The following is a 55,741-nucleotide window of genomic DNA, read 5'->3' as shown; positions in this document are numbered from 1 at the left end:
GAGGTCTTGCCGACCCCGCCCGGACCGGTGACCACGCTCAGTGGCGGACTGCCCGACCGTACGGTCTCGGTGAGCCGGTCGAGGTCTTCCGCACGGCCCACGAATCCGGCCGGGGCGCGCGGGAGAAGACAGGGCGGCGGGGTGTCGGGCCGGGGCGCCGGAGCCTCGGGCGGCGTCGCGGTGCTCCCCTCCGAGGCGGATCGGTCGGCCGGGCGGGCGTGCAGGATCGCGAGGTACGCCTCGGACAGCGCGGCACCGGGATCGACGCCCAGCTCCTGGGCGAGCAGGCGTTGCGTGCGGTGGTAGAGGTCGAGCGCCTCGGCCTGGCGGTCGGCGTCGTGCAACGACCGTACGGCGGCCGCGATCAGGGACTCGCGCAGCGGATGGCGTTCGGCGGCGGGCCGCAGCAGTGCCAGCGCTTGGGCGCCCTGGCCGCAGGCGCGCAGCGCCGCGGCGAACTGCTCCAGCGCGGCGAGCCGTTCCTCGGTCAGCCGGTCGGCCGCGGCGGCCATCAGCGGCGTGTCACCCGTCCCGCCGAGCGCTTGGCCCCGCCACAGCCCCAGCGCCTCGCGCAACAGCGCGGCCGACTCCTCGGCGGGAGCCCCGTCCGCGGCCCGGCGCACCAGCGCGCGAAAACGCCACACGTCTGCCGACTCCGGCGGTGCGTACAGCGTGTATCCGCCGCCCTCGGTGGCGAGCTTTGCCGCGGGTTCCGTGTTCAGCAGGCCGCGCAGGGCCGAGACATGGCCGTAAACGATGGTCCGGGCGTGCGTCGGGGGCTCGGTGTCCCACAGCGCCTCGGCGATGCGCTCGGCACTTACGGGGGTGCCTTCGGCCAGCACCAACAGCGCCAGTACGGCCCGGCGTTTGGGCGGCCCGAGCGGCACCTGTATGTCTTCCGAGAAGGCCGACACCGGCCCGAGCAGCCGGAAGTCCATCAGCGTCGTCTCCCCTGGCCGAGTCGTTACCGAGGGCATCTTACGAGGTCATAGGGCCATGCTCACGTCAGAAGCGGAAGAAGGTCGGAAATAGGCCATCGCGTACGGCCGGCGGGCTCCGCCACGTCGTTGCCCGCGACCGGTTTCCTCCCGGCCGTCCCCGGCCGGCTTCCTCACGGCGGGCTAACGGTCCCGCGACGCACGCCCCGGATTCCGCGTTACATCGGCGTTAGGCCGCCTCAGCAGACTCTTCTCAGCAGCCGGAACCGCAATCGGGGCCGTAAACGGAACTGTGAACGGAACCGGAATCCGAAATGCCTTCGGTATCCCTTCGCGACGAGAAGCAGGAGACACCTATGTCGGCCAGCACAGAATTCCGCCGGGGCGCGCGGCGCGGAACCCGCGCGGCACGCGCATCGATTCGGGCACGCAAGACCATCGCCGTATCGGCCCTCGCCGTCGCGGCGGTGCTCGCCCCGGCCGGTACCTCTTCCGCGGCCGCCGCGACGGCGGACACCACCGCGCAGAAATCCGCGGCGGCGGCGCAGTCGGCGCGCAGCACCCGGGTGAACGTGGTCAACAAGACCTCGACGACCATGTACCGCAACTACTCGTCGCTCTCGCACGGCGTCTGGGACGACGCGACGCCGCCGGAGACGATCGAGGGCAACAAGAGCGCCTACTGGGGCTCGCACTCCTCGGGGATGATGACCGGGACCGAGGGAGACGCGCGGTACTCCCTCGGGGACGGCGGCGAGGTCTCGTTCCACTGGAACAACCCGTATGTGGGCGGCAACAGTTACAGCTGCGACGTGCCCGCCGGCTACAGCTGTTCGCGTTCCGGTGGCGGCGGCGACAACGCGACGGTGACGTTCACCATCAGCGGGCCGTACGGATTCGCCGCCAAGTCCACGGCCGCGAAGAGCGCCGCGTCCGCGGCCCGCAGTACGCACGTCACATTCCAGAACCGCACCTCCAGCGAGCTGACCCGTACGTCGTCGAGCCTGGAGCACGGCACGTGGAGCGAGAACCTGCTGCCCCCGGACCGCGTGTACCCGATGTCCAGCGGAATCTGGCAGTCGGAGTCGAACGGATTCATGACGGGAACGCAGGGCAAGGCCGAATACAACATGTTCGGGATCGGCTCGGTGAGCATTTCCTGGAACAACCCCTACGCGGGCAGCAACAGTTACTCGTGCTCCGTCCCGGTCGGATACACCTGCCGGCGCGACGGGGGCAGTGGTGACAACACCGCGGTCACCTTCACCCTCATGAAGAGCTGAATCCCCGCCACACGGAACCCTTTTCCCGGGCTCTCACCCGGACACGCGTTCCCCCGAAGAATACGAGAGGAATCACCATGCGCAGATATACCGCGGCACTGGCGTGCGCGGCCGCCCTGACCGTGCTCACCGCCGGTTCGGCAGCGGCGGTCCCCGCCGACGCGCCCCAGGCCCGCCCCGCATCCGCAGCCGCCACCGTCCAGCAGGGCCACACGTACGTGCTGGCGCCCCAGGACAAGCCCGACCAGTGGCTCGGCGACGCGGACTACTACGGCTCGGTCCGGTGCCAGGCCAGCCGGCTCTGGTACGGCAACCGGCACGATGACGCCGTGTGGCTCCAGACCAGCAACGCCGACGGTTCCATCACGCTGGTGAACACCGACGCCGAGCAGGTCGGCCGCACGCTGCAGAGCCAGGGCGAGGGGGTCTTCATCCGGGACGGCAACGGCGACGCGGCCCACTGGTTCAAGACCGTCGGCCCCGGCGGAGCGGTCTCGCTGAGAAACAAACTGTCGGGCCGCTACCTCACGCTCTCGGCCGCCGGCACGGTCGTCGCCGCCGTCAACGCGTACTGGTGGTACATGGTCAACACGATCCCGTAACGGCCGCGCCGCGGCTACGCTCCCTGCCGGTTCCAGCGTTCGGCCGCGAGCTGCACGAAGGAACGGACGAGCGGACCGGCATCGCCGCCGCGCCACGCGATGACGAGGCGGCTGGGCGGCATGTCGGTCAGCGGGACCACGGTGAGCCCGTCCGGCAGGGAACGGAACAGTGGGGCCAGCCCCACTGTTCCGTTCCACAGCACGGACTGGAGGCATTCGTGGACGGTCCGTACGACGGGGCCCTCGCACCGGACGGTGTCCGGGCGCCGGGCCCAGTAGGCGTTCCAGAGGGGATCGGTCCCCTCGGGCAGCCGGAACCACCGGCGGTCGCCGAGCTCGTCCAGACGCAGACTGCCGCGGCCGGCCAGCGGATCGTCCGCGCGCAGGACCACGCCGACCGGATCCGAGCGCAGCACGCGGGTGGCGAGGCCCGAGGCGTCGAACGGCGCGCGGGTCAGGGCCACATCGACCAGCCCGGCGCGCAGCCCGGCGGTCGGATCGCTCAGGTCGGCCTCGCGGATGCGGATGTGTACGTGGGGGTGGCGGTCCCGGTACGCGGCGGCCAGGCACGTTCCGGCCTCCTCGGCGCTGTCGGCGAGGGTGCCGACCGTCAGGGTGGCCGTACCCGCGGCCGCGGCCACCCGCACGCGCGCCCGGTCGGCCTGCGCCAGGAGCGTACGGGCCTCGTCCAGCAGCACGGCCCCGGCAGCGGTCAGGGAGACCCCGGTGGGGGAGCGGTCCAGCAGCGTACAGCCGAGGTCGGCCTCCAGCTGCCGGACGGCTCGGCTCAGCGGGGGCTGGGTCATGTGCAGCCGCGCGGCGGCCCTGCCGAAGTGGCGTTCCTCGGCGACCGCCACGAAATAGCGCAGTACGCGTAGCTCCATCCAGCAACGATACCGATGCGGTATCGGGCCGACGCGATCGGTGTTGGACGCCGCGGAGCGCGGACGGTGGACTCGACGGCGTACCGGATCGCGACGCCGAGGAGCCGAGATGACAGACGTGACCGAGACGACGAACGCCGCCGGGGGAACCGCTGCGGCCGGGGCGCCGAAGACGGTCGAACACACCGGGCCGGACCCCGTCGTGCACGTTGCCGGGGCCCAGGACATCGCCCACGACCTGCTGGTCATCCCCGACCAGGGAGTACAGCTCGTGCCGAACATCGGCATCATCGGCGGCCGGGACGCCGTCCTGGTCGTGGAGACCGGCATGGGCCCCCGCAACGCGGAACGGGTCCTGGAATTCGCGGCGGACCACGCACGGGGCCGCAAGCTCTACCTGACGACGACACACTTTCACCCCGAGCACGCCTTCGGCGCGGAGGCCTTCACCGGCGCCGCGACCTATCTCGCCAACCGCGACCAGGCCGCGGACCTGGAGATGAAGGGCCCCGGCTACCTGGAGATGTTCCGGCAGCTCAGCGAGTCGGCCGCACGCCGCCTGGAGGAGGTCCGGCTGGTACGGCCCGACATCGTCTACGACCGGTCCTACGACCTGGACCTGGGCGGCCGGGTCGTGCACCTGCGGGCCACCGGCCGGGCGCACACCAAGGGCGACCAGGTGATCGGCGTACCCGACGCGGACGTGCTGTTCACCGGCGACCTCGTGGAAGCGGGCCAGTTCGCCGTCTTCCCGTGGTTCCCGCCGCACGACACCGACGTCTCCGGCACCCGCTGGCTCGCGGTCATGGAGCGGCTGGCGGCCCGGCGCCCGCGGATCGTGGTACCGGGCCACGGCGGGCTCGGCGGCCCGCAACTCCTCGCCGACGTGCGCGACTACCTCGCGGAGCTGCGGCAGGAGACCTGGCTCCGCCGGGACTCGGCGGCCGACGAGCAGACGATCGCCGACGAGATCGCGGACCTGATGATCCGGCGCCATCCGCAGTGGACCGGCCGGGAGTGGATCGGGAAGGGCGTCGGCTGCCTGTGCGCCGAGCACGCCGCACGCGCGCACGACGAGCCCGTACACGACCAGCCCGCGCCCGGCAGCCCGTCCTGAGCCCGTCGGACTTGCCAGGGTCGGCGTCCTCCGGGCCGGCCGCCGACGCCGGGGCGAGCGCCCCGCGCGGCGCATGACATCCTGTGGTCTCGCAACGCGCCGGGCCGGCTCGGCGGACTACAAGGAAGATCGATGAGGCTCTGCTTCCTGGTGGAGGAAAACTACCGTCACGACGGCATGCCGAATGAGGTGATCCGTCAACTGACCGCCTGGGGCCACCAGGTGGACGTGCTGCGGCCGGGCGGTTCCCTGCTGCACATGACCGAGGCGGTGCGGGCGGGCACCCACGACGCATGGGTGCTCAAGACGGTCTCCGGCGGGCCCGGACTGACCCTGCTCGAAGCGGCGGCCTCGGCCGGGATGACGACGGTCAACGACGCCCGGTCCATCCGCGGCGTACGGGACAAGGCGCTGGCCGCGGCGATCGGCCGCGCCCGCGGGCTGCCGCTGCCCCGTACCTACGCCGCGGCCCGGCCCGAACTGCTGGCGGAGCTGCCGGCTTCGGAGTACCCGCTCGTCGTCAAGCCCGCCGACGGCAGCTCCGGCCGGGCCGTGCACCTGGTCGCGTCGCCGGAACGGCTGGCCGCGATGGTTCCCGAGCTGGCGCGGGAGGGGCTGCTCATCGCCCAGCCGTATGTGCCCAATTCGGGCATCGACATCAAGGTCTACTGCGTCGGCGGCGAGCTGTACGCCACCGAGCGCCGCTCCCCGCTCCACCCGGAGCACGCGGTACGCGAACGCCGTGTGCCGCTGTCGGCCGAGGTGGCCGCGATCGTGGACCAGGTGGGGGCGGTGTACGGCCTCGACCTGTACGGCGTGGACGTCCTGCTGGGGCCCGACGGCCCGGTGGTCGTCGACGTGAACGACTTCCCCAGCTTCCGGCAGGTTCCGGACGCGGTGGCGCGGGTGGCACGCGCCGTACTGGGGCTGGCGCGCGCCGGGCAACGGGCCGCTGCCGGCGGCCCGGCAGCGGAACAGCACGGTGCGGTCGGCGGGGCGTCGTTGGCGGGCCGGGCGCATCCCGATTCCGTTCCCGTTCCCGGCGTGGGTCCCGTGGAGGTCGCTCTCCCCGCGCAGGCTGCGGCGCCGGCACAGGACCCGGCCCCCGTGCACATTCCCGCGGTGGCGGGTGAGAGCGCATGAGGATCGCCCTGATCACGCGCGACCCCGCCCACCCGCTGCTGGCCGCCGCCACCGCCCTGCTCAGTCCCGAGCACGACGTGGTGACGCTGGATCCGGAAACGGCGGGGGAGGACCCCGAGCCGCGCGCCGATGTCCACCTGCTCAAAGCGCGCACGCCTCGTGCCCTCGCCCTGGCCCGTGCCCTGGAGGCACGCGGCGCCCCCGTGGTGAATTCGGCCGCTGCGACCGCGCTGCTCCAGGACCGTACGGCGATGGCGCAGTACGCCCGGCGCGCCGGCCTCCCCTTCGCGGACACCCGTACCTGCGCCACGCTCGCCGAACTGGCCGACGGGCCGCGGCTCCCCGGCCCGGTGGTGGTCAAGAGCCGGCACAGCCGCAAGCACGATCTGGTGGCCCGCGTCGACAGCGGCGAGCAGCTGCGCGCGCTCGCCGCCGCGCACCCGCGGGAGCCGGTCGTGGTCCAGGAATTCGTCCCGAACAGCGGGTGGGACCACAAACTGTGGGCGGTGGGGGACCGGCTCTTCGCCGCCCTGCGCCGCTCGGAACTCTCGCCCGAGGGACGCGGGCCCACGCTGCCGCTCGCCCTCGCCGACCTGCCGCCCGGCTGGTCCGACATGGTGCGCCGGGCCGGTGAGGTCTTCGCGCTGGACGTCTACGGCGTGGACGTCATCGACACGGGCGACGGCTCCCCGCTCATCGTGGACATCAATGCCTTTCCCGGCATCCGGGGCCAGGACGGCGCTCCGGAAGCGCTGGCGGCCCTGGCGCTGCGCCGCGCCGCGTCGGCGAACAGCGGGCTCGTCCCCGGGTAAGACGGGCTCATCCCCAGGTCAGGGGGTCGAGATGCAGGTAGAACCGCTCGCGGTCCCGGTCGAGGGCGATTCCGTACCGGGCGGCGAACTCCTCTTCGGCCGACTGTGACCACTGTTCGTCGTCGCCCCATGTCTCGCGGGCGGTGGCGAAGAGGAGCGCGAGGTCGGCGTAGGGATCGGCGCGTCCCAGGCGGCCGAGGTCGATGAAGCCTGCCACGGTCAGCGTGTCCGGATCGAGGATGATGTTGGGCAGGCACAGGTCCCCGTGGCAGACGACGGTCTGCGCGGCTTCCTGCGCGAGGCGCTGCTCGACGTACGGGGCGAGGCGCCCCAGCAGTTCGCCGGGAGGCGTGTGCCGCTGCTCCTCGGGGAGGAAGTCCGGATTGACCGCTCCCCGCGCGACGACATCCCGGGCCATGGAGAACATTTCGCCGAGTTCGCGCGTGAAGGGGCATTTCTCCGGCGGCAGTTCGTGCAACCGCCGCACGGCGTCCGCGATCGGCTCCCACGCCGCCCGCAGCATCGAGGCCGACGCCCGGTCGGCGGGAATCCCTTCGACAGCGCTGGTCACCAGCCCGGCCCCGTCGGTGCCAACACGCCAGTCGAGGACGCGCGGCCCGGGAACGTCCTGTGTCCCAAGCCAGCTCACCCGGTCCCGCTCCGCCTCCAAAGCGGCGACCTGGTCGGCGGGAACGCACTTGGCGTAACGGGAACCGTCGGCCGAACGGAAGACGGCGGCCCCGGACTCGCCGTCCGTCACGGGTTCCCAGCCGGCGTCCCCGCCATCGGCGTGCAGCAGCGTACGGAATACGGGCATCGGATCGATCACGGTCGCCAACCTAGCCAGTGCGCCCGGCGCGCCGCACCGCGATTTACCGCGCGCTGAACGGAGAGCCGAACGGAGACCTGAACGAACTTGTTCGTAACGAACATGTTCGTTACGGTGGAGGCATGACCCCAGCCGGCCGCCGTGAGCGCCCCGCCAAGCCCGCCCTCACCCATGAAGGCATCGTGGCCACCGCCGTGGCCCTGATGCGGTCGGAAGGGCTGCAGCGGGTGACGATGCGCCGTCTGGCCAAGGAGCTCGACACCGGTCCCGCGTCGCTGTACGTGTACGTGGCCAACACGGCCGAGCTGCACGCCGCGATCCTCGAAGAACTCCTCGGCGCGGTGGACCTCGGTCCGGCCCGTGCGCCTGGTGACTGGCGCGAGCGCCTGGTGGACCTGCTCGGCTCGTACACCCGCACCCTGTTCCAGTACCCGAGCCTCGCCCACTCCGCGCTGGTCGCCCGCCCCTCGGGGCCGAACTACCTGGCGCTGGTCGAGGCGGTCCTCGCCCTGCTGCACGAGGGCGGCGTCCCGGACGACCGGGCTGCCTGGGGCGTGGACATCCTGCTCCAGGTGGCCACCGCCACCGCGGCCGAGCAGTCCACCCGCGACCGCGACCCGGGCGCGGAGGAGGAACACAACGCGCTGGTCAGCGCGCTGCGGCAGGCCACACCCGATACGTACCCGCGCATCGCCGCCCTCGGCGACGACCTGTTCTCCGGAACCCCCGAGCAGCGGCTCGCCTGGACGTTCCGCATGGTCGTCAACGGAGCTGCGGCCACGCCCCGGCCGTCCTGAACGCCCTCGGCCGACTCCATCGCCCGCCAGCACCGAATCGAGGAACCACCATGCCCACCACGCACCACCCCCTCGCGATCGTCGGCGCCGGTCTCGGTGGTCTGACGCTGGCCCGTGTCCTGCATGTGCACGGCATCGAGGCGGTCGTCCTCGAAGGCGAGGCCGACCGGAACGTCCGCACCCAGGGCGGCATGCTCGACATCCACGACGACGCGGGACAGCAGGCCCTGCGCGCCGCCGGCCTCCACGAGCCGTTCCGCGCGCTCGTCCTCCCGGGCGGCGAGGCGACGCGCATCGTCGATCCGTACGGCACCGTACGGATGGAGGAAGCGGACGAGGGCGACGGCACCCGGCCCGAGGTGGACCGCGGCCGGCTCCGCGACCTGCTGCTGGACTCGCTGCCCGAGGGCACCGTCCGCTGGGGGAACAAGGTCACCGGCGCCCGCGCGCTGGGCGGCGGACGGCACGAGGTGACGTTCGCCGACGGTACGGCCTGCACCACCGGCCTGCTCGTCGGCGCCGACGGCGCCTGGTCCCGGATCCGGCCGCTGGTCTCCCCGGCCACCCCCGCCTACACCGGCATCTCCTTCGTCGAATCCGACCTGCTGGACGCCGACACCCGCCACCCGGACAGCGCCGCCCTCGTCGGCGGCGGCTTCTTCTTCAGCCTCGGCGACGGGAAGGGCTTCCTCGCCCACCGCGAGTCCGACGGCAGCCTGCACGTCTACACCGCACTGAAGACCGGCCCGGAATGGCTCGGCACCATCGACTTCGGCGCTTCCGCCACCGACACCGCCAAGAAGGCCGTCCTGGCCCAGTTCGACGGCTGGGACGACCGGCTGCGGGCCCTGGTCGCCGACGCCGACGGGCCGCTCGTACCGCGTCACATCCACGCTCTGCCTGTGGGCCACCGCTGGGACCGCACCCCCGGCGTGACCCTGCTCGGCGACGCCGCCCATCTGATGTCCCCGTTCGCGGGGGAGGGTGCCAACCTCGCCATGCTGGACGGCGCCGAACTCGGCCGGGCTGTCGCCGCCCACCCCGGTGACACCGAAGCCGCCCTCGCCGCGTACGAGCAGGCCCTCTTCCCGCGCAGCGAGGCGTCCGCCGCCGAGTCCGCGGCCAACCTGGACCTGATGTTCGGCGACCGGGGACTGGAGCGGCTGCTCGACCTGTTCGCCTCCCACCAGGGTTGACCGGCGGGCGGCGCCCGGATCAGGCGGCCCGGCCGTCCGCGAAGGCGCCCTCGCCGGTGAAGGCCAGCCCGGCGAAGCGCTCGCCGATGCGGCGGTGGGTGGCGGCGTCCGGGTGGAGTTCGTCGGGCAGCGGCAGCTCGGCCGCGTCCGCCGCGCCGTAGAGGTCGCGGCCGTCCAGGTAGTGCAGGTTCGGGTCCTGGGCCGCCCGCTGCGCCACGATCCGGGCCAGCTCGTCGCGGATGACGCTCAGCGTCAGCTTTCCGCTCGCGACCTCCGCCGGGTCGCCCGTGGCCCGGAACCGCAGCTGGCCGGAGCTGATGGAGGAGAAGTCCGGGGCGCAGGGGCCGGGGGTGTCCTCGTGGATGGGGCACAGGATGGGGGAGACGACCAGCAGCGGCGCGGTGGGGTGGCCTTCCCGGATCGTGTCGAGGAAGCCGTGGACGGCGGGGGTGAAGGCGCGCAGCCGCATCAGGTCGGCGTTGACCAGGTTGATGCCGATCTTGACGCTGATCAGGTCGGCCGGCGTGTCCCGCAGCGTACGGGCGGTGAACGGATCGAGCAGGGCGCTGCCGCCCAGGCCCAGATTGATCAGTTCGACGCCGCCGAGGGACGCGGCGAGCGCCGGCCAGGTCGTGGTGGGGCTCGCCGCGTCCGAGCCGTGGCTGATCGAGCTGCCGTGGTGCAGCCACACCCGGCGCCCCCGGTCCGGTACGGGCTCGACGGGAGCGTCGGTGCGCAGCGCGAGGAGTTCGGTGGTCTCGGTGTGCGGCAGCCAGATCTCGACGTCCTTGGGGCCGTCGGCCAGGCCGGTGAAGCGGACGGTGCCGGGCGCACCGGGCCGCTGCTCGGCGGTCCCGGCGGCCATGTCGATGGTCAGAGTGTTGCCGCAGTCCGGCAAGTCGGCCCGGCCTGCCGGACGGCCGTCGACGACCAGGTCGTACACGCCGTCCGGCCGGGGCGGGGCGCCCACGTACACCCGCTTGGTGGGCAGTGCGTCCAGTTCGACGGCGGTGGCCCGGGTACGGAAGACCAGCCGCACGCCCGACGGCTGCGACTCGGCCATGGCCAGTTGCCCGTCGACGTTCTGGGCGCGGGCCCACGCGGGCAGCCGGTGCGGCAGCACGCCGCGCTCGGTGCGTTCCACGTCGAGGGCGCCGCGCAGCAGGTCGGCGGTGATGGGGGTGGTGATCCAGTCGGGGTTGGTGTGCATGACCTTTACCTGTAGGTGTGGCGTGGTGGAGGGAGTGTTCGGTGCGGGGCCCGGCCCTGATCAGGTCGCGGGCCAGTTCCGCAGCAGGGCGTCGAGCGCGTCCAGGACCCGTGTCCAGGTCTCCTGCGTGTCGGGAGCGCTGTGGCTGAAACCGCCGCCCAGCTCCAGGCTCACGTAACCGTGGAAGACGCTGCCCAGCAGCCGTACGGCATGGGTCTGGTCCGGCTCCGACAGGTCGTAACCGCGCAGCAGGGCCCGCGTCATCTGCGCGTGCCGCACGCCCGCGCTGGCGGCGGCCGTCGCCGGGTCCAGCCTGAGCTGCGCCGCGGCATAGCGGCCGGGGTGCTCCCGGGCGTAGTCGCGGTAGACGTTCGCCAGGGCGGTCAGGGCGTCCTTGCCCGCCCGCCCGGCCAGGGCGTCGGCGGCCCGGTCGGCGAGTTCCTCCAGGGCGAGGAGGGCGATCCGGGTCTTGAGGTCGTGCGAGTTCTTCACGTGCGAGTACAGGCTCGCGACCTTCACGTCGAACCGCCTGGCCAGCGCCGAGACGGTCACCTGGTCAAAGCCGACCTCGTCGGCCAGTTCGGCGCCCGCCCGGGTCAGACGTTCCGCGGTCAGCCCTACGCGTGCCATGGGGTTCCTTTCGTTTGGCGTAACCGAGTATGCAGTTGCCTAAAGCCTTTAGGCAAGCTGGCGTGTGAGTTAGGTAGATCACGGGTGAGGTGGGGCCGGCGGCAGCCCGCGGCCCTGCCCGTAAATTCATTTCGCCGCTTCCCCGGCGCTTGCTAATGTGTGCCACGCGGGGCGGCTCCGCAGCGTGCTTCCTTCTCACTTTCCTCTCTCGAAAAATGAGTGCGCTCACTTTCCGCCCCGCTTCAACGTCTTTGCCGTGACGCCGACTTGATCTCGGGCAAGTGTCGCTGACCAGCTGCTCTTCCTGCGCTCGGGCCGCAGCTCAATGCGGATGCGGCACGCTTTCGGGGCTTGATACGTTCACCGGGGCGCGAAGCGGCAGAAACAACCGACAGGCCGACTCGCGCACGTATTCCGCAGGAATTCGCGTGGCCCCGGCGTTCCCGCCGGGCGGGGGAGGAAGGCCATGACGCTCACCATCAGCACGATCCGTACCGACAGCCGCCGCAGCCTGGCTGCCGTACTCCTGTCCCGTCGCGGCGCGGTCTACCTGCCCGCCGCCACGGCCGGGGACGCGGCACGCCCGACGGTGGACGGCCTCGCGGGTGTCTCGCTGCTGGAGGCCGACCTCCTGGAACGCGGCTACCTGATGTCCGCCGACCTGCGGCAGGCCCTGTCCGTACTGGACACCCGGGCGCTGACCGCGGCGGGCCGCGCCCTGCTCGCGGACCTCGACCACGGCCTCGGTGCGGACCGCGACTACAGCCCGCTCTTCCGCGGCTTCCCGGAGACCACACCCGCGGACACCGACGCCTTCTACATCGACCGCGTGCTGACCCTCCTCTTCCAGAAGCCCCGGCAGCCGTGCGTCCTGTGCGGTACGGACGGGACGGTGCACGCCCTCGCGCCGTGCGCCCATCTGGTGTGCCGGATGTGCTTCGACGGCAAGGACTTCTCCGGCTGCCCGGTCTGCCACTGCCGCCTCGTCGCCGACGACCCGTTCCTGAGCCCGCAGGTACCGCGCCCGGAAGCCGAGCCCGGCCGCGCCCTGCCCGAGCGCCTGCGCGTCCTCGCTCACGGCGGCGACCTCGCCGCCCGTACGGCCGACGCGGGCCGCGAGCTGAACACCCTCCTCGCCCGCACCGGCGCGCCGAGCCCGCAGGACACCGACGACCTCCACACCCTCCTGGACTCCCGGGACCGCACCGACCTGGCCTGGCTGCCCCGCACCGTCCCGGGCCGCGAAACCAAGGCCCGGCTCCTCGCCTGGCTGCTCGCCGACCCGGCCGCGCACGCCGTGACGCTGCCCGCGGCCACCGGCCTGATCGACACCGCGACCGATGTGCTGCGGCTGCTCGTGGTGCGCTCCGGCGGCGACGCCGGCCTGGTCGACGTACCCCGCTTCGCCCAGGTGCCGCGCCCGCTGCGCCGCGCCCTGCTGTCCGTACTCGACCGGCTCGAACCGGCCCTGGCCGTCGAGGACATGCGCCGCCACCCGAGGGCGTGGAAGCACGCCGCCGAGCGGCTGCACCCCTTCGAGTACGCCGAGCGCTACCCGCGCGCCGCGCTCGCCGTCGCCGTACTGCGCGAGGTCCGGCTCAGCGACGACGCCCTGTCCGAGCGGCTGCGTACGGAGGCGCGAACCCTGCCGTACGCCGACGCCTCCGGCGACCGGGTCCGCCTGCCGCACTGGCCCGCCCGCGTCGAAGCCGCGCTGGCGGACCGGGACGTGCCCGCCGCCGTCGCCCTGCTCGCCCAGCGCCCCGGCGAACTGCTGCGCCGCCTGGACCACTTGCTGCGGCTGGCGGCCGCGAACGGCGACCACGTCGGCGCGGTGCCGGCCGCGCTGGACAAGGCCGTACGGAAGGTGTCCCCGGCGGTGCTGCTCTCCGCCCTCGGCGAGATCCGGACCCGTACCGCCCCCGAGCAGCACGACCGCGTCTTCTTCCCCAAGGGCGGCAACGCGAAGGCGCACATCGTCGCGGACGAGCGCGGCCCGCTGCCCGCGGACGCCGTTGCCCGTACGGTGACCGTCCTGACCGGCGAGATACTGCGCCGCGCCGCCGCCCGGCCGCCGGTGGACCTGGCGGTCGTCGATGCCGGACTCAACGGTGTCATCGCGCCGTTCGCGGAGCGCACCGCCTCGCGCGCCCTCGTCACCCTGCCGCGCGGCAGTGAACTGCCGGTGCCCGAGGGACGTACGGTGCGCCTGTTCCTGCACTGGATGGAGAGCGCGGTCTCCGGCCGTACCGACCTGGACCTGAGCGTGGCGCTGTACACCGCCGACTGGCAGCACACCGGCACCTGCGACTACACCGACCTGCGCTTCCGGAAGGACGCCGCGGTGCACTCCGGCGACCTGACCAGCGCACCGGCGCCGCAGGGTGCGGCGGAGTTCGTGGACCTCGACCTGGACCAGCTGGCGGCGGCCGGCGTCCGCTATGCGGTCGCCGTGGTCTTCTCCTACAACAACGTCGCGTTCGAGGACCTGGACGAGGCGTTCGCCGGGCTGATGGTCCGCGACCGGCCGGGGGACGAGGGGCTGGTGTTCGACCCGCGCCAGGTGGAGCAGCGCTTCGACCTGACGGGCCGGGCCCGCGCCGCGGTGCCGATGGTCCTGGATGTGGCGGGCCGTACGATGCGCTGGCTCGACGTGGTCAAGGGCGTCACCGGCACCCACCACGCCGTGCACCGCCACGCGGACGCCCTGGCCACGCTCGGCCGGGGCCTGACGGCCCTGTTCGCCTCCGGCGCCCGGATCGGCCTCGGCGAACTGGCCACCTGGCAGGCCGCCGCCCGCGCGCGCACCGTCGTGGTGCGCCACCACGACGGCTCGGCGAGCACCTACCGGCGCCGCGACGGCGAGGACACGGCGGAGTTCGCCGGCCGCATCGGGACGCCGACGACGGACGCCGCCGGCACCCCGGACCTCGGACAGGCCCAGCTGGCGTACCTGCTGCGCGGCGACCTGCCGCTGACCGGACAGGCGGAGGTCTTCGCGCTGCACCCGGCCGGACTGGACGCGGGGGAGGCACGCCTCCTGGCCGCCTCCGACCTCGTCACGTCGCTGGCCGCGGACGGGTAGCTCCCCGGCGGTCCGCCGGGGAGCGCCGCGCGGCCGTCAGTTCCAGCGGACCAGGGAGGTACGGTGCTTGTCCGCCGGACCAGGGACGTAGGTGCTTGTCCGCGCCGTCGAGGGGCTGGTCCACGTTCGCGACCTTCAGCGGCCGGGCTCCGGCCGTGAAGTCCCTGCGGAACGGCGTCCACTGCCTGCTCTCGCCCAGGCCCTTGGTGCCCAGGTCGGTGAGGAAGGCGTCTGCGCCGACCCGGCCCTTGTCCGCGAACTGCGTGAGACGGACGCCCCCGGACCGCCCGCCCGTGGCCACCACCCCGCCGGACGGAACGGCACGTCCGCGGACGCCGGTCGGGGCCAGTACGGTGGCCGCCAGCGGTCCGTCCTGTCCGAGGAGAGACGGGATCTTCGCGTACGGGACGCGCTGCTCGCTCGCGATGCCCGCCTCCGTGCCGCGCGAGACGATCGGGTCGCTCGACCGGAAGCCGTGGGGCTGCTCGCGTTGTGCCAGAGCCTGCCCGTGACCGGGTGGAAGACGGCATCGCTGTTCTTCGCGCGCTCGGTGAACGCGTCCGGGTCGGGCGGAAAGACCTCCTTGCCCGTGGTCAGGTCGAAGGCGGCGGCCCGGCCCACCTTGCAGGCCCGGGCGATGCCCGCCACCTGCGTGAGGTCCTTGTCGAACGCCAGGTCCGCCCCCTTGGCAGGGCGTCCTTCTCGCACACGGCCGTCGGCTCCATGCCGCTCGGCAGGACGGTGCTGCGTTCGGCGACGACCGCGCCGTCCGGCAGCATCGGCACCGCCTCCGCAGGCGGCGAGCAACAGCGCGGCTCCCGCCATGATCCCGGCCTTGACGCTACGTCGTGTCACAACATCTCCTCGTTGGTGCCGCCGCGACCGGGCCAACCCGGGCCCGGCAACGAACACAGGACGTCACGGGGAGAGGGCGAGCCGATGCTGCTGACACTGACCGGGGGATCGGGCGCGGGGAAGACGACGCTGGCAGCCGCGCTGGCGGCCACCACACCCTGCGAATCCGTACGGGTGCTGCACGCCGACGACTATTACTTCCGTACACCGGACAGCGGTGTGTGGTACCTCGGCGAGAACGGCGTACCCCACCTGGACTTCGGCGATCCCCGGTCGCTGGACATCGCGCGCCTCACCCTCGACACCGAAGCGGCGCTGGCCTCCCACGCGGTGGCCATCGTCGACGGCCTGTTCGCCTGCCGCGTCGTACCCCAGGTGACGTGCGCACGCTTTCACGTCTTCGTCGACCTCCCGGCCGACCTCCGGCTCGTACGGAAGATCCAGCGCAAATGCCTGCGCGACGGCTTCCCCCTCGACGTCCTGCTGCACAACTACCTCCGCCACCGCCGCGACGCCCACGACCGACACGTCGAACCCGCCCGCCATGACTGCGACCTGGAACTCGATGGCACCCTGCCGACCGAGGCGCTGGCACGGCAGGTCTGGGCGGCGGTGCTGGCCAGGGGGCTGATAGGGCTTCGGCAGTCCTACTAGGGGGTTCGCTTGGCCACCCACATCCACCTCACTCGGCCGACGCTTCCGAAGTGACGCGCGCCCCCTCCACGGCAGGGCACAGACGCGGGACGCGCGCCCCGCAGACCGCACCGGCCGCCCAGGCCGCCGAGGCCAGCAGCAGGGCTCCGGCCAGTCCGCCGTGTGCCAGGGACCAGCCGCCGACCGCCGCGCCGAGCGCGCCGCCGGCCATCATCGCCCCGGCCACCCACGATTGCGTCTCGGCCTCCTCGCCTTTGCCCGCATGGTCGGCTGCCGTGCCGTACACGGAGGCGAAGCAGGGGCCCAGGCAGAAGCCGACCGGCAGGCAGGCCAGCGGCACGAGGAAGGGGTGGACGAAGCTCGCGACGGCCAGCAGCAGGAGGCACACCGCGTTTCCACCCAGCGGCACGGTGGGTTGCATCAGGCGCCGGGCGGCCCGGGCGGGGAGGCCGCCGAGCAGCGCGCCGCCCGCCATGCTGGCCATCGCGATGAGACTCAGCAGCGCCCCGCCGGCCAGCGTCACCTCGCCCTTGCGCCCGTAGGAGGCGAGCGAGACCTCCATGACATTCACGCCGAGGAAGAAACAGAACGCGACGCTGAAGACCCGGCGCAGCGCCGCCGAGCGCAGCGGTCCTGCCCAATGCTCGCGCGCGGGCGCTTCCTTGGGGGACCGGGCGCCGGTGCCGCGCAGGCCCAGCGGCACCGCGACGGCCACCAGCAGCCCGCAGACCAGCAGCGAGGCATCCGGTGTGATGCTGCGTGCCAGGACGACCGCCGCGACCGGGCCGACCATGAAGCCGAAGTCCGCGAGGACCGAGTCCAGGGCCAGCGCGGTCGTCCGCAGGTCACCTGGGACCGCCTTCCGCCACATCACACGGGTGAGGGTGCCGATGGGCGGCAGGCTGACGGCGGCCAGTACGGACATGCAGAACAGCGCGGTGAGGCCGGCGTGGGCGCGCGCGGCGGCGACGAACAGCAGCAGCGTGCCGAGGTGCAGGACGAGCAGCGGCCACAGCACCGCGGCGTAGGAGTACCGGTCGAGCAGCCTGCCCCGCAGCGGCGTGGTCATCGCGCCGAACGACGCGGCCGCGACCACCAGGGTGGCGCCGCCGTAATCGAGATGGTGCGATGCCAGGGCCAGCAGGGACATCGCATACATGCCCGGCTGGAGCTTGGCCGTCAGGGCGGCGACGGCCGACAGGCGGAAGCCGGGTACCGCGAAGAGCAGCCGGTACTTGCGCACCAGATCCGTCGCCAACAGGGGGTCTCCTCGATCGTCGGTGCGCCGGTGCACGCCGTACGGCAGCGCCGCGGCCGGTGCGCGGGCCGTCCGTCGTCACTTCGCACGTCACTTCTCGCCGAGCTGGGCGAAGATCTCCGCCCGGGCGTGCTCCGACTTCTCGAACACACCGCGGAATACGGAGGACGACATGGTCGACGGCGTGCGGATACCCCGCATGGTCATACAGAGATGTTCCCCCGCCCCACCACGGCCAGATCGTCCGTACCGGTGATGTCGGCGATCTCGTCCGCGATATCACTCACGAGACGCCCCCGTCCGCGTGGTAGGGCCAGCGTTTCTCCAGCAGCTCTTCGCTGAAGGCGTACACCGAAATGAGCCGGTGCCCTCTGTCCTTCACCGCCTTCTTGTACTTGACGCCGGACTTCACCGGATTGATGACGACGACGCTGGACATACGGAATCCCCCTCCGTCGGGTCGAGCACCAAGGACGCGCACCACGCGCACACTGGAGCCGGTCGTGGCACATGCGCGGAAAGACGGGGGCGCTGTCACCAACCCTGGCGAGGAATGGCCCGGTTGACGCTGCCCGGCAAAGCGATGCCCGTGGGGAAAGGCGTAACCCACGGGCGGACCGTACGACGGGACCGTGTTGCTCCCGGCGTACCGACTGAGCGCGAACACCGATTTCTCTGGATCACAACAAAACGCAACACGCTATCCGTACCCTTTCCGGTGCCACCAGACCTTATTAGTCCCACTTATCCGGTCTCGGTGGACGGCGGGTCCCCTCGATTCTGGCCGTACGGACGGCGAGTTCGCGGGCCCGTGGCGTGAACTCGCCACCGCGGCCCACAGACCGTGGGCCACCCCCCCCATAGGCACCGGGCCGCGCTGCCCTTACCGTTCTCCATCATGATTCCCACCACGCCGCCCCCCTCCTCGTTTTCCGCCGACGTCATCGACCTCAGCGGGCGTACCGTCCTCGTGACCGGTGCCGGCAGCGGTATCGGCAAAGCGTGCGCCATCGCCTTCGCGGCGGCTGGGGCCGCGGTCCACGTGGTCGACAAGGACGCCGAGTCGGCCGAAGCCGTCGCCGCGGAAATCGGCGGCCGGGCGCATATCGCGGACCTGGCCGATTCCGCCGCGATCGAGCGGCTGCCGGCCGAGGCCGACATCCTCGTCAACAACGCCGGATTCCAGCACGTGGCCCCGCTCACCGCATTCCCGCCGGAGCGGTTCACGCTGATGCAGCAGGTGATGGTCACGGCACCGTTCCTTTTGCTGCGGCGCACGCTGCCGTATATGTACGCGAACGGCTGGGGCAGAGTCGTGAACATCTCCAGCGTCCACGGGCGGCGGGCGAGTGCCTACAAGGCCGCCTACGTCGCCGCGAAGCACGCCTTGGAAGGGCTGAGCAAGGTCACCGCCATGGAAGGCGCGGAGCATGGTGTGACCAGCAACTGCATCAACCCCGGCTACGTCCGTACGCCGCTGGTCGAAAAGCAGATCCGCGACCAGGCCGCCGCGCATGGGATCGACCCCGCGGACGTGCTCAATGACGTGCTGCTGGCCCGGTCACCGATCAAGCGCTTGCTGGAGCCCGAGGAGGTCGCCGCGGCGGCGCTGTGGCTGTGCTCGCCGCACGCCGGTTACGTGAACGGCGCCTCCGTACCCCTGGACGGCGGCTGGGGAGCCGGCTGACCCGCCCCGGCACACACTGGCGCCGGCGCGCACCGGGCCGCCGCCCCTCACCTGAATGGCCGAGTGGACGAGGCCGCGACGTGTCGGGGGAGCGACGATGGGCACGCGGAGGGGACTGTCCCTGCCAGCTGCTCCGGGAGTCACCGTGACCTGTTTCGACCGACGAGACCTGGGCCTGCTGCTGCTCCGGGCAGGCGCAGGCAGCGTGCTGGCCGCGCACGGCGCGCAAAAGCTGTTCGGCTGGTTCGGCGGCGGCGGGCTTGAGGGGACCGGCCAGTTCATGGAGTCCGTCGGGTACGTACCGGGCAAGGCGAACGCGACGGTCGCGGGGCTCACCGAGGTCGGCAGCGGTGTGCTGCTGGCCCTGGGCCTGGCGACCCCGGCTGCCGGCGCGGCCGCCGCGGGGGCGATGGCGGGCGCCGCCGTCGTACACCGGCCCAACGGCTTCTTCGCGCAGGACGGCGGCTACGAGCACCCCGCCTACCTGGGCCTGACAGCCACCGGCCTCGGCATCACAGGCCCCGGCAGGCTCTCCCTCGACCACGCCTTCGGCCACGTCTTCAACCGTGGCTGGATGGTCCCGGCAGCGATCGCGGCAACGGGTGTGGCCACGGGGATGGTGGTGGGGGCACGTAACAAGAGGGTGCGGCAGGAGGAGCAGGGGAGTGCGGCGGGGGAGTGAGGGGGCCGTGCCCTGATGCCCCTGTCCCGGCCACGCCCACCCCGTACCGAACGATGTGGAAACCCCGAACCCGCCCTCGCCGCCCCGGATCTGCACGTGGTGATGTGCTGTGCGGTGTGCACCATTTCCTGTACGCGATGCTGAGCTGCACTGTCAGTGGGGAATCGAACCCCGGCGTTGCTCTTCACGCACCAGGAGTGGACCGGAAAACCGCCGGCCCTCGGTGTGTGCACGCCTCCGGAACGGCTACCTGCTCCACATCGGCGTCCGCTGCCGCCCGCCTGCTCAGTCCAGCAGATCGACCTCCCAGTTCGTCCGCTGGATCGCCACGTCGATCTCCCGGACCTCCCGCGCGATGAGATCCGCCTGCCGCCGCAGTTCCGCGACCGGCAGCGCCGGAAGCGTCAGCAGCTCGGACCGGAGCTGCCGGCCGTACCCGCGCTCGCCCGTCCCCGCCGCCGCGTCCGCGGCCGACGTGACCACCGAGTGACGCAGCCGCAGCACGTCCCGGCGCGCGAGCGCGTCGGTGAGCGTGCCGTGCCGGCCCATGTCCACGGCGGCGTTGGTGCGGTTGATGCGCCGGATCAGCGTCTCCAGGGTGGCCAGCACCTCGTCCGCCTCGGCCAGCAGTTCGGCCGCGTCCTCGGCGGGCGTTTCGCCCTCCTGGTACCGCGCGCTGCTGACGACGCGCGCACGCAGCTGTTCCACACGCCGCGCCGCCTCCGCGCGTTCCGCCAGTGCTTCGGCGAGTTTCACCGCCCACCTCCTCTGTGCAGCTGTGAGTCCGCGCAAGTATCGGATGTAAATACGCCTATTCGCACCTGCTTTTCGCGACAGGACCCGCCATTGCCGGACCATGGCAGATAGAAGCCGTCAACCCTTGCCTGCTGTACGCATGATGCGCCGGCCTCCGGCCGGGAAAGGCTGGGGTGCCAGGCCCGGAGCGGCGCTCGCGGGGCCGGCGCCACGGACCAGGCCAGGAGAGACGGCGAACCATGACGATGACGCGAGCAAACACGTCCCACGGGGCGGACGGCCCGCCACTGCCCCCGCCCCGAACCGGCCGGACCGCCCACCGGTCCCCGGGCCGGGCACGTCTCACCGGCATCGCGCTGATCGCGCTGACCGCCATCTCGGCACTGTCCTGCTACTTCACCTTCGCCGCCTGGCTGCCCGCGGACATCAAGCACTACCGGGACTACGTGGCCGCCCAGCCGTGCCCCGCCCACCCGCGACCGGAAGCGGCGCACGACTGCCTCCGTACGGTCTCGTTCACGGTCGAGAACACGGAAGTCAGGGGCGGGCGGAACGGCAGCTACAAGGCGACCCTGTCCGGCGCGCCGGCCGGTAACGGGGAAGCGGTGTTCGGCGACCCCGATCCGGTGCTCGAAACACTGGAGCCGGGCGACCGGATCACCGGTACGGTCTGGCGCGGCCGCGTCATGACGATCAGTAAAGCGGGCGCGGAACAAACCACCTCCGACGCACCACGCGACGAGCCCCAGATGACGGCCGCCCTCGGCACGTTCCTGGGCCTGCTGGCCGCCATGACCCTGCTCTTCGGCACCGTCCGGCTGACCAGCCCCCGATCCCACGCCCCCTTCACCTGGCGCCCGTACGGCAGACCCCTGCTCATAGCCACGGCGCTCACCTGCGCCGCCGTGGGCTTCCTGACCCTGCTGCTCGGCCTCCCGTGGTGTCTGGTGCCGGGCATCTCCGCACCGGCGGTGGGGTATACGGGGTGGGCGTTCTACCGGTACCGGCGGCAGACGGAAGCCGCTCAAGCGGCGTAGACCGTAGTGGATACGCCGCGGGCGCACAGGGTCTTGTTGATGATCGGCTCGATGCGTTCCCACTTGCCGCCGGCGAGGCCGCAGCCGATGCGCGGCATGTGGACGGATGCCTGGTGGGCGAGGGCGTGGTCGGCGACGGTGTGCAGGCTGCGTTCGACGGCCTCGTAACGGATGGGCGGGCCGCTGCTGCCGGTCTTCATCCCGCGTTGCGCGACCATGTTGGCGACCCATATGTCAGGTCGGACCTGCACCAACTGCACGGCACCGAGCGCGAAGTCGTTCTCGGCGCGCGCACGGTGCCAGCGGCGGTAAGCGCGCTCCGGTTCGGGCCAGCGACGCGAAACGGCCAGGACGAAGCCCTTGCCCCAGCCGCCGAGGTCGTTGCAGACATGGGCGATAATCTTCGGGCCCTTGGCCTGGGGGTCGGTTGCGTCACCGGCGATGATCTTGAGTGATTCCACGGCGGCATGGTGTCTTGATCGGTTGTCGGGCGTCCACCGAGTTCCCCGAGGCTGGGACGGGGCAGGGCCGGGACAGGGGGCGGGCCTGGAGCCGAAAGGCAGGCGTTTCGGGTGGGGAAGACGCGTCTTCGTGCCTGTGACCAGTGAGGGAGTGTGTGCGTTGCGGATACGAGCGGCTCTGGTGGAAGCACCCGGCGGGCCCTTCGCCGTTCAGGATCTGGAGCTTGAAGCGCCCAGGGCGGACGAGATTCTGGTGCGGATCACCGCCGCGGGGATCTGTCACACCGACCTGAGCATGCGGCGGATGTGGCCTCCGCAGCGGCTGCCGATGGTCTTCGGGCATGAGGGGGCCGGGGTCGTCGAGGCGGTGGGTGACGCGGTGACCGGGTTCGTGCCCGGGGACACGGTGTGCCTCACGTACCGGAGTTGTGGTGGTTGTGCGCAGTGTGCGGTGGGGGAGCCTGCTTACTGCGAGGACGCCGGGATTCTGAATGCCGGTGGCTGCCGTCCCGACGGCAGTAGCCCGCTCTCCCGTACGGACGGCGCCCCGGTCTACGGCAACTTCTTCGGCCAGTCCGCTTTCGCGTCGCACTGCCTCACCACCGAGAGCAACACCGTCAAGATTCCCGCGGATGTCCCCGCGGCCGTTGCCGCCCCTTTGGGGTGCGGTGTCCAGACGGGTGTCGGTACGGTCCGTACGGTCCTGTGCCCGCCCCCGGGCGCCACGCTGGCCGTGTTCGGCACCGGCGGTGTCGGCCTGAGTGCCGTCATGGCCGCCGTCGCCGACGACTGCACCGTCATCGCCGTCGACCCCATCGCCGCGCGCCGCTCGCTGGCCATGGAACTGGGCGCCTCGGCGGTCATCGACCCCACCACCGAGGACGACGTGGCGGCGGCCCTCCGCGATCTCACCCACGGAGGGCCGCGTTACGCGATCGACACGACCGGAAAACCGGCCGTCGTGTCCCAGGCGATCGGCACCTTGCGCAAACGGGGCACGCTCGCCCTGGTCGGTATCGGTACGGCGCAATTCGACACCCTGCCGGTGCTGACCAAGGGCCTCACCCTGCGCGGGGTGACCGAAGGCGACGCCGTACCGGCCAAGGTCATTCCGGAACTGATCGACCTTTACCGGCAGGGACGGCTTCCGCTCGAAAAACTCATCACCGAGTTCCCTTTCACCGATATCGAGGCCGCCGCGGAAGCCGCCGCCACGGGGCGCGTCGTCAAGCCTGTCCTGGTCGGGCCTGCCGCCGGCGGGCCCGACAACGGTTAGGCATCCAGCGGCCGGGCATCTGGGTCCGTACGCCCCTGGTCGCGGCCGTTCCGTACGGAGCGGATCGCCTCCACCAGCCCCGCGACCAGGCGCGCCCGCTCGGCCATGGCCTCGATCACCACGTACTCGTGGTCGGCGTGGGCGCCGCCGCCCACGGCTCCGAGACCGTCGAGTGTCGGTACGCCCAGTGCGGCCGTGAAGTTGCCGTCGCTGCCGCCGCCGACCGCCACTCCTTCGACGCCGGGCAGCAACCGCTGTGCCAGAGCGAAGAGTTCGGCCGACGCGGACTCGGGCATCGGGGGACGGCCGATGCCGCCCCGAACGGTGATCTCCGCCTCGTCCAGGTGGGGGGAGAGCGCCGCGAAGGCCGCTTCGACGCGGTCCTTCTCGTCGGCCGTCTCGACCCGTACGTCCACGGTGATGGTCGCTTCCGCGGGGACGACGTTGTCCAGGGTTCCGGCGGAAGCGACGGTCGGGGTGACCGTCGTACCGATGTCGGGGCGGCCGAGCGCCGCGATGTCCAGCACCAGGTGGGCCGCTTCGACCAGGGCGTTGACGCCCGCCGCGGGTTCGAGGCCCGCGTGCGAGGCCCGGCCCGTGACGGTGACGTGGAAGGTGCCGCAGCCCTTGCGGCCGGTCTTCAGGGCTCCGCCCTCACCGGCACCCTCCATGACGAGGACCGCGCCACAGGCGCGGGCCCGTTCCTCGATGAGGCTCCGGGAGGAGTGGGAGCCGACCTCCTCGTCGGCGGTCACCAGGAATTCCACGCCCGACCGGTCGGCGAGCGAGGCCACGGCATGGACCGCCTGGACCAGGCCGCCCAGCATGTCGAAGACGCCGGGCCCGGTCGCCCGCCCGTGCTCGGCCCTGAACGGGCGGCGGGCCAGGGTGCCGAGCGGAAAGACCGTGTCGTGGTGCCCCAGGATCAGTACGTCCGGGTCGCCGCCGCCCGACCAGTGGACATGCGGCCCGGCTTCGCTCTCGATGAGGGTGGCCTGCCCGCCCAGGCGGTTTTCGAGTACGGCGGCGACCGTGCGCGCCGACGCGGCCAAGGCGTCGCGATCGCGCGACGGGGATTCGATTTCGACGAGGGCCCTCAGGTCCGCGAGCATCGCGTCGACATCGAAGGCGGTATCGAGGTCGGCACCGAGGCTGGTATCGAGGTCGGAGTGGGCGTGCGGGGCCTTGTGTGTCGTCATGGCGTGAGCGTACGAGGTCACCGGTTGGCGTCGATGTGCGTCATGCACAGGCTCATGAGCTCCCGGTCGTACTTGTCGAACCTCCGGTAGTTGGCCTGTCCGGGCTCGCAGCCGGTCCCCGCGCCGACCTTGGCCACCTTGTACTTCGCCGCCGAATTCCCGCAGTCGATGATCTTGAGCTCCGGTTCCTGGTCCGTACCGCCCGTCTGCTGGAGGCAGTCGCCGACCTTCGCGGCCGTGACGCTCTGCGGGTCGGCCTTGGGCCGCTTCCGGCTCTCGGCGTTGTACTCGTCCTGGTGCATCACCACCCACGCGCCGATCCCACCGAAGATCAGCAGAACGATGAGCGCCCGCACGATGCCGGGGATACGCACCTGCCGCGGCGGCCGCCCACCGGGGCCGCCGTTGGGTGCCTGGCCGTACGGGGCCTGCGGGGCTTGCGGAGCCTGCGCATATGGGGCCTGCGGATACGGGGCTTGGGGGTACGGGGCCTGCGGATTCGGGGGCTGACCGTACGGCTGCTGGCCGTACGGCGCCTGACCGTACGGTGCCTGGCTCTGCGGCGGCTGCGCGGGGTGGCCGTACGGGGGGTAGCCGCCGTTCTGCGGTGGGGGAGGCGTGGACATGAAGGGTTCCCTCGTTGGGCGGAGACGTGCGTGCCGGGCACGCGGACCGGAAAGTGGATCACCGCAGACTAGCCCGCGGCCGTCCACGCCTTGGCATGGCCCTGGCATGCAGGGGGTCGCGCCCGGCCCGCCACCGATCCCGGAAAATGGTGCGTGCGCCCTTCAAATCGCACATATGATCCTCTCGCTCCGTTTTTCTGTTTGTGGGGGGACTCTGCCCTGTGGGCACATCTCTGCGCGCGCTGCGCGCACTGATCCTGCTGGCCGGTTTCTACGTGCTCGCCCTCGCCGTACTGGCCCTGCTCGCCGGCGCCGCCCTCGCGGCCTGGGTCTGGGTGCCGCCCGCGGCCGCGCTCACGGTCACCGTCCTCTGCGTCCTGCTGTGTCTCCCGGTCCTGCGCGGCGTCTTCACGCTCGGCGCGGCCGGCGGCGACAGCAAGCGCGGGAGCAGAAACGGCGTACCCGAGACCGAGGGGCTGGCCGTCACCGACGCCGAACAGCCCGAGCTGTGGCGCGCCGTCCGCTCGCTCGCCGAGCGCACCGGCACCCGCGCCCCCGACGCGATCCTCCTCACCGAAGAGGTCAACGCGGCCGTCCGCGAGGACGCCCGGCTGCTGGGCCTGCTGCCGGGACGGCGCCGCCTGTACCTCGGCGTGCCGTTGCTGATCGGCCTGACCGAACCGCAGCTGCACTCGGTGATCGCCCACGAGCTGGGCCATTACGGCAACGCGGACACCCGGCTCGCCGGCATCACCCTGCGCGGCCGGGACAGCGTGCTGCGTACGGTCGAGGGGTTCCAGGCGCCGCGGCGCAAGCTCAGGGACCGGGCGTGGGCGCGGCAGGGCCGGCCGGCCGGCGAGGCGGTGCGCGAGGGCCGGAGCATCGACCTGAGGGCCGGCGGCCGGACCGGGTTCGGTTACGGTTCCATGGCCCGGCCGTTCCAGGCGTACGCACGGTTCTATCTGCGCGCCACGAACAGCGTCGGCCGTGGGCAGGAACTCGCCGCCGACCGCGTGGCCGCCCGCGTCGCGGGCCGCGACGCCACCGCGTCGGCGCTGCGCGAGATCGCGGTGCTGGACGTCGTACACGACTTCTACCTGAACGAGTACGTCGCGCTGGGCGCCCGCGCGGCCCTGCTCCCGCCGCCCGGCGAGGTCTGCGGCGGCGTGCGGCACCTGCTCGCCGACCCGGAGCTGCGGTCGGACCTGGCAGAGTTGCGCGGCGAACCGGGACCGGGAAACGGGTCGCCGTACGACTCGCACCCGCCCGTGGCCGAGCGGATCCGGCTGATCGAAGCGCTGCCCGACGACGGCCGGGCGGCCGATCCGGCGCGTCCAGCGCTGGCGCTGCTGCGTGAACCCGGGCGGCTGCTGGTCGAGTTGGAGCGCGTCCTGCTCACGCCGGAGGCGTTGGCCATGGAACGGGCCGACTGGCCGGAGCTGATCCACCGGGCGACGCACGCGCTGGCGGAGGCGGACGCGGAGGCGCTGCGCACGGCGTTGTCGGAGGCGGATGCGAAGATGGTGCGTACACTCCCGATGGATGCCCGGGAGCCCGGAGACTCCGCGGCCGGTGCCGCACGGGACCTGGCGGCTCTGCTGGACGCCATCGACGCGGGGCGGCTGTGGCAGGTCGCGGACCACTTGCCCAAGTCGCCGGAGGCTGCGCGGGCGAGCGGCCGGGCGGCGCGGGAATTCCTGCGGCCGGCGCTCGCATGCGGGACGCGGTCGCTGGCCGAACTGGCCCTGGTGGAAGCGGCCGGTGCGCGCTGGACGCTCTCCTGGTCCACACCGCCACGGCTGTGGCTGCCGGAGGAGCGGGAGTTGACGGAACCGCTGGCGGCAGCCGTACGGGCGGCCCTCGCGGACGACCCGGACACGGCGCCGCTACGGGCCCTCCTCGCGAACTGAACTGCTACGGGTTCTTCGCCCACCGGCCCGGCGCGCCGACACCTGCGCGTACCAGCACGTCCACCCCGTCATGCGTCCACCCCGTCATGTGTCCACCCGCCGCACGTCCACCCCGCTGTGCGCGAACCCCCTGATTTTCGATCCACAAACCCACGAATCCACAAACCCACAAATCCACCAACTCCCGAACGGACCACCCCACTTCATGCACGGAATGATCCCCCTGACCATCCTCGTGGTCTCGCTCGTCGTCTGGCTGGTGAAGCGGAGACGTACGTCGAAGCTCGCCGCGGCGGCCGGTGCTGATCTGGTGCCGCGGGAGAAGCAGAACACGAACCGGTCCTTCCCGGACCCCGAAGCGGACGCCGTGGAAGCGGCCCTCGCCCGGGGCGAATGGCAGCCCGCCGCCCGGGCGATCGCCGCCGCGGGCACGGACTGGGAGCGCCGCTCCTACCTGGTGGGCATCGTCGCCGACCAGGCGGCCCGGGACGACGCCTGGCTGCGGGCCTGGCAGGCCGCGCGCCCGGACGACCCGGACGCGGCGGTCGTACGGGCCGCAGCGCAGGTGGCGTTGGCCTGGGAGATACGCACCGGGGCCTGGGCCGAGCACGTCACCGGCGAGCAGGCCGCCGGGTTCCTGCGGGTGCTGGGGGAGGCCCGGGAGGACTTCGAGCGGGCGCGGAAACTGGCCCTGCCGGGCGACCCCACGCCGTACCTGAAGGAAATCCCGCTCTACAAGGGCCTGAACGCCCCGCACGAGGCGATGCTCGCACTGTGGGACGAGGTCACGGCCCGCGCTCCGTACCACTACGAGGCCCACGCGGCGGCGCTCCAGTACTGGTGCGCGAAGTGGCACGGCTCCGCCGAGACGGCCCGGGACTTCGCGGGGCAGGCCGCGGCGTCGGCGCCGCCCGGCAGTCTGCTGACGGTCATCCGGCTGCTCGCCTGGTTCGAGCACCACCACGACGACGCGCCGTCCGAGGCGTTCGGCTGGCCGGAGGTCCGGGGCATGACCGACGCGGCGCTGGCGGATGTCGCGGCGGCGCGGCCGGACCACCCGAGGCTGGCGGAGGCCCGCCACCTGCTGGCGTACTTCCTGACCCGGCAGGAGCGGTACGAGGCGGCCATGATCCAGTTCCGGGACGTGGACGGCTACGTGGACGCGCTGCCGTGGCGCTACTTCGAGAATCCGGCGAAGGCGTTCTGCGGCATCCGGGACGCGGCGCTGCGGGGCGCGGTGAGCGGCCAGGGGGCGACCTGATCACGGCGCGAACAGAACGACTGGTAATGTCAACCGTTTGTCTTGATAGACCTGATATCGAGGACTGTGTATGAGTGTGTCCCCTCCGTCCGACGGCCATCAGTCCGGTGAGCCGGCGGCCGAGGCCCGCGACCCGTGGAGCCCGCCGCCGCCCGGACCGGCCCCGGACCAGGCCTCCGCACCCTGGACCCCGTACCCGGTGGATCCGCTGCTGGCGGCCCGGCCGCCGCGCAACGGCATGGGTATCACTTCCCTGGTCCTCGGCATCGTCAGCCTGGTGCTCGGCGTGTTCATCTTCCTGTTCTGGATGACCTGGCTGCCGGGCCTGCTGGCCGTGATCTTCGGCATCATCGGGATGCGCCGCGACCGCAAGGGCCTGGCGACGAACGGGTCGGTGGCGATGGTCGGCACGAGCCTGGGCGCCCTCGGCCTGGTGGTCTCGATCGCCTGCGGGGTCTTCGTCGCCATGGCGGCGAAGAAGGCCGTCGACGAGACGCGTGCGCACGTCAAGAAGGTGGAGGCGTCCGTGGAGGCGGAGCGGGAGAAGCTCCGGCAGGAGGAGGAGAAGGCCGAGCGGGAGGAGAAGGCCCGCCATCTGACGTTCGGCAAGACGTACATGTTCCCGGACGGGCTGAAGGTCACCGTCGCCGAGCCGGAACGGTTCGTTCCCGAAGGCGTGGCGGTCACGAATGTCAAGGGCAGAAAGCCGATCCAGGTGGCGGTCACGATCGTCAACACCGGCAGCCGGGACGTCGAATTGCACCCCGGGCTGCCCGACGTCAAGGACGCCAGGGGCACCAGGGCGGAGCTGGTGATCGACGGAAGCGGACGACAGAAGATCATCGACGGCAAGCTCCAGGCCGGCAAGACGATCGTGGGCAGGTACATGTTCTCGCTCCCGCCCGAGGCCGCCGACAAGGCGGAGGTCGGGTTCTGCCCTGATTTCTCGCGGGCCGATAACTCCTACTGGAGCGGTCCCCTCCACCTGGGAAGCTGACCCGGCCCCGGCCCGTACCGCACTGACCGGCACGGGCCGCGGCATGGCCGGTTCCGCCGTTGTCCGTGGTGCCGGCGTGCAGTTGGCTGTCGCTGTTGCGTCCGGTGTCCATGGGGCTGGGGAGGAAACATGCGGCGATGGACCACTGTCCTGGCAGTGCTGGCGGCGGCCTGTGTCACGACGCTGCCCGCCGCGTCCGCCCTCGGCGCGGACACCGGTACGGCCGGGGGAAGCGCGCGGCGGATCAGCGTCAGCGCCACCGGAGCCCAGGCCGACGGTGACTCCTCCGGCGCCGTGCTCAGCGCGAACGGACGCGTCGTCGTCTTCACCAGCCGGGCCCGCAACCTCGTACCGGATACGCCCGAGGGGACCGGCATCCAGCTGTACGCCAAGGACCTGCGCACCGGGCGGGTGGATCTCGTCAGCGCGAACCCGGACGGCTCGCCGGGATACGAACCCGGTTATGTGCACGCGGTGAGCGCCGACGGCCGGTACGTCGCCTTCGACTCGCCGTCGAACACCCTCGACCCCCACGACTCCGGCGACGGCATGGACGTCTTCCTCCGCGACCGCCGCACGGGCACCACCGAGCTGATCACCCGGCACGACGGCGACCCGGGCGCCGGGCGCAGCTTCCTGCCCTCGATCAGCGCCGACGGGCGCTACCTCGCCTTCACCTCGCTGCGCGACGACCTCGTGCCGGGGGACACCAACGGCCGGGCGGACGTCTTCGTCCGCGACCGGCAGCAGGGGACCACGCGGCGCGTCAGCGTCGCCAGTGACGGTACGCAGGCCGACGCGGCCTCCGACAACGCCGTCATCAGCGCCGACGGGCGGCAGGTGGCCTTCACGACCGAAGCGAAGAACCTGTTCCCCTGGCCCCGGCGCACGCCGGGCACCGCCAGGCCGCAGCCGCCGTACGTGTCGTTCGGCGTGCACGACCTGCGGACCGGCGGGACCAGGGCGGGCGCGTACAACCAGAACGGCATCCCGGCCCGCGTCCAGTACGGCCTGCACTTCTCGCCGGACGGCCGGTACCTCCTCTTCGACACCAGCGACGCGCTGCTGCCGGGCGACGAGTCCGGGTGGTGGGGCTTCTACTCCCGCGACCTGCGCACGGGCGCGTACGCACGGCTGGCCGCGCGGCCGGACGGCGGCCGCCCGACGGGCAGCGTCACCGGCGCCGGCCTCAGCGCCGACAACCGGACCGCCTTCTTCACCACCAACGCCCCCGACCTGGTACCGGACGACACCAACGGCACCTGGGACGTGTTCGCCCGCGACCTGCACACCGGCGAGGTCACCCGGCTCGGCTCGACCCCGGACGGCGGACCGCCCGCCGAGGGCTCCTACGGGGTGTCGCCCGACCGCCGCGGCCGGCTGGTGGCCTTCACCAGCGCCAGCGCCGACCTGGTGCCGGGCGACACCAACGGGGCGACGGACATCTTCGTACGGCGACTGCGCTGACGACCGCCCCGCGTCCGGGCGCGGCGGACCACGGCGGTCGCGGAAAAACCCGTACCGCGCGAATCGGCCCGCCTGCTACGGTCGCCCGCATGAAGCGCGCCGGAATGACGACGACGCCGGACACGGTCCCGGCGCGCTGACACCTGATCCAGCCGAAGCCCCGGGGCGAGTGCCCCGGGGCTTCGCCGTTCGGTCACTCGCCCACCGCACGCGAGGAGACCACCATGTACGACCACCGCAGACTGGGCCGCGAACTCGGCCTGTTCGGCAGCGACCCGCTGATCGGCTCCGGACTGCCGTACTGGCTGCCCGACGGCGCGACCGTACGGCACACCCTGGAGGAATACGTCCGCGACGTCGAACGCCGGGCGGGCTACCAGCACGTGTACTCGCCGGTGCTCGGCAAACGCGAGCTGTACGAGCTGTCCGGCCACTGGTCGCACTACAACGAGGACATGTTCCCCCCGATGGACCTCGGCGGCGAACAGGTCGTGCTGCGCCCCAGCCTGTGCCCGCACCACGCGGTGATCTACCGCTCCCGGGCCCACAGCTACCGCGAACTTCCCCTGCGGATGGCCGAACTGGGCGGCATGTACCGGGCCGAGCTGTCCGGGGTGCTCGGCGGGCTGAGCCGCGTACGGGCGATCCAGCTCAACGACGCGCACATCTTCTGCACCCTGGACCAGGCGGCCGACGAGGCGCGGGCCGCCCTCGGCATGATCCGGCGGGCGTACGAGGCGCTCGGCATCCGGCCGTCCCGCTACCGGCTCTCGCTGCCGGGCCCGGGCGGCAAATACGTCGCAGCGCCCGCAATGTGGGAGCGGTCCACCGCCCTGCTCACCGAGGTCCTCGACCGCTCCGGACTGTCCTACGAGGAGGGCGAGGGGGAGGCGGCGTTCTACGGGCCGAAGATCGACGTCCAGGTCGCCGACAGCGCCGGACGGGAGTCCACCCTGTCCACCGTCCAGATCGACTTCCACCAGCCCGAGCGGTTCGACCTGCACTACATCGGACCCGACGGCGCCCGGCACCGCCCGGTCATGGTCCACCGCAGCATCATCGGCAGCGTGGAGCGCGCCGTTGCCCACCTCATCGAGGAGCACGGCGGCGCCTTCCCCGCCTGGCTCGCACCCACCCAGCTGGTGATCCTGCCGATCTCCGACAGCGAGGTGGCCGCTGCCGAGGCCGTCGCCGAGCGCTGCACCCGCCTCGGGCTGCGCGCCCGGCTCGTCGGGCCGGAACGCGGCAGCCTGGGCGCCCGCATCCGGGAGGACCGCCGCGTTCCGTACCAAGCCGTCATCGGCGCCAAGGAGGCCGCCGACGGCCACGTGGCCCTGCGCCTGCGCGACGGGCGCCGGCTCGACCCGCGACCCGTCGACGCAGCGCTGCGCCGGATCGGAGCTCTGGTGGACGCGCACCGCACCGAACTGTGGGAGTGCGGCGAAGTGGACATCTGGTAGGGCGAGTTCCGGGCAGGCGAGAAAGGGTGCTACCGCTCCGCCCGCGAGGGGCAGGTCTCGTCGGCGGGCGGCAGAGTGCCGGTGGCCAGGTAACGGTTGACCTTGGCGTCCACGCAGGCGTTGCCGTACTCGCCGTAGAGCCCGTGGCGGTTGGTGCCCTTGACGGTGAGCAGCGGGGAGCCGGACAGCAGGCCGTGCAGCGCGACGCTGCTGCGGTACGTGGTGCGCGGGTCGCCGGTGGCGGCCACGATCAGCGCGGGCGCGCCGTGCCGCACCTGGGTGGGCCGCTCGCGCGGCCGGCCCCAGAAGGAGCACACACCGATGTTGTCGACCAGCGGGCCGAACAGCGGCTGCTCGGCGCGGCTGCACCGGACGTCCTCCCAGTATCGCTCCGGGTCGCGCGGGGCCGGCTTGTCCCCGCAGAGGACCGCGGCCTGCGCCCCGGTGCACTCGTCGTCGCCCGTCACCAGGGGCCGCAGTACGGAGACGAACCGCGGTGACACGCGCGTCGGCTCTCCGGCCGCCGCTTTGGCGAGCACGGCGATGAACTCGCCGAACTCCGCCCGCGCCTGATCGGTGTCGTCGGAGACCCCTTGGAGGAACACGAACGGCACCTGCGTATCGTCGATACGGTAGCGATCCGGCGCGGTGCCGAGGGCCAGCGGGTAACGGGCGGTCGCCGTGACGATCCGGCCGAGGGCGGCGAGCACCTCGGCGCGGGTAGGGCCGAGACCGTAGGTGCCGTGACGGTGCGCAGCCCAGTCGGCCCAGTCGGCTAGCGCCCGCTCGTTCTCCCGCCGGTGTGTACGAGGGCAACAAGATGCTCCACGGAATCATGCTCGACACCTCTGTGCTGGCCCCGCACCAGAAGCACCCCACCGACATACAGGCGTTGGTCAAGACCAAGGACAGCGCGACCGACGCCGCCAAGGACGCCCTGGTCAAGACCCTCGGCAAGAACCCGGCGCTCTCCGTCCAGGACATGAAGGACGTGTCCGAGGAGATCGAATCAGGGGTCAACCTGATACTGAACATGCTCTACGGGCTGCTCGCCATGGCCGTGGTCGTCGCGGTGCTCGGCGTGGTCAACACCCTGGCGATGTCGGTGGTCGAGCGGTCCCAGGAGACCGGCATGCTGCGGGCGATCGGCCTGGACCGGGTGGGCATCAAACAGATGGTGCGCCTGGAGTCGCTGGTGATCGCGCTGTTCGGCGGGGTCCTCGGCATCGGCCTGGGCGTCTTCTTCGGCTGGGCGGCCGGTGAGCTGATCGGCTCCTTGATGGCCACGTACGAGCTGGTGCTGCCGTGGGGCCGGCTGGGCGTCTTCCGTCTTCCTGGCGCTCGCCGCGGTGGTCGGCATGCTGGCCGCGCTGTGGCCGGCCCGGCGGGCCGCGAAGCTGAACATGCTGGCGGCGATCAAGGCCGAATAGCGGCCGACGCGTGGAGGAACCCTGGTGGCGGTCCGCACTGACTGGGCATCTCCGCAGCCAACACGCACGACAGCCTGGGCCTGCAGCCGCTGGTGCGTGGCATTCCGCCTATCCGTTCCCACCGCGGGTCTCGACGCCGACGGCCGGCCAAGCTGCATGCCGACAAGGGCTACGACTACCCTCACCTGCGAAGGTGGCTTGGCGAGCGGGGCATCCGTCACCGCATCGCCCGCCAGGGCGTCGAGTCTCCACAGCGGCTGGGCCGTCACCGTTGGGTGGTCGAGAGAACCGTGTCCTGGCCGGCTGCCGCCGCCTGCACCGCCGTTACGAGCGCAAGGCCGAGCACTTCCTTGCCTTCGTCGGCATCGCTGCGGCACTCAACAGCTATCGCAAGCTCACCAACTGAAACAACGTCTAAACGGGGCCCGCATGAAGAAAGCTCCCTGCACCGTCGGCCAACTACCGATTTTCCCCAGCAAAAGCCCTCTCGGACGTGCCGCCATCCCTCTGACCTGCGGGCTTTTCGCGCTTGCTGTCCGACTGCCTGAACCGCGGAACCAAGTAAAGACTTATACCCACGGCCCTTCCTTCCTATATTTGGGGCCACCAATCCAGCCCCTCAGAGGAATGTGACATGAGGAAGAACATCGGTGAGCTGGCGACTCAGTGTCTGCGGCACCTGGAAGCGTATGACTTCGGCGAAGTACGGGCCATGTGCGCGGAAACGGCCACCGTATGGCACAACGACGGCAAGGGCGACCAGACGATCGACGAAAAACTGGAACTGCTCACGTCCCTCGTCGGCACGGTCGCCTCGCTGCGGTTCGACGTAACACGCCAATTCCAAAGCGCGAACGAGGTGCTTCAGCAACACGTTCTCCGCCTGGCCGGGTCCGACGGGGCGCGCAGTGAAATCCACACCGCGATGTACGTCCGGTTCGACGGATATCTCATCGACCGGATGGAGGAGTATTCCTATGAGGTGGGGCCGGCATGACGGACGGCAGGGTCCCGGTGCCGGGGGGCGGTGGCGAGGTGTGGTACCGCAGAACGGGCAGCGGAGGTGCGCCGTTGCTGGTCGTCCACGGGCGGACCGGGTTACCCGAGCGACCCGCTGTTCGACGTCTTCGCCCCACTCGCCCAAGGACGCGAAGTCATCTGGTACGACCAGTTCGGCGTAGGGCGTTCGGACCCGGTCGACGACATCGCGCTGCTGACGGTGGACCGCTTTCTCGACGAACTGGGCGCGGTCTGCGAGGGGCTCGGCCTGGAACGCCCCCACGTCTACGGCCCACTCCTGGGGAGCGATGCTCGGCCTGCAGTACGCCGCGGAGCGGGCGCCGGAATGGACCAGCCTGGTTTGCGCCAATGGCCTGGCGAGCGTGCCCCGGTTCGAGCAGGAGGTCCGGGACCTGATGGCGAAACTGCCGGGCAACGTACTCGACCGCACCTACGGCCGGGAGCTGAGAGGCGAGACGGGCGACCCTGATTACCGGGAGGCCCAAGAGGAGTATCTGCGCGCGTGCGTGCTGCGCACCTCTTCCGTGAGCCTGGACCCGGAACTCATGAGCTTGACGACGTTCCGGACCATGATCGGGCACGCGGACTACCATGTGACCGGCATTCTCAAGGACTGGGACATCTACGACACACTGGACCGGATCCGTGTCCCTGCACTGGTTCTCGGTGGCGATTTCGATGAATGCGTACCCGCCCATCTCGCCGACATCGCCGCAAGAATTCCGGATTCCGAGCATGTGACGCGGCCCGGCGCCGCCCATATGGGGTTTCTGGAGAAGGAACCCCTTCGAGAGGCGTACGTCTGCCTCATTCAGGACTACCTGGCACGCGTCGAAGCACGCGCGTAGCCGAACGAATCTGCCGAGCGGGCGGAACACCCGAGGAGCCGGACGCCGCGCACAGCGCCCTGCCCCCGCACCGCACCGAACTGCCGCCTCGCAAGCACATCCTCGACGCTGCGCAAGAGCTCTTCCGGAGCGAGGGGGCCGGCGGGCGGGTGTCCAGACGATCGCCGAGCCGGCCCAGACCACCAAAATGGCGACCTACCGGCACTTCGGGACCAAGGACGCGCTGGTCGCGGAGTGGCTGCGCATCGTCGCCGCGGACCAGGCGGCCTTCGACCGGGCCGAGGCCGAACACCCCGGCGCCGCCCCAGAGAGCAGATCCTTGCCCCGGCTCGCTTCATCGCCGCGGGACTGCCGGCAATCTCAAGCGCAGCTCAGCGCCCAGAACGCAAGCACCGACCAAGCGAGAGACCACCGGATGACAAGCGTCGAGGGGACCCTGGCGCAGCACCACGCCTTCCTCGACGCATCCCAGGCAACCACCGGCTGACGGCCCCGCCCCCTTCAACGATCAGCCGCGAAACGGGTATGGCGGAGACCCGTCAATCGTTCCGTACCCGACTCCAAGGAGATGACGAGCATGAGCAACTCGCCCGGACAGGGCGACCCCACGGCTGCCGCACTGCCTCCCCGGGCCGGACTCGCCGACCGGATCGACGACGGCGCCGCCTTCGACTACATCGTGTGCGGCGCCGGTTCGGCCGGGTCCGTTCTGGCTGGCCGGCTCGCGGCTGACCCGGCGGTCACGGTGCTGCTCGTCGAGAGCGGCGGCGACGACGATGACGAGCGCGTGCGCAACCCCGACCTGTGGCCCGCCAACCTCGGCACCGAGCGGACCTGGGACCACGTCACAGAGGCGAACCCGCACCTGAACGGGCGCCGGCTCGCCTACGCGACGGGCCGCGGTCTGGGCGGGGGAAGCTCCATCAACGCCGGCGTATGGGCGCGCGGGCACCAAAGCGACTGGGATTCCTACGCCGAGTTGACGGGCGATCCCGCGTGGGGCTACGCGCACGTACTGGAGCTCTACCGGAAGATCGAGGACTGGCAGGGCGCGCCCGACCCCGAACGCCGGGGCAGCGGTGGGCCGATGCGGATCCAGTCGGCGCAGGACGTGCACCCGCTGTTCACCGCCTTCCTCGACGGCGCCGAAGCCACCGGTGTCCCCCGTTTCGACAGCGCCAACGGCGCCCTGATGAGGAAGGACGCCGGCTGCGCCGTACGGGAGGAGAACTACCACGCGGGAGTACGGCAGACGCCCTTCCACCGCTACGTCGCCCCCCCCGCTTGGAGCAGCCCAACCTCACGGTCCTGCCGCACGCGACGGTCTCCCGTGTCCTGCTCCGCGGAGGCCGGGCCACCGGCGTGGAGATCGTCCACGACGGCAAGCCGGTGTGCGCGCACGCAGCACAGGAGGTGGTGCTGTCGCTGGGCGCGATCGGTACCCCGGCCGTCCTGATGCGGTCCGGGATCGGGGACGAGACCGAACTGCGCTCCGCCGGCGTCCCGGTGGCCCGGCACCTGCCCGGCGTCGGCCGCAACCTCGACGACCACATACGCCTGCCCTGCATGTGAGAAGCCGCCGACGTACCGATGCCGGTGCCCACGCGCAGCCAGGCCGTCTGCTTCTGGGGCGGCGACACACGGCCGGGAGCACCGGAGTACGTCATGTACCTCTCGCCAGCTCCGTCGGTCTCCGCCGAGAGCGCGGCCCAGTACCCGCCGCCCAAACGGTGTTTCACCCTGATGCCCGCCATGCGCCTGCGCCACGGCAGCCGCGGCCGGGTCCGCCTGGCGAGCCCGGACCCGCTGGCTGGGCCGCGCATCGAGACGAACTTCTTCGCCGATCCCGGCGATGTCCGCTCGGCCCTGTCCGCGGTCGCCATGGCCCGCGAGGTCGGCAACTCCGCCGCGCTCCGCCCGTTCGCCAAACGGGAGGTGCCCCCCGCGTCCTGCGATGCGGACACCCTCGACCTGTTCCTGCGCAACGCCGTCGAGACGTACTGGCACCAGAGCAGCACGGCCGGGATGGGCCGGGACGCGGACGCCGTCGTGGACGCCCGGCTCAGGGTGTACGGCATCGACGGCCTCCGCGTCGCCGACGTCTCGGTGCTGCCCCATGTGACGGTCGCCAACACGATGGCCCCCCATGATGGTCGGCGAACGGGCCGTAGAAATGATCCCAGCCGACCAGGGCTGACCACGGTCGCGGAGCCCGGTCGCACACGGCAATCGCAGCGTGTGTTTGCGGTACCAAGGCGCCGGCACCTGAAACCCGTCCTTCCCCGGCGCCGCCGTGATAGGCGGCTGGCTCTCGCGCGTCTTCCCGGAACCAGGGCGTGGCGGGACGGTAGCGGTATGGCGCAGGACTTGAGGGAGCTGTACTGCGCGACCTGCCGGTGCGCTCGCAGTACGCAGCGATCAGCATGGCCATCATGTGCATGGTGTCCGCAGCGTCCGTGACACGGTACAGCGTCATCCGCTTCCAGGAGTGCATCTGGTCGGGTTCGCCGTACCGCAGCACGTCGCGACAGTTGTCGACCGCCTCGGAGCCCAACTGGTGAACCGCCCGCCGCAGCGGCTCGGGCATCGGGGCGCGTTCCATGGCCGCACGCCATGGCGCACCCTGACCGTACGGGAGCGGCAGGCCGACCGACGGCCCGCAGGTGGCTCGGCTGCCGCAACACCCGATCTGCTCGTACGCTGCCGCGCATGGCACGCACCTGGACCAGACTGCACGAGCACCTCGGGTGCCCGCCTGGACCGCTCACCTTCGACATGATCCGGCGGGCCGCGGAGGACCGGCTGCAGGAGACCGACGACCTGGACTGGAAGGAGCACCTTCCGCAGCCGCCGAGGGACGGGCAGTGGAACGAGCTCGCCAAGGACATCAGCGCCATGGCCAACGCCCGCGGCGGCCTGCTGGTCTTCGGGATGCGGGACAAGACGATCGAACTGGTGGGCATCGACCCGGAGGCGGCCCACCTTCAGCAGTACCACCAGTGGGTCCGCAACCACGTCCAGCCCTACCTGCCCGACCTCGACATGTACTTCCGGGCCGACGACACCACGACCGTGCTGGTGGTCGACGTACCGGCCAGCGAGATGGCACCGCACTTCGTCTACGGCACCGCCACGAAGGACAAGGAACAGAAGGCGGCCGTCGTCCCGTACCGGGATACGGACCACACCGCCTGGATGGCGGAGCACCAGATCGAACGCGCCTACCGCGACCGCTTCACCCACGCTGCGCGGGCCGAACAGGACGCCAGCAGCACGTCGACTTCACCCCCGGACCTCACCGCCAGGCCACGGTCCCGGCGGCGTGGTTCATCGTCGTCTGTCGGCCGTACCGGCGCCTGCCCGACAGCGCGCCGGCTCTCACCCGCGATTCGGCACGCGAGGTACTGCAGTCCGCCAAGACCAGATCCGCCGCCCTGCGCAACGGGCCCGTCGTACCAGGGCCGCTGGGTGGGCTGATGCCCGACACGCTCGGCAACCCCCGGCCGGGCCTGGATTCCGGCCGTTCGGCCTAGCGGCCCTGCCGTCGGCCGTGCTCTCGGTCAGGGTGGGGCTGAGGGGCAGCCGAGTCGGGGTGACGAGGGATGGCAGGGATATGGCCAGATGGAAAGGGATGCGGCGGCGGGGCCGGGGCCGGTCCGGGGTCCGCCTGGTGGTCGTGGGGGCGCTCTTGATGTGTGGGGGATGGATTGGCGGGTCGGCGCTGCCTGCGGCGCCGTGGCAGGGAGGGCTGTGGGTCGACCCGGACAATGCTGCGCGCCGGGCTCTGGACGGCGTTGCAGGCGGGGATGGGGCGGAGCGGGCTGTGCTGCGATGGCTGGCCGGGCAGCCGGTCGCGGTCTGGCTGACGCAAGGGGACCCGTTGCCGCGGGCCCGGGAGGTCAGTATGGCGGCCGAAGCCGTGGGGCGGGTGCCGGTGCTGGTGGCCTACCACATTCCGGGGCGGGACTGCGGCCAGCACTCGGCCGGGGGCGCTGCGGATGCGGCCGGGTACCGATGGTGGGTCGCCCGCCTGGCGGCGGGCCTGGGCGACCGGCGGGCGGTGGTGATCCTGGAGCCCGACGCGGTGGCGCAGGCCCTGACCGGTTGCGCGCCTGCGCAACTGCGGCAGCGGCTGCTCGCTGAGGCGGTGGATACGCTCCAGCGCGGCCCCGGGGTGCGGGTGTATCTGGATGCGGGCAATCCCGGCTGGGTCCGTGACGCCGGTCGGCTGGCCGCCGCGCTGGCCGCTGCGGGTGGGCGGCGGGCCGACGGGTTCGCGTTGAACGTCGCCAGTTTTCACACCACCCAGACCACGGTGGCGTACGGCGAAGAGATCTCCCGGGCGCTGGGCGGGGCGCACTTTGTGATCGACACCAGCCGTAACGGCAACGGCCCGCCGCCGGCGGTGGCGGGCGCGGGCCCGAACGGCGGTGAGGCGTGGTGCAATCCACCGGGCCGGGCGCTGGGGCGGCTGCCCACCGCGTCAACGGGGCACCCCCGCCTGGATGCCTATTTGTGGGTCAAGGTTCCGGGGGAGTCGGACGGCACCTGCCGGGGCGGGCCGCCGGCGGGCCGGTGGTGGATGCCGTACGCCGTGGCTCTGGCGCGCGCTGTGCCGGGGCGGGAGACGGCGCGGTCCGCGCACGCCGGGGCTGGGCCGGCTGGTGCCCGGGGCGGGACGGCGCCGGGTGGCGGTGTCGGGTCTCTACACCACCTGCAGCCAGCGGGCCGGTGATGGAGTACCGCGGGCGTCGGTGACGGTGAGCATGTACCAGCCGCTCGGGACCAGACCGGGGGAGCGGGGCACACTCACGCGCAGGCGGGTGCCCTGCCGGGCGATGTCCAGGGCGATGGAGCGCTGTTCGATGTCGGTGGTGTGGGTGACGGCGCTGGGACGCATCAGGCGGGCCGTACGGATGGCGGTGGCCGACTTGAGGGTGAAGGTGGCGTCGGCGCCGCGCGCGATGCGGGAGACACCGCCCAGCAGGCGGGGGCGATCGGTGCGGTGGAGGTAGGGCGGGGAGTAGACCTCGATGCGCTGTTCGAAGGAGCCGGCGCGGGTGTTGGCCGCGTCGGCGAACAGGGGATCGGATCCGAAGGTGGCGATCCGGCCGTCGGGCAGCAACAGGGCCGCGGCGTGGTAGTTGCGGCCGATGGTGGGGTCGGCGGCCGGGCGGAAGACGTTGCGGGCCGGGTCGTAGAACTGGGCGGTGTGGTGGTCGCTGGCGCCCTTGCCGCGGTAGTCGCCCGATCCGCCGGTGGTGAAGAGCTGGTCGTCGGGGGTGAGCACGGCGTTCAGGTAGCGGGTGCCGCGGCCGAGGCTGGGGCCGGTGCGGTAGCGGGGGGCGGGGCGGGTCAGGTCGGCGATGGCGGTGCGCCCGGTGGACAGGGGGGACTCGCCGGCCCCGCCGCCGCCCAGAATCATGACGCGCTGTTGCTGGGCGGGCGGCAGGAGGACCGTGGCGGCGGTCTCGCTGCGGTCGGCCTGGGCCAGTGCGGGCACGGGCCGGAAGGTGTTGGTGCGTACGTCCCAGAGCCCGGGCCGGCGGCCGCGGTCGGCGGGTCCGTAGCCGGAGCTGGCGCCGGAGTAGAACAGCTGGCCGTCGGCGGTCAGGAACAGGGCGGGGTAGGTGGGGAAGTATCGGGTGGGTCCGGTGGCCCAGGTGCGGGTGGCGGGGCGGTAGATCTCGTTGTGGCCGTTGATGATCTGTCCCATGTCGTCCAGACCGGAGGCGGCCAGGACAGTGCCGTCGGCCAGGGGGGCCAGGGTCGGATACCAGCGGGCCCGGGCCATGGGGGCGGTGGGCAGGTAGCGTTCGGCGACCGGGTCGAATTCGTAGGCGTGGCGGATGCCCTGGAAGTCTTTTTTGTCCAGGGCGAGTTTGCTGGCGGTGCCATAGTGGTTGCGGGCATCGGCACCGGTGAGCCCGTCGATGGTGTAGCGGGCGGCGGTGTGCGTGGCGCCCTGGGGGCCGGGCCGGTCGGCCTCCACGTATACCGGGGTGCGGCTGGCGCTGATCTGCACCCGCTGGCTCCCGGCGGCGGTCGTCTTGCGGGCCCGGGGCAGTACGACGGCGCTTTGGGAGCGGTAGGTCTTGCCGGCCGGTGAGCGAAAGACGGTGCCGGCGGGCAGGGTTTTCGGGGCGTCGGGGTACTCATTGGCGACGATCATGGTGCCGCCGGCGCGGTGGACGTCGCCTTCGAGCTTTTCGTAGCGGGCGGTGCCGCCGGCCACCAGCAGCCGCCCGCCGGGCAGTTGGGCGTGCCCGGAGCAGAACAGGTCCCGGGGCGTGGGTACCTCGGTGAAGGTGTTCGTGGCCGGGTCCCACAGCACACTGCGGAAGGTTTTGGCGGCGAACTGCTTGGCGTCGTTGCCGGAGCCGGCGAGCAGCAGCACCTTGCCGGTGTGCAGCAGCGCGGCGTGGATGGTGTTGATGCGCTGGCGCTCGGGGATCTCGACGCTTTCCCAGCGTCCGTAGCGGGCCAGGTACTCCGGACGGCTGATGGTGTACTGGTGGTAGGCGCGGGTGGCGAAGCCGTAGACGGCCGGGGCGTTCAGGCCCGCCAGCGCCAGCAGGGCGGCCATACCGTAGGCGCTCTTGCGGGAGCGGATGCGGGAACGACGGGGCACAAGCAAGTCCTTTCGGGTGGCGCGGGCCGTGGGTTAGGGCGGGGCGGGCACCGTGGCCGCCGCAGCCGCAGCCGGGTGCGGCGGAACGCTGCGATCCGGCCCGGCCGCGGCGGCGCGGGCGCCCAGACGCCACAGCAGGGGCGGGGCCAGGGCGATGACGAGCGCCAGTGCGGCCCACAGGCACATGGCGATGTGCAGATGGCCGAGCAGCGGCGCGGCGAGCAGGCAGCCGGCGAACAGCGACGCCCAGCCCAGGTGGGTGGCGAAGGTGCGCCAGGTGTCGGGGCTGGCGGTCTCTCCCTTGGCGGTGACCACGAAGCCGGCCTTGCGCCGCAGCAGGGCCGCGGTCAGGGAGCGCGCGTACAGCGGGGCGGCCAGCGCCGACAGCGCCATCCCGGCCGCGCCCGAGGAGCCCTGCGGCTCGTGCGGGCTGACGTTGTGCCGACGGTTCCACAGATACAGGCCGATCTGCAGGGCCGCCGCATCGCTGTAGAGCATCAGCCACACCTGCGTCTCGATGTGCAGGCCGGAGGCCCCCAGTCCCAAAAACAGCAGGCACGACAGGCCGCCGAGAGCCCAGTTGACGGCCGTCAGCGGGTAGTAGGCGATCATCAGCGCGTAGTTGAGGACGCGTCCGGGCGCCAGCGACCGCACGGCGCGCGGGAACTGGCGGCCCAGCGTCTCGTAGGTGCCCCGGCTCCAGCGCAGCTGCTGGTTGAAGAAGTCGCTCCAGGTGGCCGGTCCCTCGCCGACCGCCAGGACGTCGGGGGTGTACACCGAGCGCCACCGCTGTCCGGTGGCCGGGTTGCGGTGCCGGTGGATCTCCATGCCGGTGGCCATGTCCTCGGTTATCGAGTCGTACAGCCCGCCGACCTGCTTCAGCGCGCCGATGCGCACGCAGTTGTTGGTGCCCACGAACATCGGGGCCCGGTAGGCGTTGCCGGCTCGCTGTATCAGGGCATGGAAGAGGAACTGCTGGCTCTCGCACGCCCGGGCGAGCGCGCTGGTGCAGTTGCCGTAGACCTGGGGGCCGACGACGAAGGCGACGTCCGGGTCACGGAAGTAGCCCAGCATCCGCTCCAGGAACTCCGGCAGCGGCACGTGATCGGTGTCCACCCCGGCCATGAAGTCGTAGGCGTGCCCGTGCCGGTCCAGCCAGGCGTTGTAGTTGCCGTGCTTGGTGCGGGCGCGAAACGGCCCCGAGGGCTGGTTCCAGTGCACGACGTTCTTCCGGGAGAAGTGGCGCACCCCCAGTTCGCGGCACAGCTGCCGCGCCGCACGGGTGTTGCCTTCGTCCAGCAGCCACACATCCACCCGCCCCCGGTGGCGTACCGCCCGCGCTCCCTGCAGCGTGGCCCGGACCATGGCCAGGGGCTCCTTGCCGGGCACGAAACTGGTCAGCAGCGCCACCCGGGAGCCCGGCGCAGCCACCACCGGTATGGGATCGCGCGCCATCAAGGTGGCATGCGCATTGGAGGCCACGTTGACCAGGCGGAAACCTTCCAGCAGCCCCAGGGATATGAGCATGACCAGGTCCGCGGCCCGCTCCCAGGCGCTCACCCCCGGGCGGTGCACCCAGTGCTGCGGCTGCATCAGCCACACCAGCAGACCCAGCGAGACCAGCGGTGCGCCGGCCAGCAGCAGCGCGGTGCGCACCCGGTGCCTCCCGGCGCCCAGCAGACTGCGGTAGCGCACCCGGTAGGGGACGCCGGCCATATCCGGGCCGGGCTCGGTCAGCGGGCCTGCCAGCCGGCTGAACCGCGCGTAGTCGTAACGACCGGCCCCGGCCTCCTGGCCCGGGTCGGCCGCCGCGGCCGGAGGCGGCGGGCGGCGGGCGCGCCGCCGAGCGCTGCTGTGCGTCATGGCTACGATCCCCGCGTTGTTCGGTCTGCCGGCCTCACGAAAGGATGAATCCGACAATAAGGAAAAAGGTAGCAAGGGCGGGGAGGCGGGGCCTCTCGGTGACCAGCAGGGCTTCCGCCATCCGAGCGGCGAACGCCAAGGGCAGGCGCCGGACGGCGGCTGGCCAACGCGGTGCAGCTGCGACAGGGCAGCGCACCGGTGACCGAGGGCTTGCGGCATCGGCCATCCGTGCCAGTGGGCCAGGTCCGGTGCGGGCCCGGCCACAGGCGGGTATCGCCGCCCGGCGCCAGGAGGCCGTGCGAAGGAAGGCGGGGCGGCGTGAGCGCCGTGCCAGCGAACGGGCCCGACGGTGCCCGGGCCGGCAATGCGGGCCGGCCGTGCGTCCAGGTGGGGCAGCAGGACCTGGGCCAGGCCGAGGAGGCGCCGGGCACTGGCGGCGGAGTCGGGGGCAGCCCGGCGCACGGCGCAGTGGCCGACGAGAGCCGAGGTGAGACTCGCCGCATCCCGGGCCGCAGCGAGGCGGTGGCGTGCGGCCGGAACCCGCAGGGCACCGGACGAAGATGCCCCTGCGCACCTCCTGACCGGCCTCGCGCAGCAGGTCGCACTCTGCCGGACGGCGGGCAATCCAGCGCGGTAGGCCGCCCGCCACACGGGCTCGCGGCGTCGGACAGAACGCCCATCGGGCTCGTGCGGGTACTCCTTCTGGGAGAGAGTAGAAGAGGAGTGGGGGCGTGGCCAGGGCGTCGTCGGGGGTGAGCCTGTCTTCGGCGGCGAGGAGGCCGGCGGCCCTGTGGACGGTGGGCGGGCAGCCCTGCGGTCTGTGCCTGGCGGGGCGAGCGAGAGCGGCGATCAGGCAAGGGCGTTCGTCGAGGGTGAGCAGGGCGAGGAGGCGAGCGTAAGCGGCTGCCTGATCTGTGTGCTCCGGGGCGAAGCGAGTGGGTGATGCGGCGGTGGAGCTCCATGGCGCCGATGAGGGGTGGTCGATGGCCAGGGCGGTCGAATGCCTGTGGAGGTGGCGCCGTGCTCGCGCAGGCGGGCCGGCGCTGCCACGGCTCCCGTCGGGTGGGCGGATGCCCACGGCCTCCGAACGAGCCACTGACTCGTTCCCGCACTCGCGATACGCGTCATACGTCAACGCCCGGCAGGACGTGATCGAGCCTTCCGCGCCGCGCGGGCACCGTACCGGTCACGAACGATCACCACACGGTCCTCACGCTTCTCCACCCTCCACCCCCGGCAGCCGCAGGCGGAAACACGCGCCGTCCGGTTGCGGTTCGTACCACGCGTCGCCTCCGTTGGTGCGGGCCAGGTTGCGGACGATCCACAGTCCCAGCCCGGCCCCGTCCGTGCCCGGCTCATGGGTAGGGCCGCGGCTGAACCGTTCGAACAGGAGTGGAACGAAGTCGGAGGCCACGCCCGGGCCGTGATCGCGCACCGTGATGTCCACCCAGCGCCCGCCGCTCTCCTCGGTCTTCTCCTCGGCCCGCACCTCGATCGGCGGGCGGCCGTAGGAGAAGGCGTTCTCCAGGTAGTTCGTGAGCATCTCCGAGAAGGCGATCCGATCGACGTACGCACACAGTCCGCGCCCGTTGAACAGGCGGACGGATTGCGCCCGTTCGCCGAGGTCGGCCAGCCGCTCGATCAGGAAGCCCAGGACGGGGACGCGCTCAGGGGTGCCGCCCGCCTCGTGGGCATCGATCCGGGAGGCGGTGAGGAGTTTGCGGACGAGCCCTTGGAGGTGGTCGACGCGCTCGGCGATCCGGGCGAGGATCTCGGCGCGCCGTTCCGTGTCGGCCGCCGCGCGGCGGTCACGCAGTACGTCGACCAGGAGGCCGATGGTGGCCAGCGGGTTGTGCAGTTGGTGGGCCGCGACGGCGACGACGACATTGCGCCGCTCCAGCGCTTCTTCCAGTTCGCGCTCCGCCTGTCGCCGCCGGGTGATGTCCCGCAGTGCGATGACGTGCAGCAGCTGGCCCTCGAACTCCATGGTGGTGACGCGCATGTCCACGACGCGGCTGCCGCCGGTGGGCAGCACCAGATCGATGGTGGCCTCACCGACGGCGAGCGGGGAGCCGAGGTCACTGCCGGTCAGCTCGTCGACCGGGCGGCCGAACAACTCGGTCGCGGCCGGGTTGCAGTAGCGGATGACCCCCTGCGCGTCGATCGCCATGATGCCGTCCGCCGACGCCGCCAGGACCGCCCGCACGATGTCCTCGTGGTCCGGCCCGCCCGGCTTCCGCTCCCCGGGCGGCGGGGAGTGGGAGCCCGGGTCGGCGGCGTCATTCATATGGTTCCGGTTGCGATGTGCCCTCGGCCGTCCCGGCCGGCCACGGCCTGGTGTTCAGCAGCGGACTGCCGTAACCGGCCAGGATGTTGGACACCCCCTTCAAGGGAGCGCCCACGTGCAGGCCGGTGTGGTCGATGGTGACCGCGCGGACGCGGTGGTCGTGGGCCGAGCCGCGGGTCTGGAGTACGGTGATGGCGCGCCCGACGTGGCCTGGCGACTCGACGTAGCGCAGCAGGATGGCGACGTCCGTCAGGCTGGCGATCTGTCCGGCGATCGACGGACCGCCCGGCCCCGCGTACGACTGGCCGGGCAGCGCCGTCAGGAGCGTGGTGACGCCTCGGGGGCGCAGCACCGCGCCCAGGGCGATGACGAAGTCGAGCAGCGCCCGCGGGGTGGCGATGCGCTCCAGCGCGGACAGTGTGTCGATGACCAGCCGCTGCGGCCGGAACTCCTCGACCGACCGGCGGATGCGGATGAAGTGGTCTTCCAGGGATGCGGTCTCCGGGTACTCGGACACCAGGGTCAGCAGACCTGTGGCATCCACCTGGGCCAGGTCCATGCCCCAGCCCGCGATGCTGCGCCGTAGTTGCTCTTCGGTCTCGTCGAAGGTGTAGAGCAGACAGCGTTCGCCCGCGTCGACGCCTGCGAGCATGAAGCTGAGCGCGGTCAGCGTCTTGCCGACGCCGGTGGGGCCGGAGAGCAGGATGACCGCGTCCCGGAAGAAGCCCCCGCCGCACATGCCGTCCAGGGCCGGGACCCCGGAGGAGACCCGGTCCTGCCGCACGGACCCCTTCTCGAGGGGAAGGAACGCGAGGGGGATGACGACGATGCCGTCCTGCGGATCGATGGTGAACAGCCACTCCCCGGTGCGGTGCGGCGCCCCCCGGAGCTTGACGATCTCCACCGTCCGGCGGCGGCGTTCCCGGTACAGTCCGTTCCGCAGGACGATGACGTTGTTCAGCACGAATTCCTCGACGTCGTAGCGCGAGATGCTGCCGTACTCGTCCGTCCGCTCCGCGGTCAGGACGCAGGTGACACCGAGGTCCTCCAACGTGGTGGCGATGCGGAACAGTTCGTGCCGGACGACCGCCTTGTCCGGGAACCGGGTGAAGATCGCGCCCAGGGAGTCCAGGGACACCCGGGTGGCCCCGGTCCTGCGCACCGCGTGGCTGATCCGTGCCACCAGCGCGCCGAAGTCGTACGTGCCGACCGTCGGCCCCTCCTCGGTGATGTCGGCGGACGCGTCCACGAACGCCCAGGTGCCCTCGGCTTCCCAGGCCGCGATGTCGAAGCCCAGCGAGGCAGCGTTCCGCCGGATGTCGGAGGGCGGCTCCTCAAAGGTGACGAACACCCCCGGATCGCCGAACCGCTGTCGGCCCAGGGCCAGGAACTCCACGGCGAACAGCGTCTTGCCGCTGCCCGCCGTACCCGTCACCAAGGTGCACCGGCCCTTGGGCAGGCCGCCCAACGCCACCCGGTCGAAGCCACTGATGCTGGTGGGTACTCGTGCGAGCGTGTCGTCACCGGCGGCCATGTTCACGCGCCTCCAAACTCATCCGGATTGGGCAGGCCCAGAGCGAGGGCGGCGCGGTGTTGGTCCGCCAGGTCTCCGATCACCCTCCGCTGGGGCGCGGGGCGCAATCGGACCACGGTGGGCGTGGCGAGGATGCGCCACCGCTCCGCCAGCTCGGGCCGCTCGACGGCATCGACAACGGACAGTTCGTAGTATCCCCGTAGCCGGGCCTCGCACAGCGACCGCAGATTCTCCAGCGCCTCGTGAGAACGCTGGGTCTGCCCCGCGACGTAGAGCACGAAGGAGTACGTGGTCACTTGAGGGCACACCTCCCCGCGCGATCCCCGTGCATCGCCCGCTCCTGCCCTTCACTGTCCTCCCCCCGGGAACCGGTTGCCAGGGCAGTGGCCGTGTTCGTCCCGACAGGAGCGCCGGACCGCTTGCCGGGCCTAGGCTCGGAGGTGTCCGTTCCCGGTGCGGCGGGGGGACCACCGCAGACACGGTAGGGGTCGACGATGACCAGGGTGCTCGTGGTCGAGGACCAGCGGACGCTGGCCGAGGCGCTGGAGCTGGCCATCGGCGCCCAGCCCGATCTGGAGTGCGTGGGAACCGTGGAGACGGTCGAGCGGGCGCTGCCCCTGGCACGGACGGGTACCGATGTCGTCCTGATGGACGTCCACCTGCCCGGCACCGACGGCATCTCGGGGACCTCGCTGCTCAAGACGGCCGTCCCGGCCCTGCGCGTGCTGATTCTGACCGGGGACCCGCGCCCCCGGCTGCTCGCCGCCGCGGCGGCGGCCGGCGCCGCGGGGTTCCTGACGAAGGACAGCGCCCTCCCGGACATCCTTGCCGCGATCCGAGCCCCGGCCACCGGGCCGTTGCTGGTCGCGGGCGGCACGCTGGCGGCGCTGGCCGGGGTGCCCGGGGACGAACCGCTCCCGCCGGGCGCCGGGCGCCCGGCGCGTCCGGCCTCCCGGCCGCAGGGCCGGGGCCGCTGCACCGCGCGGGAACTGGAAGTGCTGCAGCTGCTGGGGGAGGGGCTGGGCCCCAAGGCCATCGCCGAACGCCTGGTCATCAGTCCGCACACGGCTCGCGGCCACGTCAAGAGCGTCATGCACAAGCTGAACGCGCACAGCCAGCTCGAAACGGTCGTCACGGCGATACGGGAAGGGCTGCTGCCCCCCGCTCCGGGCGGCCGCCCGGACACCTGAGACCTGCGGACCCGAACTCGGCCCACCTGAGGGGTGTGAACGGCCCATCCACGGGTTCAACGCCCCACTCCACCGCTCCTACCGTAGGGAGCATTACACCGCGTGTAGTGCGAGGAAAGGGGCGTCCGGCCGATGGCCGACAAGGATGTGCTGTTCGCGGAGACATCACGGTTCGCCACCACGCTGGCCGCGCTGCCCCCGGTCGGCCGGGTGTTGCACGAACTGGCCCGGTGCGGCGCGAGCAGCCTGGGAATGCGCAGCGCGGGCGTGTCCCTGTTCGTCGACGACCGCCCACAGCTCGCCGGTGCCCTGGACGAGGCGTCCATCGCGCTCGGCGAAGCGCAGGAGCGCCTGACCAGCAGTCCGTGCGCCGAGGCGCTACGGACCGCGCGACCGGTGGCGGTAGTGGACCTGACTCGGGCGCCCGGGCGCTGGACCGCGTACGAGGAAGTGGCCCGCCGGTTCGGCGTGGTGGCCCTCGCCAGTGTCCCGCTGTGCGGTGACGGCCGGGTACTGGGGGCCGTCGACCTCTATGACACGGCCGCCCGTCCCTGGCCGTCCCACGATCTGTCGGCGGTCCGGTTGCTGAACGACATAGCCACCGCCTACCTGGCGCATTCCACCGCACTCGACGAATGGAAACGCTTGGCCGACCAGTTGCGGCAGGCGCTGGCCAGCCGGGTGGTCATCGAGCAGGCGAAGGGCGTGATCTCAGCGGTGCGGCAGGTCTCCGTCGACGAGGCGTTCGACCACTTGCGCCAGCACGCTCGCTACCGGCGGGCAAAGCTCCACGATACGGCGCAAGAGGTCGTGCGCACCCGCCACAGCCCCTGACCCACTCCGGCAGGCGCCCCCACCCGGACCGTCGCGATCCCCTCCCGTCCTGGCGGGGGCGCCTCTGCGATCTAACGGCTCAACCGCGCACGAGGCGCGCGGTACGCGGTCGTCTGCAACAACTCGTCCCCGCCGTCGATGCCGCGCCCTCTCGTGCCCTGACCGCGTCGGCCAGGTCAGGAGACGCCCGTTGGAGGCGGTGGGGCGAGCGGCGCCGGAGATGCCGTGCGCGCGAAAAGGGACGCAGGGCCGCGTGCGGTGGGCTCGGGGGGAACGCGGCGACCGCTTCGCAGGGGAAGCCGGGCTGTGCGACGGTGTCGCGGACGGGGTGCGGCACGCATCGGCGGTGCCGGCGCGCGAAACGGGTAGGTAGCCATCCGAACGGGTGGCCCAACGGCTGCACGAACGCTGTGTGTTCCGGGGCCAGGGCGTTGCCGCTACGGTGCTCGTGTGCTGCCCGCGGTGAGCTGCCGGCCGCAGACGCCGCGAGCTGACCGGCTGCTTCACGGTGGAGAGCGCATGTCCGAGCAGCAGCACCGCCGTTCGGCAGCCGCGCCACCCGGCCCGGCGGGCTTGACCGGCCGCTGGTGGCTGTGCGGCTACCCGCTCTGCGATGTCACCGTGATCCCCGCTCGGCACGCGGCCGCCTCACCGCGGCCATGGACGCTGCGGAGTCGGCCGTGCTGCTCGACCTGCGTCCGGCCACGTTCTTCGACTGCTCCGGACTACGGTTATTGCTGTTCGCGTACCTTCACATACGGCGCGGACGGCTGCGGGTGGTGGGCGACCACGTACCGACACTGCGCCTGCTGCACGTCACCGGTATCGCGCCAGTGCTGCGGCCAACCCCCACGATTGCCGGCGCCCTCACCGCCCTGGCCGCCGACGGGGCATCGGCCGGACGACGTTCGGGCCGTTGAGGCCACGAACTGGGCGGGTTCGTACCCGCCGGGCGCGGGCACGGATACGCACCAGAAGTGAAGATCAAGCAGCTCCCCGGACCCTGGAGCGATCATGCCTCGACTGCCGTCCCGCCCGGTGGCGCTACGGGTGCACTGGAAGATACGTCCGCTCGGCCTGCGCCTGACCGGCGCCATCGACACCGCCACCCACCCCGTGCTGGAGCAGTGCCTGCGGGAACTCGCGCAGCGGTTCCCCGGCCGGACCGTTCACCTCGACCTGACCCGCGTGACCCGGCTGGACCTGGCCGCGATGGCGCTGGTGATCGCCACCCGCGACCGGCTGCGACGCCGTGCAGGCGACCTGCGCCTGCACGTCGGCAGCGGTGCGGTGCCGGTCCCGGTCGAGCCGGTGTCTTCGGGGGCGGCCCGCGAGTCGCCGCCTGGGCCGGTGAGACAAGAGCGTGGTGTCAGGAGTGGGGCTGTAATGACCCTGCGGCATCGGCCTCCACGGACGTCTGCGTAGCCATCACCGACCAGGCGCTTTCGGTGTACGGCGCTCCGTCAGCGTGCTTGGCGGCCTCGACCCGGTTCTGACGGTTCGCGGGCGTGCGCCTAGCCGGGGCGAGAGGAGCGGTTACGGCCGGCGGGCCCGTAGGAGATCCGGTAGCCGCACTGCACGCACTCCTGACGGACCACCACGCCCGCCGCCCGGCCAGCTCCGGAGCCTTGGGCGCAGCCACCAGCCAAGCGGCTCCCACCTGACGAGACCCTGGGCGGCACCGCCGTCCAGGGCCTCTATCCTGGGCGGTCCAGCGGGGTCTGGGCTGTCCCACCCAGGAATCAGCCGCTTTCGCGACTTACGTGACTCTCCTCCAATGGCGCGCGACCTGTCAGCACTTTGGGCGAAGCCGTGAACGCGCAGCTCCAACGGGGCGTTGTCCACATTGCGAAGTCTTCCTTCCTCAGCAGACCGTGCCACTGCGTCCGTCGTTGGCCGGACCAGCACCTGAACTCGGACGATGATCTACCGTCTGTTCGAAAACGCCGTGCGGTCCACGCAGTACCGGTGAAAACAAGGAGTGGTCGGCAGCAGTGAAGCCGACCACCACGAGGGGGCGGCCATGTCGGCGTCAGCCAAGCGGAGTGGGCGCCGAGGCCCGACTCGGCGTGCTTCGGGCAGGTGGAGCCACGCCCAAGCAACGGGGGGTATTGGCGTTTTTGGCCTTGCACCGCCAGGGGGCGAGCCGGGAGGCGATCGCCGTGGCGCTGTGGCCCGAGGCGCCCTCCGCCCGCCCGTACAACACCTTCCACGCCACGCTGAGCCGGCTGCGCCGCGCCCTGCGCCAGGCCACCGAGGACACGGTCGGCTTCGACGGCATCGTCCTGCACCGCGACGGCCGCTACGTCTTGGACGCCCGCCGGGTGCACGTGGATTTGTGGGCGCTGCGCGACCAGCTGGACCGCACCGGCGGGACCGTGCCCGCCGACTGGACGGCCCTGGAGGAGGCGCTGACCTGCTATCGCGGCGACTTCGCGCAGGAGGTGACGGGGGTGTGGCCGGAGGGCCCGCGCGAGGAGCTGCGGCGCGAGGTGCTGGACGTCTACGGCCTGCTCGCCCGGGCAGCCCAGGCCCATGATCCCGCCCACGCCCTGGCCCTGTTGGAGCGGGTCCGGCTGCTCGACCCCTCTAACGAGGCCCTCTACCGGGACATCGTCCGCACCCAGGCCCGCCTCGGCCGCCCCGAGGCCATCTCCCGCACCCTGACACTGCTGACCACCAACCTCGCCGAGATCGGCGAAGAACCCTCATCCGAGAGGGATCGTGCTGCATCCCTGTGCTGTGACAAGAAACAGGCCCCCTGTGATTCTCACCTGTTCGCGGGAGTTCCCAGTGATACCTGCGGCAGGTCCAGCCGGTCACGCGGGAGGTGCGGGTGCCGGGCGGTCTCCGGGGGCTGCAAGACCCGTCTCCCATGCCCAGGCGGCGATGCCGACACGATTGCGTACCCGCAGTTTGCCCTGGACATTGGCGAGATGGGTCTTCACGGTGCCGGGGGTGATGACCATCTGTGTCGCGATCTCCGCGTTCGTCAGGCCTTGCGCGACCAGGCGGACGATCTCCCGTTCGCGGGGCGTCAGCGGGTCGGGTGCGGGGGCGGGCGCGGTGGGCGGGGTGAGGTGTTGCAGGAGGCGGACGGTGATCTGGGGGCTGATGAGCGTGTCGCCGGCCATGGCGGCCCGTACCGCTTCGATCAGCAGTGTGGGGCCGGAGCGTTTCAGCAGGAAGCCCGAGGCGCCGTGGCGCAGGGCGGCGTGTACGTAGTCGTCCAGGTCGAAGGTGGTCACGACCACGACCCGGGTGTCCGCGGCGAGCTGTCGGGTGACCTCCAGGCCGTCGAGGCGTGGCATGCGGATGTCGGCGAGGACGACGTCGGGGCGCAGCGTACGGGCGAGGTCGACGGCGTGGAGGCCGTCCGCGGCCTCTGCGACCACCGTCATGTCGGGCTGTGAGTCGAGGATCATCCGGAAGCCGCTGCGGACATCTTCCTGGTCGTCGGCGATCAGGACACGGGTCGTCGTCATGCGGGGTCTCCGGAGGCGGCAAGGGAGGCGGGACGCAAGGCGGGGCGCGGGGTGGGGAGGGTGACGGTGAGGCACCAGGTGCCGTCCTCCGCGGAGGTGCGCAGCGTCCCGCCCAGGGCGCGGACACGTTCGGTCAGGGCGCGCAGACCTGTTCCGCCGCTCTCGCGAGCGCGCGGGCGGCTGACGCCGGTGTCGTTGGTGACGGTCAACCGGACCGCGCCGTCCTCCGGCACGAGGGCCACCTCGACACCGGTCGCGTCAGGAGCGTGGCGGCGGACGTTCGTCAGGGCTTCCGTCACGACCCGGTGGACCGTGGCGGCGGCTTCGCGGGACAGCGCGCTCTCCACGCCGGGAGCGATGTCGATACGGGCCCGGGTGCGGCCGGTCTCGTCGAACCTGCCGACGAGTTCGGTGAGACCGGCCGCACCCGGGAGGGGCGCGCGATCGGCCTCGCGCCCCGGCTCCCGCAGCAGGTGGACCGTCCGGTCGATGGAGGCCAGCGCCGCCAGCCCGGCTCGCTCGATCCGCTCCAGTGCCCCGACCACCGCGTCCGGGTTCTGCCCGGCCACGAAGCGGGCGGCCTGGGCCTGCGCCACGATGCCGCTGATGTCATGGGCGACGAAGTCGTGCAGGTCGTGCGCGAGCGCGAGCTGCTGGCTGTGGCGGGCCTCGCGTACGGCCCGACGCCTGCGGTGCTCCATCAGCCGGGGGTACCCGCCCACCACGGCCGCTCCCAGCGTGGGCAGGAACCAGAAGGCGCCCATACCGACCCGCTCGTAGAGGGACGCGTCCGGTACGAACGGCTGGGGCCACAGGACGAGCGCCACTGCCGCCAGGCCGATGCCCGGTGCCGCCTCCCGGCGCGGTGCCCACCGGAACGCGGCCGCCTGCAGCGCGACCAGTGCGGTGGCCGCCGCGAAGAGCGGGCCGGACTCGTCCTGCCCGACGCCCGGGGCCCACGCGAAGGTGACGGCGATCATCACGGCCGCGACGAGTACGGCCACCCGCCCCGCCCAGGCCCGCACCACCACCAGACGATGTCTCATCCCCCGCTCCCTCTCCGGTTCTCCCGGCCTGCCCAGCCCGCCCGGTGGGCCGGGCAACGCCGGGAGCAGCTTATGCGCCGGGCCCCGGCCACTGCCTCTGCCGATCGGCACACGCACACCCTTGTCCGCGCCTGGAGATCTGCCGGTCGGCCGATGGCCGCGGCCCCGCCCTGCCGGGAAAGCTGATCACGCCAACGAGACCACGTGGCCGACGAGGCCGCGGGGTCGAGCAGACTCTGCGAACAGGAGCTTCAGCATGAGGTACGCAAGGACGACGGTGGTCGGTGGCGCGCTCGCCACGGTGATGACACTCGGGCTGCTCGCGGGAACCGCCACCGCCGGCGCACCCGCCGCGGAATCTGCGGAATCCAAGAAGGTGCAGGCCAGAGAATCCAGCCTCACCGGCTCCGCCACGATGGACCGGGGGAAGAACGGCGAACGCGTGTCCTTCTCCTTCGACGCCCACGGCTTCGCTCCCACCGACGTCGGCGGCACCTCACGCGGCACCTTCCACTTCAGCCACCACTCCGCGGACGGCAAGCGAGGCGCCGACTTCGAAGGACGCATCGACTGCCTTCTGACCGGAGGCCGTATAGCCACCGCCACCGGGGTCATCACGCGCTCCGATCACCCCGACCGCCGGGTCGTCGGCAAGCGAGTCGGCTTCACTGTCTACGACAACGGCAGGCACGACCAGGTCGGCTACAGCTGGGCGGTCGACTCCATACCGACGATGAACGTGCCCCGGTGCCTGAGCGCCGCACCCTACGAGACCGTCAAGAACGGCGACTTCACGGTGCGGCATGTTCTCCCGCCCACCCCCGTCGAGGAGGTCCGGTGACAGCGCCCGGAGCGGCCACGGTGGCACCCGTGACGACGGCAGGAACCACAGCAACGACAACCCGGGAGACGACCGCGGGAACGGCGCCCACCGGCACCGGCACCGGCACCGGCACCGGGTCCGCTCCGCCACCCCGCTGGGTGATCCGGCTCGCCCATCTCACCGCGCTCACTCCGCTGCCCAGCAGCCTGTGGCGGATCACCGCCGCACTGGGCATTCCCGTCGGGTTCACCGGCGACGGGCCGATGACCACGGTCACCTTCGGCAGCTGGTTCTCGCTCTACATGATCGCCCTGAGCCTGTTCGCCGACGGGCTCGGGCTGCTGGCCCTCGGCCTGGTCCGGCGCTGGGGCGAGATCTTCCCGCGCTGGATCCCGCTCATCGGAGGCCGGCGCGTACCGACGGCGGTGGCTGTGGTCCCCGCCGGACTGGGAGCGACCGCACTGACCGTCCTCGGCATGATGGGCACGCTCGGCTGGAACGCACCGGACACCATGGGCCACCCGGACTCCCCGGACGGCATCGCGTACTGGGCCATGACCGCCTGCTATCTGCCGCTGGTGGCCTGGGGGCCGCTGCTCGCGGTGGTCACGGGACACTACTGGCTGCGGCGTCATCGG

The 55,741-nt window shown here is 71.8% G+C and carries 50 protein-coding genes and 6 pseudogenes (2 of these 56 only partly in view); 35 read left to right on the top strand and 21 right to left on the bottom strand.

The window, feature by feature from the left end; all coding sequences use genetic code 11:
- On the bottom strand, positions 1 to 938 hold the 5' end (the start) of the coding sequence (locus ADK86_RS35430) for an AfsR/SARP family transcriptional regulator (RefSeq protein ID WP_053700300.1). Its footprint begins 1,744 nt before the window's first position; only the first 938 of its 2,682 coding nucleotides appear in the window; its start codon is at positions 936 to 938; its stop codon lies off the left edge, out of view.
- Between the two features lie 356 nt (positions 939 to 1,294).
- On the opposite strand from ADK86_RS35430, the gene ADK86_RS35425 reads away from it, so the two are divergent.
- A complete protein-coding gene (locus ADK86_RS35425) occupies positions 1,295 to 2,221 on the top strand; it encodes a hypothetical protein (protein ID WP_053700299.1) in 927 nt (308 codons plus the stop codon).
- 77 nt (positions 2,222 to 2,298) lie between these two features.
- On the top strand, positions 2,299 to 2,823 hold the full coding sequence (locus ADK86_RS35420; protein ID WP_053700298.1) for a hypothetical protein: 525 nt from the start codon (positions 2,299 to 2,301) through the stop codon (positions 2,821 to 2,823).
- A gap of 14 nt (positions 2,824 to 2,837) precedes the next feature.
- On the opposite strand, the gene ADK86_RS35415 is transcribed toward ADK86_RS35420, so the two are convergent.
- Positions 2,838 to 3,707 (bottom strand): LysR family transcriptional regulator, encoded by an 870-nt coding sequence (locus ADK86_RS35415; RefSeq protein ID WP_053700297.1) that lies wholly within the window; start codon positions 3,705 to 3,707, stop codon positions 2,838 to 2,840.
- 109 nt (positions 3,708 to 3,816) lie between these two features.
- Between ADK86_RS35415 and ADK86_RS35410 the strand changes: the two genes are divergently transcribed.
- From ADK86_RS35410 to ADK86_RS35400, 3 genes are all read left to right on the top strand, one after another.
- The gene (locus ADK86_RS35410; RefSeq protein WP_199834532.1) at positions 3,817 to 4,824 is read left to right on the top strand and encodes an MBL fold metallo-hydrolase; all 1,008 of its coding nucleotides are present in this window, start codon (positions 3,817 to 3,819) and stop codon (positions 4,822 to 4,824) included.
- 132 nt (positions 4,825 to 4,956) lie between these two features.
- Positions 4,957 to 5,967: an ATP-grasp domain-containing protein gene (locus tag ADK86_RS35405; protein ID WP_053700296.1), complete on the top strand. Its 1,011-nt coding sequence runs from the start codon at positions 4,957 to 4,959 to the stop codon at positions 5,965 to 5,967.
- Entirely contained in the window at positions 5,964 to 6,779 is an 816-nt protein-coding gene (locus tag ADK86_RS35400; RefSeq protein ID WP_053700295.1) for an ATP-grasp domain-containing protein, read from the top strand. Before ADK86_RS35405 ends, ADK86_RS35400 begins: the two co-directional genes overlap by 4 nt.
- A gap of 7 nt (positions 6,780 to 6,786) precedes the next feature.
- On the opposite strand, the gene ADK86_RS35395 is transcribed toward ADK86_RS35400, so the two are convergent.
- Positions 6,787 to 7,596: an APH(3'') family aminoglycoside O-phosphotransferase gene (locus tag ADK86_RS35395; RefSeq protein WP_053700369.1), complete on the bottom strand. Its 810-nt coding sequence runs from the start codon at positions 7,594 to 7,596 to the stop codon at positions 6,787 to 6,789.
- A gap of 134 nt (positions 7,597 to 7,730) precedes the next feature.
- On the opposite strand from ADK86_RS35395, the gene ADK86_RS35390 reads away from it, so the two are divergent.
- Positions 7,731 to 8,405 (top strand): TetR/AcrR family transcriptional regulator, encoded by a 675-nt coding sequence (locus ADK86_RS35390; RefSeq protein ID WP_053700294.1) that lies wholly within the window; start codon positions 7,731 to 7,733, stop codon positions 8,403 to 8,405.
- 50 nt (positions 8,406 to 8,455) lie between these two features.
- A complete protein-coding gene (locus ADK86_RS35385; protein WP_053700293.1) occupies positions 8,456 to 9,601 on the top strand; it encodes an FAD-dependent oxidoreductase in 1,146 nt (381 codons plus the stop codon).
- Positions 9,602 to 9,620: 19 nt separating this feature from the next.
- Here the strand turns inward: ADK86_RS35385 and ADK86_RS35380 are convergent, their stop codons facing one another.
- Complete coding sequence (locus tag ADK86_RS35380) at positions 9,621 to 10,811, bottom strand: GDSL-type esterase/lipase family protein (protein ID WP_053700292.1); 1,191 nt, start codon at positions 10,809 to 10,811, stop codon at positions 9,621 to 9,623.
- 60 nt (positions 10,812 to 10,871) lie between these two features.
- Positions 10,872 to 11,441: a TetR/AcrR family transcriptional regulator gene (locus ADK86_RS35375; protein WP_053700291.1), complete on the bottom strand. Its 570-nt coding sequence runs from the start codon at positions 11,439 to 11,441 to the stop codon at positions 10,872 to 10,874.
- 466 nt (positions 11,442 to 11,907) lie between these two features.
- On the opposite strand from ADK86_RS35375, the gene ADK86_RS35370 reads away from it, so the two are divergent.
- Positions 11,908 to 14,526, top strand: coding sequence for an MXAN_6230/SCO0854 family RING domain-containing protein (locus tag ADK86_RS35370; RefSeq protein ID WP_053700290.1), 2,619 nt, complete (start codon positions 11,908 to 11,910; stop codon positions 14,524 to 14,526).
- On the opposite strand, the gene ADK86_RS35365 is transcribed toward ADK86_RS35370, so the two are convergent.
- Positions 14,501 to 14,830 carry a hypothetical protein gene (locus ADK86_RS35365; protein WP_053700289.1) on the bottom strand — a complete coding sequence of 110 codons (330 nt, stop codon included), beginning with the start codon at positions 14,828 to 14,830 and terminating at the stop codon, positions 14,501 to 14,503. The genes ADK86_RS35370 and ADK86_RS35365 overlap by 26 nt on opposite strands.
- A gap of 635 nt (positions 14,831 to 15,465) precedes the next feature.
- Between ADK86_RS35365 and ADK86_RS35360 the strand changes: the two genes are divergently transcribed.
- Positions 15,466 to 16,035, top strand: a complete 570-nt coding sequence (locus ADK86_RS35360; protein WP_053700288.1) for a hypothetical protein — start codon at positions 15,466 to 15,468, stop codon at positions 16,033 to 16,035.
- 28 nt (positions 16,036 to 16,063) lie between these two features.
- Here the strand turns inward: ADK86_RS35360 and ADK86_RS35355 are convergent, their stop codons facing one another.
- From ADK86_RS35355 to ADK86_RS44020, 3 genes are all read right to left on the bottom strand, one after another.
- Entirely contained in the window at positions 16,064 to 17,293 is a 1,230-nt protein-coding gene (locus ADK86_RS35355) for an MFS transporter (protein ID WP_053700287.1), read from the bottom strand.
- A 90-nt stretch (positions 17,294 to 17,383) separates the two neighbouring features.
- On the bottom strand, positions 17,384 to 17,500 hold the full coding sequence (locus tag ADK86_RS45040) for a hypothetical protein (protein ID WP_078952477.1): 117 nt from the start codon (positions 17,498 to 17,500) through the stop codon (positions 17,384 to 17,386).
- Positions 17,501 to 17,576: 76 nt separating this feature from the next.
- The gene (locus tag ADK86_RS44020) at positions 17,577 to 17,732 is read right to left on the bottom strand and encodes a hypothetical protein (protein ID WP_199834536.1); all 156 of its coding nucleotides are present in this window, start codon (positions 17,730 to 17,732) and stop codon (positions 17,577 to 17,579) included.
- A gap of 459 nt (positions 17,733 to 18,191) precedes the next feature.
- Between ADK86_RS44020 and ADK86_RS35350 the strand changes: the two genes are divergently transcribed.
- Positions 18,192 to 18,980, top strand: coding sequence for a 3-hydroxybutyrate dehydrogenase (locus ADK86_RS35350; protein WP_053700286.1), 789 nt, complete (start codon positions 18,192 to 18,194; stop codon positions 18,978 to 18,980).
- 145 nt (positions 18,981 to 19,125) lie between these two features.
- The gene (locus tag ADK86_RS35345) at positions 19,126 to 19,662 is read left to right on the top strand and encodes a DoxX family protein (RefSeq protein ID WP_053700285.1); all 537 of its coding nucleotides are present in this window, start codon (positions 19,126 to 19,128) and stop codon (positions 19,660 to 19,662) included.
- Between the two features lie 285 nt (positions 19,663 to 19,947).
- On the opposite strand, the gene ADK86_RS35340 is transcribed toward ADK86_RS35345, so the two are convergent.
- Positions 19,948 to 20,418 carry a DIP1984 family protein gene (locus tag ADK86_RS35340; protein WP_053700284.1) on the bottom strand — a complete coding sequence of 157 codons (471 nt, stop codon included), beginning with the start codon at positions 20,416 to 20,418 and terminating at the stop codon, positions 19,948 to 19,950.
- A gap of 239 nt (positions 20,419 to 20,657) precedes the next feature.
- Here ADK86_RS35340 and ADK86_RS35335 point away from each other — a divergent pair, with 239 nt between their 5' ends.
- Positions 20,658 to 21,455 (top strand): hypothetical protein, encoded by a 798-nt coding sequence (locus tag ADK86_RS35335; RefSeq protein WP_053700283.1) that lies wholly within the window; start codon positions 20,658 to 20,660, stop codon positions 21,453 to 21,455.
- Here ADK86_RS35335 and ADK86_RS35330 read toward each other — a convergent pair.
- Positions 21,443 to 21,916, bottom strand: a complete 474-nt coding sequence (locus ADK86_RS35330; protein WP_053700282.1) for a macro domain-containing protein — start codon at positions 21,914 to 21,916, stop codon at positions 21,443 to 21,445. The two genes, ADK86_RS35335 and ADK86_RS35330, sit on opposite strands and share 13 nt — an antisense overlap.
- Before the next feature lie 181 nt (positions 21,917 to 22,097).
- Here ADK86_RS35330 and ADK86_RS35325 point away from each other — a divergent pair, with 181 nt between their 5' ends.
- Positions 22,098 to 23,192: an NAD(P)-dependent alcohol dehydrogenase gene (locus tag ADK86_RS35325; protein WP_234346249.1), complete on the top strand. Its 1,095-nt coding sequence runs from the start codon at positions 22,098 to 22,100 to the stop codon at positions 23,190 to 23,192.
- Here the strand turns inward: ADK86_RS35325 and ADK86_RS35320 are convergent.
- Together ADK86_RS35320 and ADK86_RS42785 are read right to left on the bottom strand one after the other, a co-directional pair.
- Positions 23,189 to 24,304 (bottom strand): M20 family metallopeptidase, encoded by a 1,116-nt coding sequence (locus ADK86_RS35320; RefSeq protein ID WP_053700368.1) that lies wholly within the window; start codon positions 24,302 to 24,304, stop codon positions 23,189 to 23,191. The genes ADK86_RS35325 and ADK86_RS35320 overlap by 4 nt on opposite strands.
- Positions 24,305 to 24,408: 104 nt before the next feature.
- Complete coding sequence (locus ADK86_RS42785) at positions 24,409 to 25,017, bottom strand: LppU/SCO3897 family protein (RefSeq protein WP_107088641.1); 609 nt, start codon at positions 25,015 to 25,017, stop codon at positions 24,409 to 24,411.
- 221 nt (positions 25,018 to 25,238) lie between these two features.
- Here ADK86_RS42785 and ADK86_RS35310 point away from each other — a divergent pair, with 221 nt between their 5' ends.
- The 5 genes from ADK86_RS35310 (at position 25,239) to thrS (ending at position 32,112) form a co-directional block, all read left to right on the top strand.
- Positions 25,239 to 26,927, top strand: a complete 1,689-nt coding sequence (locus ADK86_RS35310) for a M48 family metallopeptidase (RefSeq protein WP_053700279.1) — start codon at positions 25,239 to 25,241, stop codon at positions 26,925 to 26,927.
- Between the two features lie 214 nt (positions 26,928 to 27,141).
- Positions 27,142 to 28,188 (top strand): DUF4034 domain-containing protein, encoded by a 1,047-nt coding sequence (locus ADK86_RS35305; protein ID WP_053700367.1) that lies wholly within the window; start codon positions 27,142 to 27,144, stop codon positions 28,186 to 28,188.
- Positions 28,189 to 28,258: 70 nt separating this feature from the next.
- Entirely contained in the window at positions 28,259 to 29,185 is a 927-nt protein-coding gene (locus ADK86_RS35300) for a DUF4190 domain-containing protein (protein WP_053700278.1), read from the top strand.
- A gap of 129 nt (positions 29,186 to 29,314) precedes the next feature.
- Positions 29,315 to 30,652, top strand: a complete 1,338-nt coding sequence (locus ADK86_RS35295; RefSeq protein ID WP_078952476.1) for a TolB family protein — start codon at positions 29,315 to 29,317, stop codon at positions 30,650 to 30,652.
- A 224-nt stretch (positions 30,653 to 30,876) separates the two neighbouring features.
- Entirely contained in the window at positions 30,877 to 32,112 is a 1,236-nt protein-coding gene (thrS, locus tag ADK86_RS35290) for a threonine--tRNA ligase (protein ID WP_053700276.1), read from the top strand.
- Positions 32,113 to 32,141: 29 nt separating this feature from the next.
- Here the strand turns inward: thrS and ADK86_RS35285 are convergent, their stop codons facing one another.
- Positions 32,142 to 32,822, bottom strand: coding sequence for an alpha/beta hydrolase (locus tag ADK86_RS35285; protein ID WP_053700275.1), 681 nt, complete (start codon positions 32,820 to 32,822; stop codon positions 32,142 to 32,144).
- 86 nt (positions 32,823 to 32,908) lie between these two features.
- Here ADK86_RS35285 and ADK86_RS35280 point away from each other — a divergent pair.
- The 10 genes and pseudogenes from ADK86_RS35280 to ADK86_RS35245 all read left to right on the top strand — a co-directional run.
- Positions 32,909 to 33,542 (top strand): annotated as a pseudogene (locus ADK86_RS35280) (ABC transporter permease); the annotation flags it as partial.
- A gap of 41 nt (positions 33,543 to 33,583) precedes the next feature.
- A pseudogene (locus ADK86_RS41795) lies at positions 33,584 to 33,948 on the top strand (transposase); the annotation flags it as partial.
- Between the two features lie 228 nt (positions 33,949 to 34,176).
- Positions 34,177 to 34,539, top strand: a complete 363-nt coding sequence (locus tag ADK86_RS35275; protein WP_053700273.1) for a hypothetical protein — start codon at positions 34,177 to 34,179, stop codon at positions 34,537 to 34,539.
- A 304-nt stretch (positions 34,540 to 34,843) separates the two neighbouring features.
- Positions 34,844 to 35,410: pseudogene (locus ADK86_RS41790) on the top strand (alpha/beta fold hydrolase); the annotation flags it as partial.
- A gap of 59 nt (positions 35,411 to 35,469) precedes the next feature.
- Positions 35,470 to 35,803, top strand: a pseudogene (locus tag ADK86_RS35265) (TetR/AcrR family transcriptional regulator); the annotation flags it as partial.
- Positions 35,804 to 35,978: 175 nt separating this feature from the next.
- Positions 35,979 to 36,650: pseudogene (locus ADK86_RS45035) on the top strand (GMC family oxidoreductase N-terminal domain-containing protein); the annotation flags it as partial.
- 44 nt (positions 36,651 to 36,694) lie between these two features.
- On the top strand, positions 36,695 to 36,982 hold the full coding sequence (locus tag ADK86_RS45030) for a GMC family oxidoreductase N-terminal domain-containing protein (protein WP_159394032.1): 288 nt from the start codon (positions 36,695 to 36,697) through the stop codon (positions 36,980 to 36,982).
- 18 nt (positions 36,983 to 37,000) lie between these two features.
- The gene (locus tag ADK86_RS41780) at positions 37,001 to 37,870 is read left to right on the top strand and encodes a GMC oxidoreductase (RefSeq protein WP_078952473.1); all 870 of its coding nucleotides are present in this window, start codon (positions 37,001 to 37,003) and stop codon (positions 37,868 to 37,870) included.
- 249 nt (positions 37,871 to 38,119) lie between these two features.
- Entirely contained in the window at positions 38,120 to 38,887 is a 768-nt protein-coding gene (locus tag ADK86_RS35250; protein ID WP_159394031.1) for a helix-turn-helix domain-containing protein, read from the top strand.
- Between the two features lie 346 nt (positions 38,888 to 39,233).
- Positions 39,234 to 40,145, top strand: a complete 912-nt coding sequence (locus ADK86_RS35245) for a glycoside hydrolase family 6 protein (protein ID WP_234346247.1) — start codon at positions 39,234 to 39,236, stop codon at positions 40,143 to 40,145.
- Here ADK86_RS35245 and ADK86_RS35240 read toward each other — a convergent pair.
- The 5 genes from ADK86_RS35240 to ADK86_RS35220 form a co-directional block, all read right to left on the bottom strand.
- The gene (locus ADK86_RS35240; RefSeq protein WP_420718901.1) at positions 40,116 to 42,041 is read right to left on the bottom strand and encodes a galactose oxidase-like domain-containing protein; all 1,926 of its coding nucleotides are present in this window, start codon (positions 42,039 to 42,041) and stop codon (positions 40,116 to 40,118) included. The genes ADK86_RS35245 and ADK86_RS35240 overlap by 30 nt on opposite strands.
- Before the next feature lie 33 nt (positions 42,042 to 42,074).
- Positions 42,075 to 43,904 carry a glycosyltransferase family 2 protein gene (locus ADK86_RS35235; protein WP_053700267.1) on the bottom strand — a complete coding sequence of 610 codons (1,830 nt, stop codon included), beginning with the start codon at positions 43,902 to 43,904 and terminating at the stop codon, positions 42,075 to 42,077.
- Between the two features lie 1,210 nt (positions 43,905 to 45,114).
- Positions 45,115 to 46,191, bottom strand: coding sequence for an ATP-binding protein (locus ADK86_RS35230; RefSeq protein WP_053700266.1), 1,077 nt, complete (start codon positions 46,189 to 46,191; stop codon positions 45,115 to 45,117).
- Positions 46,184 to 47,725 carry a circadian clock protein KaiC gene (gene kaiC, locus ADK86_RS35225; protein WP_053700265.1) on the bottom strand — a complete coding sequence of 514 codons (1,542 nt, stop codon included), beginning with the start codon at positions 47,723 to 47,725 and terminating at the stop codon, positions 46,184 to 46,186. Before kaiC ends, ADK86_RS35230 begins: the two co-directional genes overlap by 8 nt.
- Before the next feature lie 2 nt (positions 47,726 to 47,727).
- Positions 47,728 to 48,021 carry a circadian clock KaiB family protein gene (locus ADK86_RS35220; protein ID WP_053700264.1) on the bottom strand — a complete coding sequence of 98 codons (294 nt, stop codon included), beginning with the start codon at positions 48,019 to 48,021 and terminating at the stop codon, positions 47,728 to 47,730.
- Between the two features lie 198 nt (positions 48,022 to 48,219).
- Between ADK86_RS35220 and ADK86_RS35215 the strand changes: the two genes are divergently transcribed.
- The 5 genes and pseudogenes from ADK86_RS35215 to ADK86_RS45830 form a co-directional block, all read left to right on the top strand.
- Positions 48,220 to 48,915 (top strand): response regulator transcription factor, encoded by a 696-nt coding sequence (locus ADK86_RS35215; protein ID WP_053700263.1) that lies wholly within the window; start codon positions 48,220 to 48,222, stop codon positions 48,913 to 48,915.
- Positions 48,916 to 49,047: 132 nt separating this feature from the next.
- Complete coding sequence (locus tag ADK86_RS35210; RefSeq protein ID WP_053700262.1) at positions 49,048 to 49,749, top strand: GAF and ANTAR domain-containing protein; 702 nt, start codon at positions 49,048 to 49,050, stop codon at positions 49,747 to 49,749.
- A gap of 587 nt (positions 49,750 to 50,336) precedes the next feature.
- On the top strand, positions 50,337 to 50,669 hold the full coding sequence (locus ADK86_RS35205; RefSeq protein WP_324611438.1) for an STAS domain-containing protein: 333 nt from the start codon (positions 50,337 to 50,339) through the stop codon (positions 50,667 to 50,669).
- A 94-nt stretch (positions 50,670 to 50,763) separates the two neighbouring features.
- Positions 50,764 to 51,174, top strand: a complete 411-nt coding sequence (locus tag ADK86_RS35200; protein ID WP_078952471.1) for an STAS domain-containing protein — start codon at positions 50,764 to 50,766, stop codon at positions 51,172 to 51,174.
- Positions 51,175 to 51,743: 569 nt separating this feature from the next.
- Positions 51,744 to 52,454: pseudogene (locus tag ADK86_RS45830) on the top strand (AfsR/SARP family transcriptional regulator); the annotation flags it as partial.
- Between the two features lie 114 nt (positions 52,455 to 52,568).
- Here the strand turns inward: ADK86_RS45830 and ADK86_RS41765 are convergent.
- Positions 52,569 to 53,234: a response regulator gene (locus tag ADK86_RS41765; RefSeq protein WP_078952470.1), complete on the bottom strand. Its 666-nt coding sequence runs from the start codon at positions 53,232 to 53,234 to the stop codon at positions 52,569 to 52,571.
- On the bottom strand, positions 53,231 to 54,280 hold the full coding sequence (locus ADK86_RS35190) for a sensor histidine kinase (RefSeq protein ID WP_078952469.1): 1,050 nt from the start codon (positions 54,278 to 54,280) through the stop codon (positions 53,231 to 53,233). Before ADK86_RS35190 ends, ADK86_RS41765 begins: the two co-directional genes overlap by 4 nt.
- Positions 54,281 to 54,536: 256 nt before the next feature.
- On the opposite strand from ADK86_RS35190, the gene ADK86_RS35185 reads away from it, so the two are divergent.
- Positions 54,537 to 55,121, top strand: a complete 585-nt coding sequence (locus ADK86_RS35185; protein WP_063789160.1) for a hypothetical protein — start codon at positions 54,537 to 54,539, stop codon at positions 55,119 to 55,121.
- A 29-nt stretch (positions 55,122 to 55,150) separates the two neighbouring features.
- Positions 55,151 to 55,741 carry the 5' portion of a hypothetical protein gene (locus ADK86_RS35180; RefSeq protein ID WP_234346245.1) on the top strand. 42 nt of this gene lie beyond the right edge of the window, so the window shows 591 of its 633 coding nt (coding positions 1-591); the start codon lies at positions 55,151 to 55,153; the stop codon falls past the right edge of the window.

It is taken from the genome of Streptomyces sp. NRRL F-5755, from assembly GCF_001279365.1.
Taxonomy (GTDB): Bacteria; Actinomycetota; Actinomycetes; order Streptomycetales; family Streptomycetaceae; genus Streptomyces; species Streptomyces rimosus.
The sequence above is the reverse complement of the archived record's forward strand: the minus strand, read 5'-3'. Positions and strand labels throughout refer to the sequence as shown.

What these genes read in the sequence shown, in the direction of transcription:
- ADK86_RS35360 (WP_053700288.1), top strand. Translation starts at nt 15,466, where the DNA reads ATGCTGCTGACACTGACCGGGGGATCGGGCGCGGGGAAGACGACGCTG.
- ADK86_RS35300 (WP_053700278.1), top strand. Translation starts at nt 28,259, where the DNA reads ATGAGTGTGTCCCCTCCGTCCGACGGCCATCAGTCCGGTGAGCCGGCG.
- ADK86_RS35415 (WP_053700297.1), bottom strand. Translation starts at nt 3,707, where the DNA reads ATGGAGCTACGCGTACTGCGCTATTTCGTGGCGGTCGCCGAGGAACGC.
- ADK86_RS35380 (WP_053700292.1), bottom strand. Translation starts at nt 10,811, where the DNA reads ATGCACACCAACCCCGACTGGATCACCACCCCCATCACCGCCGACCTG.
- ADK86_RS35185 (WP_063789160.1), top strand. Translation starts at nt 54,537, where the DNA reads ATGAGGTACGCAAGGACGACGGTGGTCGGTGGCGCGCTCGCCACGGTG.
- ADK86_RS41765 (WP_078952470.1), bottom strand. Translation starts at nt 53,234, where the DNA reads ATGACGACGACCCGTGTCCTGATCGCCGACGACCAGGAAGATGTCCGC.
- ADK86_RS35350 (WP_053700286.1), top strand. Translation starts at nt 18,192, where the DNA reads ATGATTCCCACCACGCCGCCCCCCTCCTCGTTTTCCGCCGACGTCATC.
- ADK86_RS44020 (WP_199834536.1), bottom strand. Translation starts at nt 17,732, where the DNA reads ATGTCCAGCGTCGTCGTCATCAATCCGGTGAAGTCCGGCGTCAAGTAC.
- ADK86_RS35230 (WP_053700266.1), bottom strand. Translation starts at nt 46,191, where the DNA reads ATGAATGACGCCGCCGACCCGGGCTCCCACTCCCCGCCGCCCGGGGAG.
- thrS (WP_053700276.1), top strand. Translation starts at nt 30,877, where the DNA reads ATGTACGACCACCGCAGACTGGGCCGCGAACTCGGCCTGTTCGGCAGC.
- ADK86_RS35305 (WP_053700367.1), top strand. Translation starts at nt 27,142, where the DNA reads ATGATCCCCCTGACCATCCTCGTGGTCTCGCTCGTCGTCTGGCTGGTG.
- ADK86_RS35400 (WP_053700295.1), top strand. Translation starts at nt 5,964, where the DNA reads ATGAGGATCGCCCTGATCACGCGCGACCCCGCCCACCCGCTGCTGGCC.
- ADK86_RS41780 (WP_078952473.1), top strand. Translation starts at nt 37,001, where the DNA reads ATGCCGGTGCCCACGCGCAGCCAGGCCGTCTGCTTCTGGGGCGGCGAC.
- ADK86_RS35250 (WP_159394031.1), top strand. Translation starts at nt 38,120, where the DNA reads ATGGCACGCACCTGGACCAGACTGCACGAGCACCTCGGGTGCCCGCCT.
- ADK86_RS35200 (WP_078952471.1), top strand. Translation starts at nt 50,764, where the DNA reads ATGCCTCGACTGCCGTCCCGCCCGGTGGCGCTACGGGTGCACTGGAAG.
- ADK86_RS35235 (WP_053700267.1), bottom strand. Translation starts at nt 43,904, where the DNA reads ATGACGCACAGCAGCGCTCGGCGGCGCGCCCGCCGCCCGCCGCCTCCG.
- ADK86_RS35190 (WP_078952469.1), bottom strand. Translation starts at nt 54,280, where the DNA reads ATGAGACATCGTCTGGTGGTGGTGCGGGCCTGGGCGGGGCGGGTGGCC.
- ADK86_RS35410 (WP_199834532.1), top strand. Translation starts at nt 3,817, where the DNA reads ATGACAGACGTGACCGAGACGACGAACGCCGCCGGGGGAACCGCTGCG.
- ADK86_RS45040 (WP_078952477.1), bottom strand. Translation starts at nt 17,500, where the DNA reads ATGACCATGCGGGGTATCCGCACGCCGTCGACCATGTCGTCCTCCGTA.
- ADK86_RS35320 (WP_053700368.1), bottom strand. Translation starts at nt 24,304, where the DNA reads ATGCTCGCGGACCTGAGGGCCCTCGTCGAAATCGAATCCCCGTCGCGC.
- ADK86_RS35215 (WP_053700263.1), top strand. Translation starts at nt 48,220, where the DNA reads ATGACCAGGGTGCTCGTGGTCGAGGACCAGCGGACGCTGGCCGAGGCG.
- ADK86_RS35295 (WP_078952476.1), top strand. Translation starts at nt 29,315, where the DNA reads ATGCGGCGATGGACCACTGTCCTGGCAGTGCTGGCGGCGGCCTGTGTC.
- ADK86_RS35420 (WP_053700298.1), top strand. Translation starts at nt 2,299, where the DNA reads ATGCGCAGATATACCGCGGCACTGGCGTGCGCGGCCGCCCTGACCGTG.
- ADK86_RS35390 (WP_053700294.1), top strand. Translation starts at nt 7,731, where the DNA reads ATGACCCCAGCCGGCCGCCGTGAGCGCCCCGCCAAGCCCGCCCTCACC.
- ADK86_RS42785 (WP_107088641.1), bottom strand. Translation starts at nt 25,017, where the DNA reads ATGTCCACGCCTCCCCCACCGCAGAACGGCGGCTACCCCCCGTACGGC.
- ADK86_RS35370 (WP_053700290.1), top strand. Translation starts at nt 11,908, where the DNA reads ATGACGCTCACCATCAGCACGATCCGTACCGACAGCCGCCGCAGCCTG.
- ADK86_RS35375 (WP_053700291.1), bottom strand. Translation starts at nt 11,441, where the DNA reads ATGGCACGCGTAGGGCTGACCGCGGAACGTCTGACCCGGGCGGGCGCC.
- ADK86_RS35210 (WP_053700262.1), top strand. Translation starts at nt 49,048, where the DNA reads ATGGCCGACAAGGATGTGCTGTTCGCGGAGACATCACGGTTCGCCACC.
- ADK86_RS35395 (WP_053700369.1), bottom strand. Translation starts at nt 7,596, where the DNA reads ATGCCCGTATTCCGTACGCTGCTGCACGCCGATGGCGGGGACGCCGGC.
- ADK86_RS35405 (WP_053700296.1), top strand. Translation starts at nt 4,957, where the DNA reads ATGAGGCTCTGCTTCCTGGTGGAGGAAAACTACCGTCACGACGGCATG.
- ADK86_RS35275 (WP_053700273.1), top strand. Translation starts at nt 34,177, where the DNA reads ATGAGGAAGAACATCGGTGAGCTGGCGACTCAGTGTCTGCGGCACCTG.
- kaiC (WP_053700265.1), bottom strand. Translation starts at nt 47,725, where the DNA reads ATGGCCGCCGGTGACGACACGCTCGCACGAGTACCCACCAGCATCAGT.
- ADK86_RS35425 (WP_053700299.1), top strand. Translation starts at nt 1,295, where the DNA reads ATGTCGGCCAGCACAGAATTCCGCCGGGGCGCGCGGCGCGGAACCCGC.
- ADK86_RS35385 (WP_053700293.1), top strand. Translation starts at nt 8,456, where the DNA reads ATGCCCACCACGCACCACCCCCTCGCGATCGTCGGCGCCGGTCTCGGT.
- ADK86_RS35335 (WP_053700283.1), top strand. Translation starts at nt 20,658, where the DNA reads ATGACGATGACGCGAGCAAACACGTCCCACGGGGCGGACGGCCCGCCA.